This is a genomic window from uncultured Corynebacterium sp. (genome assembly GCF_947253065.1).
Classification (GTDB): Bacteria; Actinomycetota; Actinomycetes; order Mycobacteriales; family Mycobacteriaceae; genus Corynebacterium.
The window spans coordinates 1-46,848 of the sequence record NZ_CAMXWS010000016.1; the positions used below are offsets into that span (position 1 = coordinate 1).

44 protein-coding genes, 1 tRNA gene and 2 pseudogenes are annotated in these 46,848 nt (G+C 60.9%); 25 read left to right on the forward strand and 22 right to left on the reverse strand.

Annotated elements, in window-relative coordinates; translation table 11 throughout:
* The first annotated feature begins 535 nt into the window (after positions 1–535).
* The 3 genes from Q0X21_RS05475 (at position 536) to Q0X21_RS05485 (ending at position 3,683) form a co-directional block, all read left to right on the forward strand.
* Positions 536–1,966, forward strand: coding sequence for an IS30 family transposase (locus Q0X21_RS05475; protein ID WP_367172738.1), 1,431 nt, complete (start codon positions 536–538; stop codon positions 1,964–1,966).
* A 161-nt stretch (positions 1,967–2,127) separates the two neighbouring features.
* On the forward strand, positions 2,128–2,814 hold the full coding sequence (locus tag Q0X21_RS05480; protein WP_297850856.1) for a metal ABC transporter ATP-binding protein: 687 nt from the start codon (positions 2,128–2,130) through the stop codon (positions 2,812–2,814).
* Positions 2,811–3,683, forward strand: a complete 873-nt coding sequence (locus Q0X21_RS05485; protein ID WP_297850814.1) for a metal ABC transporter permease — start codon at positions 2,811–2,813, stop codon at positions 3,681–3,683. The genes Q0X21_RS05480 and Q0X21_RS05485 overlap by 4 nt, the downstream gene beginning before the upstream one ends.
* Here the strand turns inward: Q0X21_RS05485 and Q0X21_RS05490 are convergent.
* From Q0X21_RS05490 to purD, 5 genes are all read right to left on the reverse strand, one after another.
* Positions 3,664–4,338 carry a DUF2334 domain-containing protein gene (locus Q0X21_RS05490; protein ID WP_297850815.1) on the reverse strand — a complete coding sequence of 225 codons (675 nt, stop codon included), beginning with the start codon at positions 4,336–4,338 and terminating at the stop codon, positions 3,664–3,666. The two genes, Q0X21_RS05485 and Q0X21_RS05490, sit on opposite strands and share 20 nt — an antisense overlap.
* A 57-nt stretch (positions 4,339–4,395) precedes the next feature.
* Positions 4,396–6,516 carry a S9 family peptidase gene (locus Q0X21_RS05495; RefSeq protein ID WP_297850817.1) on the reverse strand — a complete coding sequence of 707 codons (2,121 nt, stop codon included), beginning with the start codon at positions 6,514–6,516 and terminating at the stop codon, positions 4,396–4,398.
* Positions 6,517–6,542: 26 nt separating this feature from the next.
* Entirely contained in the window at positions 6,543–7,418 is an 876-nt protein-coding gene (locus tag Q0X21_RS05500) for a phosphoribosylaminoimidazolesuccinocarboxamide synthase (protein ID WP_297850819.1), read from the reverse strand.
* A gap of 22 nt (positions 7,419–7,440) precedes the next feature.
* A complete protein-coding gene (gene purB, locus Q0X21_RS05505; protein WP_297850820.1) occupies positions 7,441–8,874 on the reverse strand; it encodes an adenylosuccinate lyase in 1,434 nt (477 codons plus the stop codon).
* A gap of 193 nt (positions 8,875–9,067) precedes the next feature.
* A complete protein-coding gene (gene purD, locus Q0X21_RS05510; RefSeq protein ID WP_297850821.1) occupies positions 9,068–10,360 on the reverse strand; it encodes a phosphoribosylamine--glycine ligase in 1,293 nt (430 codons plus the stop codon).
* 31 nt (positions 10,361–10,391) lie between these two features.
* Here purD and Q0X21_RS05515 point away from each other — a divergent pair, with 31 nt between their 5' ends.
* Positions 10,392–10,817 (forward strand): HIT family protein, encoded by a 426-nt coding sequence (locus tag Q0X21_RS05515; RefSeq protein WP_297850822.1) that lies wholly within the window; start codon positions 10,392–10,394, stop codon positions 10,815–10,817.
* Here Q0X21_RS05515 and Q0X21_RS05520 read toward each other — a convergent pair.
* On the reverse strand, positions 10,814–12,277 hold the full coding sequence (locus tag Q0X21_RS05520; protein WP_297850823.1) for a cell wall metabolism sensor histidine kinase WalK: 1,464 nt from the start codon (positions 12,275–12,277) through the stop codon (positions 10,814–10,816). The two genes, Q0X21_RS05515 and Q0X21_RS05520, sit on opposite strands and share 4 nt — an antisense overlap.
* A complete protein-coding gene (locus Q0X21_RS05525) occupies positions 12,277–12,990 on the reverse strand; it encodes a response regulator transcription factor (RefSeq protein WP_297850824.1) in 714 nt (237 codons plus the stop codon). The genes Q0X21_RS05520 and Q0X21_RS05525 overlap by 1 nt, the downstream gene beginning before the upstream one ends.
* Before the next feature lie 646 nt (positions 12,991–13,636).
* Between Q0X21_RS05525 and Q0X21_RS05530 the strand changes: the two are divergent.
* A pseudogene (locus tag Q0X21_RS05530) lies at positions 13,637–13,753 on the forward strand (recombinase family protein); the annotation flags it as partial.
* Positions 13,754–14,116: 363 nt separating this feature from the next.
* Here Q0X21_RS05530 and Q0X21_RS05535 read toward each other — a convergent pair.
* Both Q0X21_RS05535 and Q0X21_RS05540 read right to left on the reverse strand, forming a co-directional pair.
* Positions 14,117–15,676 (reverse strand): SulP family inorganic anion transporter, encoded by a 1,560-nt coding sequence (locus tag Q0X21_RS05535; RefSeq protein ID WP_297850825.1) that lies wholly within the window; start codon positions 15,674–15,676, stop codon positions 14,117–14,119.
* Between the two features lie 108 nt (positions 15,677–15,784).
* Positions 15,785–15,925 (reverse strand): hypothetical protein, encoded by a 141-nt coding sequence (locus tag Q0X21_RS05540; RefSeq protein WP_297850859.1) that lies wholly within the window; start codon positions 15,923–15,925, stop codon positions 15,785–15,787.
* On the opposite strand from Q0X21_RS05540, the gene Q0X21_RS05545 reads away from it, so the two are divergent.
* The gene (locus tag Q0X21_RS05545; protein WP_297850857.1) at positions 15,866–16,249 is read left to right on the forward strand and encodes a MerR family transcriptional regulator; all 384 of its coding nucleotides are present in this window, start codon (positions 15,866–15,868) and stop codon (positions 16,247–16,249) included. The two genes, Q0X21_RS05540 and Q0X21_RS05545, sit on opposite strands and share 60 nt — an antisense overlap.
* A 341-nt stretch (positions 16,250–16,590) precedes the next feature.
* Positions 16,591–17,256: a DUF3800 domain-containing protein gene (locus Q0X21_RS10350; RefSeq protein WP_367172740.1), complete on the forward strand. Its 666-nt coding sequence runs from the start codon at positions 16,591–16,593 to the stop codon at positions 17,254–17,256.
* Positions 17,257–17,324: 68 nt separating this feature from the next.
* Here Q0X21_RS10350 and Q0X21_RS05550 read toward each other — a convergent pair.
* A tRNA-Thr gene (locus Q0X21_RS05550) sits at positions 17,325–17,400 on the reverse strand.
* A 122-nt stretch (positions 17,401–17,522) separates the two neighbouring features.
* Between Q0X21_RS05550 and Q0X21_RS05555 the strand changes: the two genes are divergently transcribed.
* Genes Q0X21_RS05555 through otsB form a run of 5 tightly spaced genes read left to right on the forward strand, consistent with a single transcriptional unit; the run spans position 17,523 to position 22,126 of the window.
* Entirely contained in the window at positions 17,523–19,106 is a 1,584-nt protein-coding gene (locus Q0X21_RS05555) for a threonine/serine exporter ThrE (RefSeq protein ID WP_297850858.1), read from the forward strand.
* A 48-nt stretch (positions 19,107–19,154) separates the two neighbouring features.
* Positions 19,155–19,586, forward strand: coding sequence for a histone (locus Q0X21_RS05560; RefSeq protein ID WP_297850826.1), 432 nt, complete (start codon positions 19,155–19,157; stop codon positions 19,584–19,586).
* 10 nt (positions 19,587–19,596) lie between these two features.
* Positions 19,597–20,919: a trehalose-6-phosphate synthase gene (locus Q0X21_RS05565; RefSeq protein ID WP_297850828.1), complete on the forward strand. Its 1,323-nt coding sequence runs from the start codon at positions 19,597–19,599 to the stop codon at positions 20,917–20,919.
* Positions 20,916–21,353 (forward strand): hypothetical protein, encoded by a 438-nt coding sequence (locus Q0X21_RS05570; protein WP_297850829.1) that lies wholly within the window; start codon positions 20,916–20,918, stop codon positions 21,351–21,353. The genes Q0X21_RS05565 and Q0X21_RS05570 overlap by 4 nt, the downstream gene beginning before the upstream one ends.
* Complete coding sequence (gene otsB / locus Q0X21_RS05575; RefSeq protein WP_297850830.1) at positions 21,350–22,126, forward strand: trehalose-phosphatase; 777 nt, start codon at positions 21,350–21,352, stop codon at positions 22,124–22,126. Before Q0X21_RS05570 ends, otsB begins: the two co-directional genes overlap by 4 nt.
* Here otsB and Q0X21_RS05580 read toward each other — a convergent pair.
* Positions 22,089–23,204, reverse strand: a complete 1,116-nt coding sequence (locus tag Q0X21_RS05580) for a LacI family DNA-binding transcriptional regulator (RefSeq protein ID WP_297850831.1) — start codon at positions 23,202–23,204, stop codon at positions 22,089–22,091. The two genes, otsB and Q0X21_RS05580, sit on opposite strands and share 38 nt — an antisense overlap.
* Positions 23,205–23,222: 18 nt before the next feature.
* Here Q0X21_RS05580 and Q0X21_RS05585 point away from each other — a divergent pair, with 18 nt between their 5' ends.
* On the forward strand, positions 23,223–24,107 hold the full coding sequence (locus Q0X21_RS05585) for a PHB depolymerase family esterase (RefSeq protein ID WP_297850832.1): 885 nt from the start codon (positions 23,223–23,225) through the stop codon (positions 24,105–24,107).
* Between the two features lie 39 nt (positions 24,108–24,146).
* Here the strand turns inward: Q0X21_RS05585 and Q0X21_RS05590 are convergent, their stop codons facing one another.
* Positions 24,147–25,187, reverse strand: a complete 1,041-nt coding sequence (locus tag Q0X21_RS05590) for an ABC transporter substrate-binding protein (protein ID WP_297850833.1) — start codon at positions 25,185–25,187, stop codon at positions 24,147–24,149.
* Between the two features lie 77 nt (positions 25,188–25,264).
* On the opposite strand from Q0X21_RS05590, the gene Q0X21_RS05595 reads away from it, so the two are divergent.
* From Q0X21_RS05595 to Q0X21_RS05610, 4 genes are read left to right on the forward strand one after another with little or no spacing between them, the layout of a single operon-like run.
* On the forward strand, positions 25,265–26,326 hold the full coding sequence (locus Q0X21_RS05595) for an iron ABC transporter permease (protein ID WP_297850834.1): 1,062 nt from the start codon (positions 25,265–25,267) through the stop codon (positions 26,324–26,326).
* Positions 26,323–27,390, forward strand: a complete 1,068-nt coding sequence (locus tag Q0X21_RS05600; RefSeq protein WP_297850835.1) for an iron chelate uptake ABC transporter family permease subunit — start codon at positions 26,323–26,325, stop codon at positions 27,388–27,390. The genes Q0X21_RS05595 and Q0X21_RS05600 overlap by 4 nt, the downstream gene beginning before the upstream one ends.
* Complete coding sequence (locus Q0X21_RS05605; RefSeq protein WP_297850836.1) at positions 27,390–28,175, forward strand: ABC transporter ATP-binding protein; 786 nt, start codon at positions 27,390–27,392, stop codon at positions 28,173–28,175. Before Q0X21_RS05600 ends, Q0X21_RS05605 begins: the two co-directional genes overlap by 1 nt.
* A gap of 3 nt (positions 28,176–28,178) precedes the next feature.
* Complete coding sequence (locus Q0X21_RS05610; RefSeq protein ID WP_297850837.1) at positions 28,179–29,078, forward strand: siderophore-interacting protein; 900 nt, start codon at positions 28,179–28,181, stop codon at positions 29,076–29,078.
* 18 nt (positions 29,079–29,096) lie between these two features.
* Here the strand turns inward: Q0X21_RS05610 and rlmB are convergent, their stop codons facing one another.
* The 3 genes and pseudogenes from rlmB to ispF form a co-directional block, all read right to left on the reverse strand.
* On the reverse strand, positions 29,097–30,035 hold the full coding sequence (gene rlmB, locus Q0X21_RS05615; protein WP_297850838.1) for a 23S rRNA (guanosine(2251)-2'-O)-methyltransferase RlmB: 939 nt from the start codon (positions 30,033–30,035) through the stop codon (positions 29,097–29,099).
* 514 nt (positions 30,036–30,549) lie between these two features.
* Positions 30,550–31,932 (reverse strand): annotated as a pseudogene (gene cysS, locus Q0X21_RS05620) (cysteine--tRNA ligase); the annotation flags it as partial.
* 14 nt (positions 31,933–31,946) lie between these two features.
* Entirely contained in the window at positions 31,947–32,420 is a 474-nt protein-coding gene (gene ispF, locus Q0X21_RS05625) for a 2-C-methyl-D-erythritol 2,4-cyclodiphosphate synthase (RefSeq protein WP_297850839.1), read from the reverse strand.
* A 63-nt stretch (positions 32,421–32,483) separates the two neighbouring features.
* On the opposite strand from ispF, the gene Q0X21_RS05630 reads away from it, so the two are divergent.
* Both Q0X21_RS05630 and Q0X21_RS05635 read left to right on the forward strand, forming a co-directional pair.
* Positions 32,484–32,735 (forward strand): antitoxin VbhA family protein, encoded by a 252-nt coding sequence (locus tag Q0X21_RS05630; RefSeq protein WP_297850840.1) that lies wholly within the window; start codon positions 32,484–32,486, stop codon positions 32,733–32,735.
* Between the two features lie 3 nt (positions 32,736–32,738).
* Positions 32,739–33,452: a Fic family protein gene (locus tag Q0X21_RS05635; RefSeq protein WP_297850841.1), complete on the forward strand. Its 714-nt coding sequence runs from the start codon at positions 32,739–32,741 to the stop codon at positions 33,450–33,452.
* An 18-nt stretch (positions 33,453–33,470) separates the two neighbouring features.
* Here Q0X21_RS05635 and ispD read toward each other — a convergent pair whose 3' ends face one another.
* Positions 33,471–34,214: a 2-C-methyl-D-erythritol 4-phosphate cytidylyltransferase gene (ispD, locus tag Q0X21_RS05640; RefSeq protein WP_297850842.1), complete on the reverse strand. Its 744-nt coding sequence runs from the start codon at positions 34,212–34,214 to the stop codon at positions 33,471–33,473.
* Positions 34,198–34,791 (reverse strand): CarD family transcriptional regulator, encoded by a 594-nt coding sequence (locus Q0X21_RS05645; RefSeq protein ID WP_297850843.1) that lies wholly within the window; start codon positions 34,789–34,791, stop codon positions 34,198–34,200. The genes ispD and Q0X21_RS05645 overlap by 17 nt, the downstream gene beginning before the upstream one ends.
* 240 nt (positions 34,792–35,031) lie before the next feature.
* Here Q0X21_RS05645 and Q0X21_RS05650 point away from each other — a divergent pair, with 240 nt between their 5' ends.
* Genes Q0X21_RS05650 through disA form a run of 3 tightly spaced genes read left to right on the forward strand, consistent with a single transcriptional unit; the run spans position 35,032 to position 38,044 of the window.
* Positions 35,032–35,586 carry a hypothetical protein gene (locus Q0X21_RS05650; RefSeq protein WP_297850844.1) on the forward strand — a complete coding sequence of 185 codons (555 nt, stop codon included), beginning with the start codon at positions 35,032–35,034 and terminating at the stop codon, positions 35,584–35,586.
* A 22-nt stretch (positions 35,587–35,608) separates the two neighbouring features.
* Positions 35,609–36,991, forward strand: coding sequence for a DNA repair protein RadA (gene radA / locus Q0X21_RS05655; RefSeq protein ID WP_297850845.1), 1,383 nt, complete (start codon positions 35,609–35,611; stop codon positions 36,989–36,991).
* Between the two features lie 12 nt (positions 36,992–37,003).
* Complete coding sequence (gene disA / locus Q0X21_RS05660; RefSeq protein WP_297850846.1) at positions 37,004–38,044, forward strand: DNA integrity scanning diadenylate cyclase DisA; 1,041 nt, start codon at positions 37,004–37,006, stop codon at positions 38,042–38,044.
* Between the two features lie 6 nt (positions 38,045–38,050).
* On the opposite strand, the gene Q0X21_RS05665 is transcribed toward disA, so the two are convergent.
* Positions 38,051–38,920: a hypothetical protein gene (locus tag Q0X21_RS05665; RefSeq protein WP_297850847.1), complete on the reverse strand. Its 870-nt coding sequence runs from the start codon at positions 38,918–38,920 to the stop codon at positions 38,051–38,053.
* Between the two features lie 9 nt (positions 38,921–38,929).
* Complete coding sequence (locus Q0X21_RS05670; RefSeq protein ID WP_297850848.1) at positions 38,930–39,544, reverse strand: carbonic anhydrase; 615 nt, start codon at positions 39,542–39,544, stop codon at positions 38,930–38,932.
* Between the two features lie 22 nt (positions 39,545–39,566).
* Between Q0X21_RS05670 and Q0X21_RS05675 the strand changes: the two genes are divergently transcribed.
* Complete coding sequence (locus Q0X21_RS05675) at positions 39,567–40,415, forward strand: A/G-specific adenine glycosylase (RefSeq protein ID WP_297850849.1); 849 nt, start codon at positions 39,567–39,569, stop codon at positions 40,413–40,415.
* Positions 40,416–40,426: 11 nt separating this feature from the next.
* Here Q0X21_RS05675 and Q0X21_RS05680 read toward each other — a convergent pair whose 3' ends face one another.
* The gene (locus Q0X21_RS05680) at positions 40,427–40,597 is read right to left on the reverse strand and encodes a DUF4236 domain-containing protein (protein ID WP_297850850.1); all 171 of its coding nucleotides are present in this window, start codon (positions 40,595–40,597) and stop codon (positions 40,427–40,429) included.
* 78 nt (positions 40,598–40,675) lie between these two features.
* Here Q0X21_RS05680 and Q0X21_RS05685 point away from each other — a divergent pair, with 78 nt between their 5' ends.
* Entirely contained in the window at positions 40,676–42,025 is a 1,350-nt protein-coding gene (locus Q0X21_RS05685) for a lipase family protein (RefSeq protein ID WP_297850851.1), read from the forward strand.
* Between the two features lie 58 nt (positions 42,026–42,083).
* On the opposite strand, the gene Q0X21_RS05690 is transcribed toward Q0X21_RS05685, so the two are convergent.
* The gene (locus tag Q0X21_RS05690; RefSeq protein WP_297850852.1) at positions 42,084–44,900 is read right to left on the reverse strand and encodes an ATP-dependent Clp protease ATP-binding subunit; all 2,817 of its coding nucleotides are present in this window, start codon (positions 44,898–44,900) and stop codon (positions 42,084–42,086) included.
* Between the two features lie 241 nt (positions 44,901–45,141).
* On the opposite strand from Q0X21_RS05690, the gene argF reads away from it, so the two are divergent.
* On the forward strand, positions 45,142–46,131 hold the full coding sequence (argF, locus tag Q0X21_RS05695) for an ornithine carbamoyltransferase (RefSeq protein WP_297850853.1): 990 nt from the start codon (positions 45,142–45,144) through the stop codon (positions 46,129–46,131).
* A gap of 229 nt (positions 46,132–46,360) precedes the next feature.
* Here the strand turns inward: argF and Q0X21_RS05700 are convergent.
* The coding region (locus tag Q0X21_RS05700; protein ID WP_297850854.1) for an HNH endonuclease signature motif containing protein at positions 46,361–46,848 on the reverse strand (488 nt) is incomplete at its 5' end.

The following is a 46,848-nucleotide window of genomic DNA, read 5'->3' on the forward strand; positions in this document are numbered from 1 at the left end:
GGGCGTGAACTTCCTCGACTACTTCGAGCAGGTCGTCGATGAGCTCATGGCAACGATCGAGGCACTGCCACAAGACGTCGAGCACGGCCACGACCACGGCGAGCACGCCGCCTAAAACCCTAAAACCCTAAAACACAGCCCAAAAAGGGCGAACGGTAACAATCAAACGGTAACTCTGTTCCGTGGGCGCGGGACTGTCAATGGGTGAATGCGCCATCTCGCTCGAGAGGTGGTTGTGTTTGTGGCTGGTTGGGTGTCGGAGGAGGTTCGTCAGGCGGCGGTTGTCCGTGTTGCTGCTGGCGAGTCCCCTTCTTTGGTTGCTGAGGATTTTGGGGTGGTGCCGAAAACTGTCTACTGCTGGATGCGCAAAGCGGGTGTAGCTGGTCCATCGGCAGTCAGAAGACGGGGCCGGCAGGACCGATTTGAGCAAGCATCTGGCTTGGTGCGACAAGGCGTGTCGGTGTCACTAGCTGCTTGTAGGGTGGGCTTGCCCGTATCGTCTGTGCGGTCTTGGCTTATCGAACAAGGCGTGGTCGTGCCTGGAAAAGCACCCGCGCGCACAGTCATTTCTGATGAGGATAAACAAGCTGCCGTTGCCTGCGTGTTAGACGGTCAGTCCGCATATCGAGTTGCGGAAAGTCTCGGTGTAGCACCTAAGACTGTGTACAGCTGGATGCGTAAAGCAGGGATAACGAGTGACCGCGGTACTGCAAAGCAGTGGAAGCACAACCGCCGGGTCGCCGAGGAGATGTTCGCTGACGGTGTGCCGGTGGCTGCGGTTGCCGACTGGTTGGGGGTCAGCAGATCGACGGTGTACCAGTGGCGCAAAGATAGTGTCATGCCAGCACCTTTATCCACCGCCGCGGTGTCTACGGCGGCTGCACTAACTGACGTCGACGGTATGCGTGTAGGGGTGGGCAAACGGTTAACTACCTCTGACCGGGCCCAGATCCACGCCGGATGCGCCCAAGGCTTATCGGCTAGGGCGATCGCTTCATCTATCGGGCGGCACCATAGCGTGGTTGCCAGAGAAATCCGCCGTAACGGGTGGGAGGTCATCGACCCGGCCGGGGCGGTGGTGCACACCTATAACGCCGAGGTCGCCGGTGAACGCACAACACGCCGGATGGCCAGGCCGAAACCACGCCGCATCGACACCAACGACCGGTTGCGGCAGGTCGTTGTCGCCGGTGTGGCGCGCAGATGGTCACCTAAGCGCATCAGTTGCCACCTGGAGCGGGTTTTCGCCGATGATGAAACCATGCAGCTATCCCACGAAGCGATCTACTCCGCACTCTACGTCCAAGGCAAAGGCAGCCTTCGCGCGGAGCTGGAATCGATCATGAAGACCCAGCAAGTACTGATCAAAGGCGGCACGAAACGCACCCCACGCCACCGCACAGCAGGGCTTGCCACCAACAACCGGTCCTGGATCAAAGGCGCGGAAATCACCACCCGGCCACCGGAAGTCGACGACCGAGCCATCCCAGGGCACTGGGAAGGAGACCTCGTCATCGGCAAAGGCGGTAAAAGTGCGTTGATCACCCTGATTGAACGCTCCAGCCGGTATACCCTGCTGGGGCATTTGCCTGACGAGCACTCCTCGGCCACCGTGGTCGGCACACTGCAACGCATGGTCAAAGACCTCAACGCCGAACAGTTAAAGACCATCACGTGGGACCAAGGATCAGAAATGGCGCTGACCGCCACGGTGTCGATCGCAGATGGGTGCAAAGTCTACTTCTGCGACCCGCACTCACCGTGGCAGCGGCCCACCAACGAGAACACCAACGGGGAAATCCGGCGCCGGTTCTTCCCGAAAGGCACCGACTTCGCTCTTGTCAGCGCTGAGGAAGTCGCCTGGGTCCAAAACGAACTCAACGACACCCCCATCGTCAAGTTTCACGGAGCGACACCCCGTGAAAAACTAGAAGAACTATTCAACGGTGGCGCAATCACCGCATGATCCCGCCCTCCACGACATCGCACTTAATAGGCGGGGGTTACCGTTTGATTGTTACCCTTTGTATCTTTCTCCGACCTTCACCGCATCTTTGTCGCGTTGAAATCGATTTTCAGCAGTGGTTTGATCAGACAGTGACTTCTTCCCCCGTTACCCGCACCCCCGTGGTCCTCGAATTCCACGACGCTGCCGTCGATCCATTGTGGTCCGGGCTGAATCTTCAGGTGCGACGCGGAGAATTCATCGCGGTGCTCGGCCCGAACGGCGTGGGCAAATCCACACTGCTTCACACGATTCTGGGCACCCGCAAACTCAGCGGCGGGACGGTCGATGCCACCAGCCGCGTGGGATTCATCCCTCAACAGCAAATGTTCCCGGCGGATTTACCGGTCCGAGGCCGCGACCTCGTTTCACTCGCCTGTGCACACGGCATCACGCACCGCCGGCCACCCAAAGGACACGTCGATGAACTCCTCGCACGCGTCGGCGCGACCCACTTCGCCGACCAACGCGTCGGCCTGCTTTCCGGCGGGCAACAACAGCTCATCCGCCAAGCACAGGCACTCGCCGCCACACCAGAGCTCATGCTTGCCGACGAACCCCTCCTGTCCCTCGACATCGCCCGCGAAAGGGACACTGTTGAGCGCCTGGCCAACCTCGACGCAGCAGTCTTGTGCGTGACTCACTCAATCAACCCATTCTTGTCCGTTGTGGATCGAGTGCTTTACCTCGGTCCGGAAGGGCACGTGATCGGAACTGTCGAAGAGGTCATGCGCTCCGAAGTACTCAGCGAGCTCTACGGCACCCACGTTGATGTCGTGGAAGCAAACGGACGGATGGTGGTCCTGTGAACGAAGCATTAGACACGACGCAGTATCTGCTCGGACTCGATTTCGTGCAGGTAACTCTCATCGCCTGTGCCTTGCTCGGGCTTTTATCCGGAGTTATGGCACCTCTGATCGTGGTGCGCCAAATGTCTTTTTCCGTTCACGCGACATCAGAGCTGGCGCTGATGGGTGCCGCCGCTGCCCTGCTCTTCAGTTTGAACGTGGGCCTCGGCGCGGTGGTCGGTGCTGTGGTCGCCGCGATCGTACTGGCAGCGCTCGGTTTCCGTGGGCAACAAGACTCAGCAGTCGGCGTGGTAATGAGCTTCGGCATGGGCCTTTCCGTGCTTTTCATCCACCTTTATCCGGGCAATTCCAATCGAGCATTGGCGCTGCTCACCGGCCAGATCGTGGGCATATCAGGCCAAAATCTGTGGCTGCTCGCTGGCACAACACTTTTGGTAACCATGGCCGTAGCGGTGCTGTGGCGACCATTGTTGTTTGCCTCCGCCGATCCGGTGATGGCTGCTGCCGCCGGTGTGCGCGTGCGGGCGATATCGGTCACGTTCGCTGTGCTCGTGGGTATCGCATCGGCCCAGTCAGTACAGATCGTCGGCGCGCTGCTGGTCATGTCTTTGCTGATCACCCCCGGCGCGGCTGCAACTCAAATCACGGCGAATCCTGTGCATGCGATTGGCTGGTCAATCCTCTTCGCTGAGGTCTCTGCGATCGGTGGCATGATCCTATCGTTAGCACCGGGCGTGCCGGTAAGTGTGTTCGTCGCGTTCATTTCTTTCGGCATTTATCTGCTCTGCCGGGTCATCGGCGGGGTGCAAAGACGCCGTGTCGGCGGTGTGGCTGCCAAGCAGGAAGGCGTTAAAGGTCGCGGTAATTAGCCGGGCTCAAACCCTCGTCTGCAGCGGCAAGAGCGGCAGCGACGAAGTCGTTGCGGACCTTCTTCTTGGAAAGATTCCTGCCTGAGACAGACAGGCGCACGGTGTTGCCGAGCTTGGCGTTGCGCACTGCGGCGTCGATAATGCTGCGGCGCCACCAACCAGCTGAACCGAAGCCCTCACCAACAGAGAGGTTGCGGGCATAGACGACATCACCGGTGCGCAGGAAATGAATTCCTTGGGTTGAAGCAGCGAGCCGGAAATCGAATTTCTGCAGCGCTTCCAGTGTCCCCTCGGACATGCGCCACCGGGGCGGGGCGAAAGTATCAAGCTCGAAGCCAAGCTTCTTCATTTGGCGGGACGCGCCCTTGAGACGGAGTTTCGCCTCATGCGCCTCCAAATTGGCGAATTCCGCGCGACGCCCCTGCACCGCCTGGTCGAATCCGTTGAGGATCAGACCACGACCGGCATCCATCTGCTCTCTGAGCCAGCTACGGGTCGCGGTGTCTTTTGCCAGGTGCCACTTCTTATCAATGTGTGGAGCAACCAGCAACGATACCGGGATCGACTGGCGCTCAAGATCGCTGACGAGTTTCTGCACGTCCTTCAACGTCTCATCGAAAATAGAGGAAACGGAGACGAGCAGGTGGCGGGACATAGGAAATATCCTACTTCTGCTCCGCCAACCCCGCTCGGTGAGTGAACCGAGAGGGCGCTACTTCACAGCACCTGCGGTGAACAGCGTCCATGCGTATTCAAATGCGGTCTGCTTCCACTTGGCATAGCGGCCGGAAACACCGCCGTGGCCAGCAGCCATCTCGGTCTTGAGTAGGAACTGTCCACCGGTGGCAGTCGCGCGCAGTTTGGCGATCCACTTTGCCGGTTCAACATACAGCACGCGTGTGTCATTGATACTGGTCACGGCCAGAATATTCGGGTAGTCCTTCGCCTCGATGTTCTCGTACGGGGCGTAGGTGGCCATGTAGTCGTACACCTCAGGATCGTGGTACGGGTCGCCCCACTCCTCCCATTCACCGACGGTCAAGGGCAGTTCCGGTTTCAGAATCGACGTCAGTGGGTCAACGAACGGAACGATCGCCTGGATCCCCGCGAATTTTTCTGGCGCGAGATTAGCCACAGCTCCCATGAGCAGGCCACCAGCGGAACCGCCTTCAGCAACGAGCATGGAGGGGGTAGTCAGGCCTTCGCTAATCAGTGCATCGGCACATGCGACGAAGTCAGTGAAGGTGTTCTTCTTCGCCAGCATCTTGCCGTTGTCGTACCACAGTCGGCCCATCTCGCCGCCACCACGGACGTGAGCGCAGACCCACACCATTCCGCGATCCAACAGCGAGAGACGTGCGACAGAAAAGCCCGGATCCGTCGATGCTTCATACGAGCCGTAGCCGTACAGCAGCGTCGGGTTGGGCTGCGACATGTCCAGGTCAGCGCGGTGCACGACCGACATGGGCACACGCGTGCCGTCTTCGGCCGTGGCCCACATGCGCTCAGCGACATAGTCGTCCGGGTTGTAACCACCACGAACTTCCTGTTCCTTGAGCAGCGTGAACTCGCCGGTAGCCACGCGATAATTCAGAACCTGACCTGGACGGGTGAACGAGGTGTACCCCACGCGCACGACAGGAGCATCCCACTCGGGATTGCCACCCAAAGTGGCGGTGTAGAGCTCCTCATCGAATTCCAATTCACGGAATTCACCGAAGCTGTCACCAGTCAGGTCAGCCACAGCGAGACGGCCGATTCCGCCCCGGCGATACGACACGAAAATGAAATCACGGTAGGCATCCGTTCCCTCAATGCGCACGGTGTCGTCGTGAGGCATGAGCTCAGTCAGCTCCCGCAACGGCGGCAGCTCCTCCCCCGCCGCGCAAACGCCCACAGAAGAATTCGGGCCATGCGCGTTATGGGTGACCACCCAGCGCTCCTCGTCCCCGACAACGGCAAGATCAACGTTGTATTCCACACCAGACTCGCGCGGCCACAGCACCGAGAATTCGCCCTCCGGATTGTCCAAAGGCAGAACGCGGTACTCAGTCGTCAGCGAGGAGGCAGAGAGGATGATGACGTAGCGCTCGGAACGATCCGCTGCTACACCTACACCGAATTTCTCGTCGCTCTCCTCGTAGACGAGCACGTCTTCGCTCGACGCGGTGCCCACCTTGTGGCGCCACACTTGGTGCGGACGCCATGCATCGTCGACACGGATATAGAACAGGTAGTCCTCGCCTGCCCAGGTTGCGCCGTAGAAAATGCCGGGGATTGTGTCGGGGAGGAGCTCGCCGGTTTCTAGGTTCTTGATCTGCAGATCAAACCGCTCATCACCGGCGGTATCGGTAGAAAAGGCCAGATAGCGGCCCGAAGTACTCACGCTGGAAGCACCAATGGAGAAGAACTCGTGGCCCTCCGCCAGCTCATTCAAGTCAAGGAGGACCTGCTCGCCGGGCAGGCCCGAACCGTCCTCGGGGAGGACGGGCGGTGTCCAGGGGTCGGAGCCTTCGTCGACAAGCACGCGACAGCTGATGCCGTAATTCTTGCCCTCCTCCGTGCGACCGTAGTACCACCAATCGCCTTGACGCTGCGGGACGGACATATCCGTCTCCTTCACGCGCGATTTGATCTCGTTGTAGATCGACTCGGTCAAGCCGTCGAGATGCGCCGTCTGCTCCTTCGTGTAGGCATTTTCCGCCTCGAGGTACGCGAGCGTTTCCGGCGACTCCTTGTCGCGCAGCCACTCGTAATCGTCGACGAATTCGCGGCCGTGGAAGGAGCGGGTGATCGGGTGCTTCGGTGCAGCAGGGATCGGGGTCTCAGTCATGGCATACGAGTCTAGCCCCCGCTGCTTTAGGCGAATTTCCGGCCCGACAGGCGCTCGTACGCCTCGATGTAGCGGTCGCGAGTGGCCTCAACGACCGAGCCCGGCAGTTCCGGCGGCGGGGTCCCCTCAGCCGGATCCCAACCAGACTTCGGGCTGGTCAGCCAGTTACGCACGTACTGCTTATCAAAGCTGGGCTGCACCTCGCCTTCCTCGTAGGAGTCCGCAGGCCAGTAGCGGGAGGAGTCGGGGGTGAGCACTTCGTCGGCAAGCACGAGCGTGCCGTCTTTATCCAAGCCGAACTCGAACTTGGTGTCCGCAAGAATGATCCCGCGCGTCTCCGCGTACTCAGCAGCACGCGTGTAGATATCCAAGGTCGCCTCGCGCAACTTCTCCGCGAGCTCGGTGCCCAGCTGCTTAGCCACGTACTCGAAGCGCACATTCTCGTCGTGGTCGCCCTGCTCAGCCTTCGTTGCCGGCGTGAAAATCGGCTCCGGCAGCTTGGACGCTTCCTTCAAGCCTTCCGGCAATGCGACACCGCACACGGAACCATTCGCGTCGTATTCCTTCTTGCCCGAGCCCGTCAGGTAGCCACGAGCCACGCACTCGAATGGAATCATGTCCAATTTCTTAACGACGAAAGCGCTTCCCAGCACCTCTTCCGGGATCCGTTCATCATCGAGCGGTCCCGCCAGGTGATTGGGCACACCTTCGAGCAGGTCGAAGAAAAATTCACTGGTGTAGGTGAGCACCTTGCCCTTGTCCGGAATCTCCGGTTCGAGCGCAAAGTCGAACGCGGAGATCCGGTCGGTGGCCACCATCAGCAGGGTGTCATCGTCGATCTCGTAGATCTCGCGGACCTTGCCGGCGGACAGGTGATTGTAGTCAGAAAGCTCTGGACGCATGCGTGCGATGTTACGCCCCTAGCTACAGGATCTCTCCTGGAGAGTATCCAGCAGCCTCTGGGTACTTATTTGCCCAAGCCTGAATACGCTCCAAAACATTGTCTACCTGGGATTCTGCTGCACCGATGAAAGCGTGGCGGTCTTCCAGCGCTGCTTCGAGCTGCTGCTGGTCGAGCGGCAGGCGATCATCACCAGCGAGGCGCTCCACGAGGTTTTGCTCCGCACCATTTTCTCGCATATCCAATGCCATCGCGACGGCGTGCTCCTTGATCACCTCGTGCGCGGTCTCGCGACCAACACCTGCACGAACGCTCGCCATAAGGATGCGCGTCGTAGCCAAAAATGGCAGGTAACGGTCCAGCTCACGGGTAATCATCGCCGGGAAAGCACCGAATTCCGCCAGGACGGTCAGGAAGGTCTCCATCATGCCGTCGATGGCGAAGAACGCATCCGGCAGTGCCACGCGGCGCACGACGGAGCAGAACACGTCGCCTTCATTCCACTGCTGGCCAGCGAGATCGCCGACCATGGTGAGGTAGCCACGCAGAATCACCTGGAAGCCACCAACACGCTCACACGAACGGGCATTCATCTTGTGCGGCATCGCAGAGGACCCGACCTGACCTTCCTTGAAGCCCTCAGTCACGGTCTCATTGCCAGCCATCAGACGAATCGTGGTGGCCAAGCTCGACGGGCCCGCCCCCAGCTGCACCAGTGCAGAAATCGCATCAAAATCCAGCGAACGCGGGTAAATCTGCCCCACCGAATCGAAGATCCGCTCAAAGCCCAGGTGCTTCGCAATCGCCTGCTCCAGTTGGTTCAGCTTCGTCTCATCGCCACCGACCAGGTCCAGCATGTCCTGTGCGGTACCCATCGGGCCCTTAATGCCGCGCAGCGGATAGCGGCCCAGCAGGTCCTCCACACGGTCCAGTGCGACCAGCATCTCATCTGCCGCCGAGGCGAAACGCTTACCCAGCGTCGTCGCCTGTGCTGCCACATTGTGCGAGCGACCAGCCATAACCAAAGAGCGGTACTCACCCGCACGGTTACCAATCGCATTCAACACTGCCACGGCACGACCACGCACCAGCTCGAGCGAGCGGTAAATCTGCAGCTGCTCCACATTCTCCGTCAGGTCACGGCTAGTCATGCCCTTGTGAATATGCTCGTGACCAGCCAGAGCATTGAATTCCTCAATGCGTGCCTTCACATCGTGGCGAGTCACACGCTCACGCGCAGCGATCGAATCCAGGTCCACCTGGTCCACGACCTTCTCATACGCCGCGATGGCCTCTTCAGGGATATCAATGCCCAGATCACGCTGAGCACGCATCACCGCGATCCACAGCTGGCGCTCCAGCACGATCTTGTGCTCCGCGCTCCACAGCGTGGCCATCTCGGCCGAGGCATAACGGTTGGACAGGACGTTGGCATTACGGGGTTTCAAGTCAGTCACGCGCCCATTATCGCACGAAGCACGCTTATCGACGCCTCCCCCAACCCCCACCCCAACGATGCGTGGATTTTGTTTACATCTACCCCGGATAAGAACGCGAAAACGCCAGGTCGCGATGAGGCGCGTGGAAAATCATGTCATCCAGATCCACGCTGCTCCCCGAAGGGATCAGCGTGGGACTGGTTTCGGTGGATTAAACCTGAATTTCGCCGTTGATCGCCGGGCGGGCGATGTCGTGGCGGTAGAAGGAGCCTTCCAGGTTGATCTTCTCAATCGTTTCGTAAGCCGAGGCCACTGCTTCTTCGAGGTTGGCGCCGGTACCCAAAACATTGAGCACACGACCGCCAGCGGAAACATAGCCAGTGCCATCTGCCGTGGGGGCGGTGCCGGCGTGGAGGACGGCGGTGGGATCGTCGAGAAGCGTGCCTTCCGCCGTGATCTCATCGCCCTTGCGCGGGCTGGCCGGGTAATTCTCAGCGGCGAGCACGACCGTGACGGCTGCACCGTCCTGCCAGTCGAGCGGCTCAATCTTGTGCAGCGTGCCGGTAGCGGTGGCGTAGAGAACCTCAGCGAGCGGGGTGTTCAGCAGCGCCAGAACTGCCTGCGTTTCCGGGTCCCCGAAGCGGGCGTTGAATTCCACAACCGACGGACCCTCTGACCCCCAGGCGAGCCCTGCGTAGAGCAGACCCGTATACGGCATACCGCGGTGCACCATCTCAGCGGCGACGGGTGCGACCACCTCGTCCACGATGCGCTGCACGCCGTCTTCCGGAAGCCAAGGCAGCGGGGTGTACGCGCCCATGCCACCGGTGTTCGGGCCCTCATCATTGTCGTAGGCGCGCTTGTGGTCCTGCGCTGGCAGGAGCGGCACGACAGTTTGGCCATCGACCAAGCAGAACAGGGAGACTTCTGGGCCTTCGAGGAAGGACTCGAACAGCACCGGATTGCCAGCTGCCAGCACTGCCTCAGCATGGTCCTTTGCAGCGGCGCGATCCGGAGTCACCACAACGCCCTTGCCACCGGCAAGACCGTCGTCCTTGACCACGAAGGTCGGGCCGAACTCATCAAGCGCTGCCTCAACATCCGCTGGATCCGTGACCTGGCGGGCTTGCGCAGTGCGCACACCAGCTGCAGCCATGACATCCTTCGCGAATGCTTTGGAACCTTCCAGCGCGGCCGCTGCCTTCGACGGGCCAAACACAGCGATGCCGGCCTCACGTAATGCATCGGCCACGCCAGCAACCAGCGGTTGCTCCGGGCCAATGACCACCAGGTCAGCCCCAATGGACTGTGCCAGGGCCACTGCTGCTGCACCATCAGAAACATCAAGGTCGTGCAGTGTAGCCAGCTTTGCAATTCCAGCATTGCCCGGCGCGACATGCAGCTCATGTGCCGTGTCTGCAGCCCCCGCCGTGCTGGTCGTGCCTGCCAGTGCATGGACAAGGGCGTGTTCGCGGCCGCCCGAACCGATCACAAGGATGCGCATGCGGCCCATAGTATCGCTACCCTGGGCGAGCATGAGCACTGTCTTCACCAAAATCATCAATGGGGAAATCCCCGGCCGTATCGTTTACCGCGATGAGACGGTCGCAGCATTCCTGACCATCGAGCCGATCGCATACGGCCACACCCTGGTTGTACCGATCGCTGAGGTGGATAAGTGGACTGACCTTGATGCGCAGACCTGGCTGCACGCCAATGAGGTCGCGCAGGAAGTCGGCCAAGCTGTGATCGATCAGTTTGGTTCCCAGCGCGCGGGTTACCTGATCGCTGGTTTCGAGGTCCCCCACGCCCACATTCACGTGTTCCCGGCCAATGACATGTCGGGCTACAGCCTGCAGAACATCATGCGCGCGGACGAGACCGATGCCGCCAAGATGGACGAGGCCGCTGACAAGCTGCGCAGCGCGCTCGGCACCGGCGAAGACGGCCGTCGCAGCTAAGCCTCGTCCTTCGCCTTGTCCTCGGTCTTCTGTTCGGGGTCGAAGCGGGGCAGGCTGACCGTGAATTTCGTGCCTTCACCAAGCTCGGATGTCACGGTGATCGCGCCGCCGTGCTGTTCCACGATGGACTTCGTAATAGCCAAGCCCAGTCCGGATCCTCCGGAGCTCTTCGAACGGTTGCGTGAGGAGTCCGCACGGTAGAACCGTTCAAAGATGTGCTCCGTGTCCTCCTGGTTCATGCCACAGCCGTTATCGGCAACATCAATGTAGACATTGTCCAGGTATTCGCGCAGCGTGATCATCACTTCGGCTTCCTTGCCAGCATGCTTGAACGCGTTGCTCACCAGGTTCAACAACACCTGGTGCAGTCGGTCCGGGTCACCAGAAACCACGGGAATATCCGAGACCTCAGTTTCTACTTCGAGCACGCGCCCCGAAAATGCAGCGCGCGCTGAACTTTTCACCGACAGCACCAGCTCAAGCACATCAACCTTGCGCAGGTTCAGGCGCGAGCCTTCCGCACGGGTAAGCGCAAGAAGATCCTCTACCAGCAGCTTCATGCGGGCAGATTCTTCGTCGATCTTGCTCAAAACCATGTCGGCATCATCTGTCGCGCCAGCACGATAAAGTTCGGTGTACCCACGCACACTCGTCAGCGGGGTGCGCAGCTCATGCGACGCATCGCCAACAAAGCGACGCATCTGTTCCTCTTTTTCACGTGATTCATCGAGCGTTTCCTGCAGCTGCCCAACCATCGTGTTCATCGCGTATGACAATCGCCCGAATTCAGTATCACGTGGCCACGCCGGCGCGCGACAGTCAATATTGCCGTCAGCAATGGACAGCGCCGTATTCTCCAGTTCCTTCAGCGGCAGCAGCGATCTCCGCACAAAGAAGGTGCCGGCCGCGCCCATCATCGCCAAAACAAGCACGCTTATCGACGCCAGCACCACCGCCAGCGCCTCCAACATCTTGGTTTCCTGCTCCAGTGATTTGGCCACAACAGTGGACGTGCCATCCGGTGCTTGGACCGCGATAGTCCTGAACTTCTTATCGCTCCCGTGGCCGAAGATGCACTCAGCACCCACGGTGTGCGGCCGCCGGTCAAAGACAAGTTCTGATGCCTTCGGGCTGCACCCATTCACCCGGTCGATCCGTGGATACTGGCCGGGCACCGCAGTCATCAACAAGAACTGGCTGGGCAGGTATGCATCTGCCTTAGAATTACGCACATCAGGGCTCAACGCCCAGGTGGTCAAACCTTTTCGCAGGTCTTTATCTACCCGCTCATACACCTGATCCCGGGTTAGACCCCACACGGCAACAGACGTACCGGTCAGCCCCAACCCGGAAATGACCATGAGGATGATCAGCAGACGCGTGCTAAGACGCAAACGCGACGCTTGCTCCGCGGCAAGCCGCATCATTGTCGCCGGCGCGACCGCCGCACCCGACGCCATTACTGACGCGGGGTGCGCAGCACGTAGCCCACACCACGAACAGTGTGAATCAAAGGAGTATCACCCGTGTCCACCTTGCGGCGCAGGTACGAAATATAAGACTCGACCACATTGCCGTCGCCACCGAAATCGTAGTGCCACACATTGTCCAAGATCTTCGCCTTGGACAGCACTACCTCGGCATTCAGCATCAGGTAGCGGAGCAAATTGAACTCAGTCGGCGACAGCTCAACGATCTGGCCGGCCTTGGTGACCTCATGCGTGTCGTCGTTAAGCGTCAAATCTGCATAGCGGATTGTCGTGTCCTCCGACTCTCCCTCGGTGACATGGCCGCGACGCAAAATAACGCGCAGACGCGTGATCACCTCTTCAAGTGAGAACGGCTTAGTCACATAATCATCCGCACCGATAGTCAGACCATGAATCCGGTCCTCCACCGCATCCTTCGCGGTGAGGAACAGCACCGGCGCATCCAGGCCCTCATTGCGCAGTTTCGTCAACAGCTCGAAGCCGTCCATCCCCGGCATCATCACATCGAGGATGTACGCATCCGGCTGCAACTCATGCGCCATCTTCAGCGCTTCCTGGCCAGACTCAGCCGACTCAACCTCAAAACCCTGAAACTTCAAGGACACAGTGAGTAGCTCAACAATATTCGGCTCGTCATCGACAACGAGCACCTTAACGTTCTGCGGGGTGGGCGTATCTGCCATGACAGTCACTCTTTCTTTTTCTAACTTCACTTAAGAGTTCATTTCCGTGACTGGCCCTTACAGCCGGCAACGCGGCCTTCGAGCGCACATCACGCGGGAATAGGCCAATTAAACAAGCCGAAACTGAACGTTTACTGTACCCTCACTGTACTCTCGTTTCGGCTTGCAAGAGAGTTCGCCAAAATACAAACAACCCCAGCCGACGCGGACGCCGATCTGAGGTTACACGTGGAGCTGGAGACGAGACTTGAACCACGCAACCTACGGAAGCCAACTCCAGGTACCGTAGATTCCCCGCATTCCCGGAGTTCCACACACGCGCAGGTCATGTGCCTCACTTCATGTTAGCGATCCCAACCAGTTCGCCCAGTTCCCGCTATTACTTAGACACTTTTAGGCACCTTGCCCCTAGCAAAGGGCGTCCGTGTAGTCATCGATTATCTCCGGAGCAGCGAGGCCCTCGTAGCGTTCCTCGATCCGTGTAGCAACGGTCCTTCGGAAGTCGTGGGGCTGGACGGAGAGCGTGCCTCGCGCCTTTCGAAGTCGGGTCTCTGTATGCATGTATCCCACGAGGGCATAGTGCTTCTCCTTGTCACTTATACGTTCGTATAAGTGACAGGAAATAGCTATGTCTCCGATTGGTTAAATGAGGGTTTCAAAAGCAGATGGGTCACAATCTACTGATTTACAGCGTGATGCCCTACTTACCGCCGGCGTTGATCCAGATCGCATCTATGAGGACAAGGCGTCCGTCAAAAAAGAGGTATGACCGCGGAAAACTAAAAGAAGAAAACCAGGCGCTCACTGCCTGTCTTGTGCCTGGTGTTTGATCCAGCTGTGGAGGAACGTACTGTCGGGTTGTGCCCGGATTCTGCCCGTGTCCTTGGCTGACTGCGACTACCTCTTCATTGCGGTGCTGTTCCACGGCGATGTACAGCATCGCAGGTCAGGTGGGGTTAAACTACTTTTTGAAGCGGCACGCGTACCTAGACACGTGTGCCGCTTCGTTCTTACCTTCTCGTGCTGCACAGTCTCACGCTCACCCCACTAGGGGCACTTTGGTTACACATTACCTCAATGCCCCGGAGCCAAGACACCGCATCTCTACAGTCGGTACGGGCTGGTTCTAGTGGCCGGCGCCGAGGCGGCCGGACAGTCGGTCGAGCCGGTCCTGGCTGGGGCCATCGAGGCCGATGATGGAGACGGTCTTGCCTTTGCCCTGGAACTTCTGGGTGATCGCATCCAGGGTGGCCACCGTCGAGGCGTCCCAGATCTCCGCGGCGGTTAGATCAATAACGATGTGGGTAGCCGAATCGGTGTAATCGAACTGGTAGACCAGGTCATTGCTTGAAGCCCAGAACAACTGACCATGCACCCGGTAGGTCCGCGTATCGATCTTCCCGTCATGGTTGGTGTCGAGTTCGGAGACCTTCTCGATAGAGACGATATGGGCCACCCTGCGGGCGAACATGATCATCGCAGTGAGCACGCCCAGCACCACGCCGATGGCCAGGTTGTGGGTGGCCAGGGTGGCGATGATGGTCACGGCCATGACAATGGTTTCGCTCACCGGCATGAGCTTCAGGGTGCGTGGATGCACGGAGTGCCAGTCGATCGTGCCGACCGAGACCATGATCATGATCGCGACCAGTGCGGCCATGGGGATCATGCCGACAATATCGCCCAGGGCCAGGACGAGGATGAGCAGGAAGACACCCGAGAGCAGGGTGGATAGTCGGGTCCGGGCGCCGGATTCGCGGACGTTGATCATGGTCTGGCCGATCATCGCGCAGCCACCCATGCCACCGAAGAAGCCGGAGGCGATATTCGCGACCCCCTGGCCAAGGCTTTCGCGGGTCTTATCGGAGTGGGTGTCGGTGAGGTCATCGACGAGCTTGGCGGTCATCAACGATTCCATGAGCCCGACGATGGCCATAGCCAGGGCATAAGGGGCAATGATCTGGAGGGTCTCCCACGTCCACGGCACGTTCGGGATGAATAGTACGGGCAGCGACTCAGGCATCTGGCCCATGTCCGAGACCGTCGGGACGGTGAAGCCGCCAACAATGACCAGGCCGGTGACCACGATAATCGTGATCAGCGGGGCTGGGATTACGCTGGTGAGCTTGGGGAAGAAGATCATGATCAACACACCCAGGCCCACCAAGGGATAGACCATCCAGGGCACGTCGATCAGGTGCTCGAGCTGGGCAGTGAAGATCATGATGCCCAGGGCGTTGACGAAGCCGAGCATCACCGACCGGGAGATGAACCGTTGGAGCTTCGCCACGCCGAGGGCGCCGAGCACGATTTGCAGGACACCGCCCAGCAGGACTGTGGCGATGAAGTAGTCCATCCCGTAATCACGGGCCACGGGGCCGATGACCAGGGCGATCGCACCGGTGGCGGCGGTGATCATCGCCGGGCGGCCACCGGTAAACGCGATCGCAATCGCCATGATCACCGAGGAGAACAAGCCGACGGCCGGGTCGACGCCGGCAAGGATGGAAAAGGCGATGGCCTCAGGGATCAGGGCCAGGGACACCGCCAGGCCAGCCAGGACCTCTGTGCGGATCCGGGCCGGAGAGGAAAACGCGTAACGGAAAGAGGCAATGACCCCGGTAGGGGCGTGTGTCTCCTCCGGGGAGGGGACAGAGCGCGGAGCCACCGTGCTAGCTTCAGTCATGAATATCCAATCGTGAGGGATTGCGTACCTGGGCGAACGCCCGAAAGAAATCCAACCCTCTAGTAACTTTAGGGTTGGGGATGGTGGTTACCGTAGCCGGGGTTTTACTTAACCGTCAACGCAGCCGCAGCGACCCATGAGCGACATCACCATGGAGGAGGACAGGTAGTGGAAGACAGTGGTTGCAAGATCGGTGAAGTCGTCGAGCGGACGGGACTGTCGATTCCCACCCTGCGTCACTATGATCACGTCGGCCTGATTACGCCGTCGGAGCGCAGTCCCGGCGGGTTTAGGCTCTACAGCGAGGCCGATATACGTCGGGTCTTACTGGTGCGACGAATGAAACCGCTGGGATTCACCCTGGATCAGATGCGGGAGTTCCTTGAGGCTGCAGAGATCCTCGAAGCCGCAGGCGACCGACAGGATAACAGCGCCACGCAGCAGGAGCGAGACCATGCCGAGGCCACCCTCGCCAGCATTCGCGAGGAGACGCGCACCCGCTACGAAAAGCTACGCAAACAGATCTCCTATGCCGAGGAATTCCTCGACCTAGTCAATACCCTGGACTCCTAAGCCCTCCCCCAATTTCACAGGGAAAAGGGGCCAGCCTGTCGGACACACTCCGTCGAGTCGCGTTCCAGATGAAGTGGAGAACGCGCGCGGCCTGTCCGGAGTAAATGGCGATAGTGCAGACGAATTCTGACATCTATGCAAACGTCTTCTGACTCCGACACCTTCCGGTGGGGATGGAGAACCGGGAAATGTCACTTATCTCGTCACTCAATCTAAGTATCGGAAACGGAAGCTTAGCCGTTGCTTGACGGGGTGGCTGTCGTCTCGTCCGCCCCCGTTGAAGACAAACAACGAGCCTCGCCCCATGGCATAGCCTGAGGGGGTGCTGTACGCCTTCATCGATGAGTCCGAACATAGAGACTTTCGACCGGGATGCTCAGCGCCGTCGCTACAGCCGTCTTTACAACCACAGAGCCCTCACCATCGGGTATCTCCTAGAGTGCGTCAACGACTTCACACGGAGGGAGGGTGACCAAACCCTCGCTTTCCTCGACGACCACTACACCGCGCCTGAAGGCCGCAAGGAGTTCATCCACTACAAGTCCCAGGGAACCTTCGGATACAAGAGCTCGAAGCGCCTACACATCGACGAACGGGACTTTTGCGACTCTAGGTCGATGCTTGGTCTGCAAGCTGCCGACCTCTGCACCTACGCCTACCAACGAACAGTGACTGCGCGTGACGCGGACCCTCGAGCCGTCGCCTTACAAAAACAACCTGTGGCAAGCCTCCGACATCGCAAGCAAGGGTCGGCAAAGAACCTGGCCCGTCCACCCCTAACCCCAGAAGCACGTAACCCCCGCACGTGGCGGGGGTCCGGCGATGTGGGGTTGTCCACGGAGGACAATCTCTACACTCCTGAATTTAGCCACCCAGCAGACACATGGTCAATCCCCCACGCTCAATTTCGAACCACAGATGACGTAGATTACCAGCATCTTCTGGCCAGATTTCCAACCCGAGCACTTCCACTTAATGCGCTTCACTTTCCCTCTAAGAGCGGCTAATACTTAGACACTTTTAGACACTTGGGACCAAAGCAAGTAAGCCCCAGGCCATTCACCTGGGGCTTACGTGGAGCTGGAGACGAGACTTGAACTCGCAACCTACGGTTTACAAGACCGTTGCGCTACCGATTGCGCCACTCCAGCACTGCGCGAAATCATACAAGGACAATCACCCTTGCGACAAAAGGGGCCTTATCCTCGCGCAGAGAAGCCCTGCCAGTTAGTGTGGCGGTGTGGCAACGGTGTTCAAAAATATGCGTGATTCGATGCGCACCACTAACCCGGTGGCAACCATCGACCAGGCGCGCACGTCTCCACCCCCGTCAGTCCTGGCGCCTGTCGACCTGACAGACCCGACCCAGGTCGCGGCGGTGATGACGATTGGCGCGCGCGTCGGCGAAATCCTCATTGCTAATGGCACGACTAGTTCGGATGCGAAGGCACAGATTCACGCCGTCACGTCCTCTTATGGTCTGCACTACTGCCATGTGGACATCACCATGAACACCATCACGATCAACTCTGTGATCGGCACCGTGCGCAAGCAGCCGCTGGGCGTGTTCCGTGTGGTCACGAACATGTCGGAGAATTACTCCAAGCTGCAGGAAGTTGACCGGTTGATCCGTTCGATCCGTGCCGGTGCGACTCCGCCGGAGATCGCCGAGAAGATCCTCGATGATCTTGATGCGGCGCCGCCGCCGTACCCACAGTGGGTGTCGGTGGCCGGCTGGTCGCTGATGGGTGCTGCCGTTTCTATTCTGCTCGGCGGTGACTGGTTGATGTCACTGCTGGGCGCGGTGACTGCGGCGCTGATCATCAGTATCAACACGTGGATGGGCAAGAAAGAGCTGCCGTACTTCTACCACTGCGTGGTCGGTGGATTCATGGCCACGGTGCCGGCGGCGCTGTTCTATTCGCTGGCCACCCGAGCAGGAACGTCGATCGTGCCCAGCCAGGTCATCGCTACCGGCATCGTCGTTTTGCTGGCTGGTTTGACGCTTGTCCAATCACTCCAGGACGGTGTGACGGGTTCACCGGTGACGGCCAGTGGTCGTTTTTTCCAGGCAATCCTGTTCACTGGTGCGATCATCGCCGGTGTGGCTGGGGGTATCCAGGTCGCGGACTTGCTCGGTGCAGGCTTGCCCCCGATTGAGACGCAGCCGCCGACCCCGTCGTATCAGTCCGCGATTGTCCGCAGCATGGGTGGTGTCTTCGCTGCTGCTGGCTTCGCGTTGGCGGTGTACGCGGAGATTCCCGCGATCGTCGCTACGGCTGCGACTGCCTTCTTGGGCGGCTTCACCTATTACGCGGTGCTCATTCCGTTCGGTTCTGGCCGATTGTTTGCCACCACGCTGTGTGCGGTCATGGTTGGTCTTGCTGGTGGTTTGATCGCTCGTCGTTATTTGATCGCGCCGCTGATCGTGGAAGTTGCCGGTGTCACACCTTTCTTGCCGGGCTCTGGCGTGTACCGCGGCATGTACGCCCTGCTCAATGACCAGACCGTGTTGGGCTTGAACAATATCTTCATCGCGGTGAGCACCTGTATGGCGTTGGCCGGTGGTGTGGTGCTCGGCGAGTGGATCGCACGTCGCATCCGCCGCCCGCAGATGTTCAACCCCTACCGCGCTTTCCGTGCTGCCGGCCGCATCACCTTCCAGCAGATTCAGCGCGCTGAACAGGCAGCTGTACGTCGCCGCGCCGAGCAGGTTGCCCGCAACCAGGCCAAGAAACAGGCCGCTTCGAAGCAGGCCCCGAACAAGCCGGCGAAGAAGCAACAACCGAAAAAGAACCTACTGGCAAAGAAGCACCCAGCCACCCCGCCCAGTACAAACGGCAATGGCGTAGAATAAACGGGTCAAAACTGTTCACCGTCAGGCAAGACCCTCAGGAGGTTTTTCGTGCCCCCAAAGATCACCGACAGCCGCCCCAATCCGGATGCCGCCGTCCACACGGTCGAGGAGCAGACTGCTTCCGGCGCGCGCCGGATCGTGGCCACCTACGCGGACGATCTTGTCGACGGTGTAACGCTCATGTGCATGCTCGGCATCGAGCCCGAGGGCTTGGTATTCAAGCAGTTCGCTGAAGACTTCGACGCCGAGATCGTTGAGTCCACCGAAGAGGGCAAGGCCGCAAAGAAGACGACCAAGAAGTCCAGCAAGAAGGCCACGAAGAAGGCAGCGAAGAAGTCCGCCAAGAAGACGGCGAAGAAGGCTGCCAAGAAGTCGACGAAGAAGACGACCAAGAAGACAGCTAAGAAGACCACGAAGAAGGCTGCCAAGAAAACGGCTAAGAAGACCACGAAGAAGACGGCCAAGAAAGCTACCAAGTAGTTAGACAACGATGCGGGATAACCAGTTCGTCGTTGTTGCCAACCGTCTGCCGGTCGACCATGTCGACGGGAAGTGGGTGGCATCCCCTGGCGGGCTCGTCGCGGCACTCGCCCCGGTTCTGCGCGCCAATAAGGGCTGCTGGGTGGGTTGGCCCGGCGAGCCCGATGCGGTGTTTGAGCCGTTTGATAATGACGGCATCACGCTTCATCCAGTCAAGCTGGACAGTGAGGACTTCCACCAGTTCTACGAAGGTTTTTCCAATTCGACTTTGTGGCCGCTGTACCACGATCTGATTGTCACGCCGGCCTATCATCGCTCCTGGTGGCAGCGGTACCGCTCGGTGAATGAGAAATTCGCTCGCGCGGCAGCCGAGGTCGCTGCCGAAGGCGCGACTGTGTGGGTGCAGGACTATCAGCTCCAGCTGGTGCCCGGCATGCTGCGTGAGTTGCGTCCAGATGTGACCATCGGTTTCTTCCTGCACATTCCTTTCCCCAGCCCGGACCTCTTCCGGCAGTTGCCGTGGCGTGCGGAAGTACTCCGCGGGCTTCAGGGCGCCGATTTGATCGGTTTCCAGCGCACACGCGACGAGCAGAATTTCCGCGACCTCGCAAAAACAAGCAGCTTATCGACGCCACGTACCGGCACCTTCCCCATCTCCATCGACTCTGCTGAATTCGGCCCGGCGGCCCCGAAAGAAGTCGCGAAGGTGCGCGAATCCGTGGGCAACCCGACAACCCTCATGCTCGGTGTTGACCGTCTCGATTACACCAAGGGCATCCTGCAGCGTCTCACCGCCATCGAGGAACTCTTGGCGGAAGGACGTCTCGATTCTGTGGCGATGATTCAGGTGGCCACGCCGTCACGGGAGCGCATCGCTAGCTACAAGGAGACTCGCGCGGGCGTTGAAGAAGCAGTCGGGCGCATCAATGGTCGCTATGGCGAACTGGGCAAGCCAGTCGTCCATTACGAGCACCACTCGGTACCCAAATCCCAACTGCGGAACTACTACGCAGCCGCCGACATCATGCTGGTCACCCCGTTCAAGGACGGCATGAACCTCGTGGCTAAGGAGTACGTCGCCTGCCACCCAGAAGGTGACGGCGCACTCGTGCTCTCCGAATTCGCCGGTGCGGCAGTCGAGCTGAACCAGGCTCACCTGTGCAACCCATTTGATGTGGAATCAGTGAAGGAAGCGATTGTGGGGGCCGTCGATAAGCAAGGCTCTCAGGCTGCGCGCGATGCGATGCTGGCGATGCACGCGCACGTCGCGGAACATGACGTCGCCCGCTGGGCTGATTCATTCCTTTCAGCATTGCGGGAGGTCGAACGATGAAACGCGCACTCGGATTGCTTTGCTTATTGCCGCTAGCTGCATGTTCCGCCGAGCCGAATCACGTCCTCGCGAACCGCACCTGGGAAGTCACCGCGATCTACTCCGACCCCGACACCCCAGGCGCAGTGCCCAGCGATGCGGCTGGCCGCGCGCTCATCGTCTTCGGCGCCGAATCCCTCAATGCCCGCACCGCGTGCGCCCCGCTTCAGGCAGGTGCCGAAATCAACGACGGGCAACTCACCCTCAAAGGCGTCCGCGTCGGCGACGTCCGCGAAGACTGCATCGGCGGTTCCCGACGCGTCCACGAACAGCTCACTGGGCTGCTCACCGAAGGCGCCGAATTCGATATCAAGCACCTCACTGATGACGTGATCACGCTCAAATTGCGTGACGACGCCCTCGACCGCCCCACCATCAAACTCGTCGCCCAATGACACTTCCCAACCCCCACACAGCTCTCGACCGGCTCGCCGCCGCTGAATCCTTGCTCGTCTGTTTGGATTTCGACGGCACCATCTGTGAACTCACCCCCGACGCATACGCTGTGGTCCCCGACCCGCACGCGATCACCGCACTGAAAACGCTCGCCGGGCTGAAACGCACCGACGTGGCGATCCTTTCCGGCCGGCACCTGGACGGCCTGCGCAAGGTATGCCCACTCGGCCCGCCAGTTACGCTCGTCGGCTCGCACGGTGCTGAACCCGCCAGCGGTGGCCCCGCGCTCAGTGCTGAGGACCGTGCGTACCTCGACCACATTCAGGCCGAACTCGAGGGACTTATCCGCGACGCTGATGCCTCCCCGGCTTTCGTGGAAACCAAACCCTACCAGCGCGTCCTGCACGTCGCTGCGCTCGCTGAGACCGACCCTGACAAGGCCGCTATGCTCCTCGAGCAAGCACTCGCTCTACCTCGCCACGGACGGTCGGTCACACCGGGCAATAATGTCGTGGAATTCTCCGCCACCGACATCACGAAGGGCGCTTGGCTCGCCGCTGAAAAGACCCGCTATGCCACCACCGTGTTCGCAGGTGATGACGTGACCGATGAAACAGCCCTTGGTGTGCTGGACAGCAGCAACGACATCGGTATTAAGGTCCGGCCAGCTGCTGCAACTATTGAGACCGCTGCGAATTACCAGCTCAGCTCGGTTGAATCGGTCGCAACCTTCCTCACTGAGCTCGCGGCGGCGCGACAGGCGGCGCAATAGTTGTTCCCGGGCGGAATTCCGTGGGCAAGATGACCCGCTCCGGCGCGTCGTGCGGGGTGGGGGTTTCGGCGACGGCGGCGTCGATGAGCTTTGTTAGCACTTGGCCCACTGCCTCTCCCTTGCGCTTATTGGGTTGCACGACGGTGCTCAGGCCACAGCTGAGTGCTTGTTCAACGCCATCGAAACCGGTGACCGAAATATCTTCCGGAACGCGCAGGCCAGCGCTTTCGCAATAATCCAGCACGCCCAAAGCCATGGAATCCGTTGTGCACAACACAGCAGTGAGGTCGGGGGCGAGGGTGAAAATCTCCTTGGCTGCGTCGATGGCTGAATCGTGGTCGTTGAAGTGCCGCGTCACAATCGGCACGTCAGCAAGGCCCGCCTCCGCGAAGACCTCGAGCGCGCCCTGGATGCGCCCACGCTGCACGTGCATGTCTGCGCCAGCGACCTCATCGGGGGTCACCGCGCCCTCGCGTGATTCATCGCTGAATAGTCGCTTGCCTACAATCCCCACGCGCTTGTGCCCCGCCTCGATCAGCGCGCGTGCCGCGGGCTTGATCGCCTCCGCATCATCAATACCGACGTATGCAGTACCTTCGCTGCCGACAGGATACGGCTGGTCGCACACCACCACGGGCACACCGCGAGCAAGGACCGCGTCCAAATTCGGTTCGGATTGGGGGACGGAGTAGACCACGAAGGCGTCGACAAGCGCGGCCCCGATCAACGGACTGATCCCCGCACCCTGACTGGGGCCCAGCGGAATCAGCGTCAACGCCTTGCCCGCGCCCGCTGAGCTCTCACTCAAACCTGCCAAGAAATCTATCGACGCCTGATCCTCAAACGCATACCCCAAATGCTCCGTCAAAATCACCCCGACAGCCCCCGCCTGCCGAGTCCGCAAACTCCGCGCCGTCGGATCCGGCCCCGTATAACCACGCGCCCGCGCCACCACGAAAATCCGCTCCCGCAACTCCGGGGACAGCTGATCAGGGTGGTTGTACGCATTCGACACCGTCGTCCGCGACACCCCCACCTCCGCCGCGATCGATGCCAGCGTGCCACGTCTTTGCGTCATGTGGCTACTCTATACAGCGTGATTGTGAACCGCCGCACCATCGAGCACGACGGCATGCAGCGCCGCTTCACTGAAGTGCTCCCCGACACCCCCGCCCCCGACGCGCCCGTGATCCTTTTCCTGCACGGTTCGCTCCAATCCGGCAGCGTCGCCCGCCGGTTCACCGGCAACACCTTCGACGCGCTCGCCGACCGCGGCTGCACCGTCATCTACCCCGACGGCGTAGACAGGCACTTCAATGACCACCGCGTTGGCTTCCAGGAAAAAGCACGCCAATTGCTTATCGACGACACCTCCTTCCTCTCCTCCCTCATCCCCCGCTCGCATGGCCCCGTCATTGGCTGCGGGTTTTCCAATGGTGGCGCCATGATCCAGCGCTTCGCTCTCGAACGCCCTGGTGTGCTGGACGGCATCGCCTGCTTCGGTTCCGCGTGGCCCACTGACGACAACCTGCTGCCCGAAATCGCCGCGCTGATTCCCAACTGGGCCCCCACCCCCGTCCTCTGCGTCCAGGGCACCGCTGACCCGCTCGTCCCGTACGAAGGTGGCAGCTCCGGTATCGGCGACGCCAACCGTGGAACCGCCCGCTCTGCTATCGATTCCGCTCGCTATTTCGCGCAGCTCAACGGGCTGAATCCTGCGCACCACACCTCAGCATCCCTCTCCGATGGCGGCGTGCGTGTCGACCGTTTCGGCCCTGGCGTGCCCGGCTCCCCCGCCCTCGCTGATCCCAACCGCGCCGAATCCGCCGGCACCCCTCAGCAGTCCGCGCCGGTTGAATTATGGTCCATCGAAGGCATGGGCCATCTTGTTCCCAGCCCCAAGAAGCTCGACGAGAAAATCGGGCCGGGGACGGACAAGGTGGTGGGGGCGGATCTGGTGGCGAATTTCTTCTCGCTTTAGCGCGCTCTCGCACCAGATCGAGAACCTACAGCGTGCGACCTATTTTTGGGTATTGGCGACGGCAGTATCAATAAGTTCCTTGAAACGCGGCGCCGCCCAACGGACGGTCAGCGGGTTGATGATGGAGGACGCAGTGACCAACGACTGGTCGGTCGCGGCGATCTCGGCTCCCTTCTCCACAGCTTTGATTCGAGAATACACCGGGTCTTTGTGCATTTCTTCGCGGTTAGCTTCGTCAGCATAGAAGGTGAAGATGAGATCAGAGCTGTTGAGCGCGTCGGCGTTCTCCTTGGAAATCTCGGCAGAATCGGTGCCCGGAACTTCTGGGAACTGCTTGTACACATCGTCGACCTTGAGGCCCAGGTTTGAAACAAATGCCACGCGCTGCTCCCCGGGTAGGAAGATGCCCAGGTTCTGAGGACCGTCGTTGTAGATATAGCTGAATGTGTAATTCTCGTACTCGGCTTCGGCGTTTTCCTCGAACGCCGCCTGAACATCGTCTTTTACCGCCTGCGCTTTCTCTGGCTCTCCGAGAGCCTTAGCGATGACGTCGACCTGCTGCTCCCACGTGATCTTCCACGGTTCCTTCTCATATGCCACAGTCGGCGCGATCTTAGACAGCTGGTCGTATTGCTCCTGGGTGATGCCCGACCACGGCGCGAGAATGACGTCGGGTTTATATCCGAGGATCTCTTCGACGCTCAACGCATCGTCGCCTTCGAATTGTTGGGGCAGCTCGTCGTCGCGTTCTTCCACGGCCTCTTTGATCCATGGCAGGTATCCAGACTCGTCTGACCCCCAAGCGTAAGACTGGATCGCGACTGGGGTGTGCCCCATCGCAATCGCGATCTCCGCGGAGCCCTGACCGATCGTGACAATGCGCTCCGGCTTCTCTTTGATCTCGGCCGCACCCAACGCGTGCTCAATGGTGACTGGCTGGAAATCGCCTGCGGCGGATGGCGCAGAAGCACCTGGCACAGAGCTGGGTTCCGAATTTCCAGCCGTCTCGGTGTCTGCGGTGCAGGCGGTTAAAGCAGCTGAGGTCGCACAGACGACGGCTAGCAGGGCAAAGGGTTTCATTGCGGATCCTTCTATCATCCAATAGTTCGTTCGGTCAGGCTATCCTAACTGAACAATCCTCGTCTACACTACGTCTCATGACTACAGCGACGCGCACGCCTGCTCCGAGCCGTAGCCAGCACGTACCTAGCAAAATCGGTGCTCTCGCAGGTTTTCTCGCTTTGCTCGCAGTCGGTTTCATGCTCAGTCTCGCGGTTGGCTCGCGAAACATTCCGCTTCTCGACGTCTGGCACGCCCTCACCAACATCTCCACCCTGCGCCAGAATCTGGATTCGATCCCGCAGGACGAGCTCACCATCGCAGCACTCCGATTCCCGCGAACGCTGCTGGCCATCCTCGTTGGCACTGCCCTTGGAGTGGCGGGAGCCCTCATCCAGGGGCACACCCGCAACCCTTTGGCTGACCCCGGAATTCTTGGAGTCTCAGCCGGCGCAGCGTTGGCGGTCGTGCTTTCCTCCGTATTTCTCGGCGTCACCAGCGTGTCCGGTTCCGCTATGGCAGCATTCATCGGCGCTGGGGTGGCAACGCTTGTTGTCTTCTCTCTCGCTTCTGTCGGGAACGGCCATGTCAACCCACTCAACCTCGTGCTCGGAGGTGCAGCATTGTCCGCTGTCATGGGCGCGGTAACCACCACTTTCGTGCTTATCGACGAAAGGTCCCTCGACCAAATGCGTTTCTGGAACGCCGGTTCCGTAGCCGGCCGCGACCTCGACGTCTTCTGGGGTGTGCTGCCCTTTGTTGGACTCGGCCTACTCTTGGCGTTCGCGTCAGCGCCGGGACTGAACTTGCTCACTATGGGCGAAGATGTTGCTGGCTCTCTCGGCGTGAACGTGCAGCGAAGCCGAATGACGGGAATGACACTCATTGCTCTCCTTGCCGGCGCGGCGACAGCCGCCGCGGGCCCGATCGGCTTCCTGGCTCTTGTCGTCCCGCACATCGCCCGCGCGATCTGCGGGCCGGACTACCGCTGGATTCTTCCGTTGTCTGGAGTTATCGGAGCGAATCTCCTCGTGTACGCCGATATCGTCGGTCGCCTGATTGCCAGGCCGGCAGAGGTCCAGGTGGGAATCGTGCTCGCGTTCATCGGCGCCCCCTTCTTCATCTGGATGATGTACAAAAACCGGGTGATCTCGCTGTGACGGTGGGGGACGTGCGGGCGTCGATAAGCGTATGCGGGATGAGCGCGGTGTGGCGGCCTCGGCCGCTTCTTGCCACGCTCTCTCTCGCTCTCGTTGTTCTTTGCCTGTTCGCAGCAGCCCTCGCAGCCGGCGACTACACGCTCCCGCTGCCAACAATCGGCCAGGTGCTTCTCGGCGGAGGCAACGAAACTGACAGGCTAGTCGTGCTCGAGTGGCGCATGCCACGCGCCGCCACTGCCGTGGGTGTGGGGGCCGCACTGGGGCTCTCGGGCGCATTGCTGCAGTCCGTGACACGGAACCCGCTGGCCAGCCCGGATATTTTGGGCATTACGATGGGCGCCTCCGCTGCCGCGGTGACCGTCATCGCTGTAGGAACGGGAGGGGCAAGCGTAGTCACGTCTTGGCTAGGAGGTCTCGGCGTATCGGCAGCAGCGGGGGTGGGCGCGCTCGCATCCGCCCTGGTGATCTGGCTGTTGGCGCTCCGACGGAAGGCGGATTCTTTCCGCCTTGTGCTTTTCGGAGTGATCATCAACGCGCTGCTCCAGTCGTACGTGAACTACCTACTGATCAGAGCAGATCTCCGTGACGCACAAACCGCGAGCTACTGGCTCACCGGCTCCCTCAACGCGGCGAACTGGCAGACAGCAGTTCCTGTTTTCGTGCTGCTCGCGGTGTTTGCGCCGCTGCTGGCCTGGATCAGCTTCCAATTCAAAGCCACCGAGCTTGGCCCGGACGTCGCTGCAAGCTTGGGGCAGAATCCGCGGTCCATCCAATTCGTTTTCGTGGCCGCTTCTGCGCTGCTCGCAGCGATGGCGGTCGCAGCAGCCGGCCCGATCGGGTTCGTGGCGTTCGTAGCGCCGCAGGTGGCTCTTCGGCTGTGCGGGGTCTCCGCGCCTCCACTCGCCGCGTCGGCATTGAGCGGAGCGTCGCTCGTAGTGGCATCCGACCTAGTTACCACCCATGCTCTGCCTGTCGCACTCCCGGTGGGCCTGCTCACCTCAGTGCTCGGCGGCAGCTTCCTTGTTTACTTGCTCATCCAAACCAATCGGAGGAATTCGATCTGATGGACGGCCTCTCAGTGCAGAACCTGCACGTGTCCTATGGCGCGAAAACAGTGATAGACGGCCTCAATGTTGGGATACCCGCGGGCAAGGTGACCACAGTCATCGGACCGAACGGCTGCGGCAAGTCGACAATGCTCAAGGCAGTGGGGCAACTGATCGAATCATCGGGGCAGATTCTTCTCGACGGCACAGACATTCGTTCCTTATCCCGCAAGAAACTAGCGACCCGCCTGGCGATGCTGCCTCAGAGCCCCGTATCACCGGAAGGGTTACTGGTCAAAGACTTAGTCGGACGCGGACGCCACCCACACCAGTCCTGGTTCAAGCAGTGGTCATCGACCGACCAAGATGCCGTCGCCGAAGCTCTCGCCCAAACTGGGTCAGTCGAGCTCGCCGACCGCGCCGTTCATGAACTATCCGGTGGACAGCGCCAACGGGTGTGGATCTCCATGGTTCTCGCGCAGAGAACTCCAGTCATGTTCCTGGATGAGCCGACCACCTACCTGGACTTATCCGCCTCCATCGACGTTCTCAACCTCGTGCGGCGGCTCAACAGCGAGCTCGGACGTACCGTCGTCATGGTTCTCCACGACCTCAACCTCGCTGCACGCTACTCGGACCACCTTCTCGTGCTCCGTGACGGCACGCTCAAAGCCGAGGGTCCTCCGGCAGATGTAATCACTTCCCCACTCCTCCGCGAAGTCTTCGACTTAGAGGCGCTTGTGGAGGAAGACCCCGCTGTCGGCGGGCCGCTCATCATCCCTGCGGCTCCGGAGAAGGAGTGACGCGTGGCTACCTATCCTTCAGCGGCCTTCACTGACCGCTTCATTAATAACGTTCCCACCCGCGACGGCGCCGAAGTCTTCACCGCCGAGGTCACCGCCAATAATCAGATCGCGCCGCACGTGCGTGAAGTCACGTTCTACGCACCCGAGCTTTCCAGTTTCCGGGTGACCGGGCCCGATGAATTTTTCGGTTTGCTCATGCCACAGCACGGTCAGAAATATTCCCCCATTCCTCCCCGCACTACAGCGAATATCCGTGGGCATGTCGCATCGCTCCCCGACGAGACCCGCCCGGATTTGCGCTGGTACACAATCCGCCATCTGAACTGGCACGACAGCACCTTGTCCACGCAGATTGCCACGCATGGGGTACGCGACGCCACCAAGGCCTCCGGCCCGGGCCTGCGCTGGGCACTTTCTGCAAAACCCGGTGACAGGGTGGGAATCGTGGCTGCGAACGGACTATGGCACCGCCCTTCCTGTGCTCCTTTCAAGCGAGCGGAGCCGCAACTTCTCATCGGCGATGCTACTTCGGCGCCCTCCATCCTGGGCATCTTAGAGTTCCTCGAGGAATTCCACCCGGAAGAGTTGTCTCAGACTCATGTTGTGGTGGTCTCGGAGTCCGCGGACGACCACTCGCCGGAGCTCCGCTACTGGCAATCGCGCGTGGCCAGCATGGACAATGTCTACGCCGACTATTGCGACCACGTTTCAGCTCTTCTGCATTGCCTCATGTGCAAGCACCGCGTCGAGCAAACGCTTAACGATGTCCGCTACATCTACGCTTGCTGCGAATCCGCGTTGGCAAAACAAGCGCGGACCTTCGCCAAAGAAGAACTGGGATTGAACTCTAAGAATATCTTCTGGAGTCCCTTCTGGATCCAGGGCCGCGCCCGGCCTTAAAGGATTAAGCGTCCCTTCTCATTGCGTGCGTCGCTGACGCGCGAACTCGCTGAGCACCACGCCCGCTGCGACGGAAGCATTGAGGGATTCGACCCAGTCCTCGGTGGGGATGGACATGATGACGTCGCAATTCTCGCGCACGAGGCGCGAAATGCCCTTGCCTTCAGAGCCCACCACGATGACCACCGGGTCCGTCGCCGCGTGGAAGGTATCCAGGGTGTGCTCGCCACCCGCATCCAAGCCAACGACCATGTAGCCGTTGTCCTTGAACTGCTTGATCGTGCGGGTGATATTCGTCGCGCGGGCCACCGGCAGACGTGCGGCGGTACCAGCGGAAGTACGCCACGCAACCCCCGTGACCTGCGCCGAACGACGCTCCGGAATGATCACGCCGTGGCCCCCAAATGCGGCCGTAGAGCGGATCACCGCGCCCAAGTTGCGCGGGTCGGTGATGTTGTCCAACACGACGAACATGCCGGTCTGGCCACGTTCGTTGACCTGTGCAATGAGGTCGAAAACATCAGCGTATTTGTACGGCTGAATCTTCAGACCAATGCCCTGGTGCATGCCATTGCCGGTCATGTTGTCCAGTTCCCGGCGCGGCACCTCGTGGACCGGGATGTGGCGGGTGTTGGCGATCAAGACGGCTTCGCTCAAGCGATCGTCGTGGCCGGTGCCCTGTGCAACGATGAGTGCCTCCGCCGGCACCTTTGCCTGCAAGCACTCAATGACCGGGTTACGGCCGACAACGAGGTCCGCCTGCTCACGTTCGTGACGGCCCTGATCACGACGCTGGCGCTCCAACTTCCGCTTGTGCGCGGAGTGGTACACGCGGTCCTCAGCCTTCGGCGTCGGCCCCTTGCCAGCGAGACCACGGCGACGCTGGCCACCAGACCCCTTCGTGGAACCCTTCTTGTTTTTCTTCTGCTTATCGGGGCGCTCGTACGGTTTAGCCATTTTCAGATTCTCCTTCGGCTGAAGATTGCTCATGCTGATCGAGCGCGCTAGCAAAGTTTTCTAGCTCACGAACGGTTCCAAGCTCGCTGCGAAGTAGTCTGGCGAATTCACTGCTTAGGTTCGGTTGATGCGCAGAAACTGTGATATCTGCAAGGAATCCTGGACGGACTCGCGAAGGTGCTTCAACAGCGAACACGATTACATAAAACTCTTGGCGAGTTTTGTCGTACTTCAGCTCGGCAATCAACTGATCAGGATGCAAACCTTCTTTAGGGATTTTGTAATTTAAGGTTGGCCCGACAGTGACCTCCGACCTTTGAAGATCCAAGGTAGTGGCCCATTCTTCGATTGCGTTACCGAAAAATGACAGTAACTGATCGAGCAAATCACTGCCTCTGGACACGCTCAATATGCTTTCGTACGTACTTGAGTTTGCTGACATGGTTAGGCCCTCCGGCTCTAGAGCTGCCTGGAGGATTAATCCCGTCGAGCTGCCCGAGAGATGTGCTTCGGACCCCTCTTTAGTATCCGCAACGACTAGCCCGACCGCTTCGAGAACCAACCTTCCTACATCTGCGGAGACATAATCCTTACTCCGTTTGGACACATATCGGCGCAAAAGTTCTCTATTGACGAGCATCTTGTTCGCGCTGCGAAGGGCTTCAGCAGCACCGGAGTCACCGGCGGTGGTGCTGGACCACTCTCCCGGGTCGATGCCCAGCACGGAAGCCATTGCGCGGACGGAGGCGGCGAGGGTGCGGGCGGTGGAGGTGTCGCCGTCGGCAAGCGCTTTATTGCCTGCGCGGACGGTGTTGTGAATCTCGGCCAAAGCCTTGGGCACGCCGAAGTCCTCGTTCATCGCGTCGGCGAAGGCGGGGGTCCACTCGCCGCGCTCGACGGGCTCGCTGCCAGAAACGCGGGCAACGAAATCCTCGATGCGACGGTAGCCACCCGCGGCTTCCTGCAGCGCAGCCGGCGAGTACTCGAGCACGCTGCGGTAGTGCGCGGAACCGAGGTAGTAGCGCAGCTCAACCGGACGGACATCCTCGAGCATGTTGTCGATGGACAGGACATTGCCCAGCGACTTAGACATCTTCTCACCGGCCATGGTGACCCAGTGGTTGTGCATCCAGTAGCGGGCAAACCCGTCACCAGCTGCGTGGGACTGGGCCTGCTCGTTCTCGTGGTGCGGGAACTGCAGGTCGAGCCCGCCGCCGTGGATATCGAAGGTGCCGCCGAGGTACCACGTCGACATCGCCGAGCACTCCAAGTGCCAGCCGGGACGGCCATCGCCCCACGGGGTGGGCCAGCTCGGCTCGCCGGGCTTCGCGGCCTTCCACAGCGCGAAGTCGTGCGGGCCGCGCTTACCGCGGCTGTCGCTTTCGCCCTGCTCCATTTCCTCAACGCGATTGCCGGACAGGGAGCCGTAGTCAGAATCTTCCGCAGCAACCCACGCAGCCACGTCGAAGTAGACGGAGCCATCGGCGGCGTAGGCGAAGCCTGCGTCGATAAGCCGCTTCATATAGTCGACCATCTGGGTGACGAACCCGGTCGCGCGCGGCTCGACGCTCGGCGGCAAAACACCCAGCGTGTTGTACGCGCGCGTGAATTCACGCTCATAGGTGGACACCCACTCCCACCAGGGGCGACCGTTATCGGCGGCCTTGGTGAGAATCTTGTCATCAATGTCCGTCACGTTGCGCACGAACGCCACATCCTGGCCATTCGCGAGAAACCAGCGGCGCACAATATCGAATGCCACACCCGATCGCAGGTGCCCGATGTGCGGCGAAGACTGCGGCGTCGCACCACACACATACATCGAGACATGTCCAGGTTGGACAGGCTCAAAATCACGGAGAGTGCGGGTCGCGGTATCGAAAATGCGTTGAGTCACGCGCCCCAGTTTAGCTACCGCTTATCCACGAGCGCCGTCGCCACGGCCGCCCTTCCCTCGCCCGATCCGGTAAAGCCCATGTGGTCAGTCGTCGTCGCACTGATCGACACCGGCGCACCGAGCGCCTCCGACAGCACCCGCTCCGCTTCCTCGCGCACAGGCCCCATCTTCGGTGTCTGCGCAATCAACTGCGCCGAGACGTTGACTACCTCAAAGCCATGCTTATCGACGAACCCCTTAAGCTCCCCCAGCAACTTCGCCCCCGTCACGCCCTCATATTCCGGGCGACCAACACCGACGAAGCTGCCCAGATCCCCCAGACCCGTTGCCGAGAGCACCGCATCGACGATCGCGTGGGACACCACATCCCCATCCGAGTGACCCTCGCAGCCCGGGGTGTCCTCAAAGAGCAGACCGGCGATCCAGCACGGCTTGCCCTCCTCAATCTGGTGGGCATCAAACGCAGTTCCAACGCGCAAAGAAGTCATATTCCCCGACTGTACTACCCCTTCCAGCCTGCTAGAATGACCACAGCGAAAGGAGGCCGCCCCATGAAGGACTCACTCTCTCACACGCGTAGCACCGAAGATCATCGCACCGAAGACCAAAAGGTGGCCGCCGTCGACGCCTCCATGACAATGGCTGGGCAGCCCCTGTCACCCGAGACAGAGCACCAAGGTCGCCGAATCCTTCGCGGCGAGCTCACCGGGGACCAAGCAGTCCTCGCCTACCTCGAAGCTCACGGACTCAGTGACACACCGCGAGCCCATGAACTTCGCCGCCGAATCGCTGCGAGCGCCTAAATAATGGCTAACCAGCCAAACTCAGCACCCGAGAACCACTTCGGCATCACAGACGCACGCGAGCTCGATGAAATCGCCGGCGAATTAACCGCCCTCCGCCTATTCGAACTCGAATATGGCAAACCTCTTACGACATTCACCCGCGAAGATCTCTGTTGGGTACACCGCTACCTGCTTCAAGACGTCTTCCCTTGGGCCGGTCACATCCGCACTGAAGAGGTCAGCGCTATGGGAATGCCGATGTGTCGCGCACGATTCGTCAACCGGGAACTCGATCGCGTTATTCGAGATATCGACGCCAGCGCCAGTGCCCCACAAAGTGACACGCACACTGAAGATCCGACTACAGCAACAGACGCAATCGCCACGGTCGCTGACCACTGGTGCGAGCTCACACTCGTCCATCCTTTCCGTGATGGCAACTCGCGGACCCAACGCTTCTTCTTCGACCAGCTCTTACGTTCATTGGGTTGGGGTATCGATTGGACCATTATCGACGCCAATGAAGTCCACGCCGCTCGCTACGTCGGCGCAGCTACGACAGACTCTTCTTTTCTTGCCGAGGTCCTGCTGCCCGGCGTGAAGCCGATGGGGAGTATCACACAAGGTGCACTCACTCTTACTGAAGGCTCACGGCAACCACATGCGGCAGCTGACATCTTCCGAGCGATGATGGCCCAAAAGCGAGCCAACCCCGGCCGCCCCTGGAAGGGCTAGCTAACAAACTGTTCCGTTCTAGCTGCCCGGAACCTCGAAGACCGTGGGCTCCGCCTCATCCGTGATGCGCTCTGCCAAAACCAGATCAATCGGGGTGGTGATCTTGAACGCCATTGGATCTCCCTGCACCGTGGTCACCGGGACGCCAAACCACTCCATGAGGCTTGCATCGTCAGTGGCGGTGAAGCCTGCTGCAGCCGAGCCGACCTGCGCGAAGTATTTCTCATTCGCGGCGCGCAAGGTAGCAAGATCGAAACCCTGCGGGGTCTGCACAGCACGCAGTGTCGCGCGGTCGGGGGTGTTGAGAACAGTGGCGCCATCGCCCGTGACGCGCTTGATCGTGTCCGCCACCGGCAAAACAGGCACAACTGCTGGCGAACCATCCAGAACCGCGCGTGCCACGCGGGCAATCATCCCGGGTGGGGTGAGTGCGCGGGCGGCGTCGTGGATGAGAACGGTGGCGTCGACAAGCGAAAGTGCTTTGAGCCCCTCCCACACGGAGTCCGCACGCTCGCCGGCGCCGTGAATGAACTGCACGTCGTGGCCGCGCAACAGCTTGCGCGCGAGCGGCTCCATGTCCGGGCTGACGATCACGCCGATATGGTCGACGATCTCGGACGTTTCCATCGCGGTGACCGAACGCTCCAAAAGCGAACGGCCACGCAGCTGCACGTACGCCTTCGGGATGTCTGCGCCAAGCCGCGTGCCGCGACCCGCAGCGGCGACTAGTGCGACTACCGGAGCTTTAGTCCTCGCTGTCATCGTCGTCGAAGCTGAGGTCATCCAAATCGACGTCATCCTCAGAATCGAAATCCTCGCTCGGCTTCGCCACCAGCCCCTGCTCCACGTGGCGAGCAATCACAGCCTGGATTTCCTTCTCCATGCCGTCGGCCTTCTTCTCATCCACCGGCTCCGCGAGAGCGAGCTCGCCGACCAGAATCTGGCGGGCCTTACCCAACATGCGCTTCTCACCAGCAGACAAGCCGCGCCCCTGGTCACGGCGCCACAAATCACGCACAACCTCAGCGACCTTATTGATGTCGCCCGAAGCCAGACGCTCCTGGTTCGCCTTGTAGCGACGAGACCAGTTGCCGGCCTCCTCAACATCCGTCTCCCGGAGAACCGAGAAGACCTTCCGCAGGCCTTCCTCGCCCACGACGTCACGGACGCCGACCAGCTCAGCATTCTTGATCGGCACACGCACCGAAAGATCAGACTGCAGGATATTCAGGACTAGGAAGTCAAGCTCCTCCCCGCCCATCTCACGCTTTTCAATGTCGGCGATACGGGCCGCACCGTGGTGCGGGTAGACGACCACTTCTCCGACCGTGAAATCCATGAAATCTCCTCTTTCGGGGGTTCAAACTAACGTGATGATTCTAGCACCTGCACTCTTCTCCCCGCCGGGCCACCGCCCACAGCCCACCTCCGACACCCCTCGCGCCGAACGGAAGGGAACCGGTTACCCCCGGATGACCCCCATTTTGGAGTGCAGTATGTCTCGCGCAAATACCTAAACTGTGTATTAGGACTGCCGAAAGGCTAAGGTGAGTCGTTGATACGCCTTAAAGAACTCTCTATGGAGGACATCGACGTGAAGTCCCTGAAGTCGGTCGCACGCCGCGGTGGCGCTGTTTCTGTCGCCGCCGCATCCGCATTGCTGCTCGCCGCTTGCTCGGCAGGCCAGATCACCCAGACCTCTTCCCAGGTCGCCGCCGTCAACGGTGCTAGCGCCCAGACTGAGGACGGCTCTGTGACCGTCCGGGACGTCACCGTCATCCTCGACGACAACGGCCAGGCAGCCCTGAAGTTCACCGCTTCGAACCAGGACTACGAGATGCGCGAGCACCAGCTGCAGTCCGTCGAAGTCGACGGCCAGTCGGTCCAGCTCCAGTCCGTGGACCCGATGCCGTACAACACCACCATCGTGGGCGATTCCGCTGACAACCTGGACAGGATCCCGCAGTCGGATGACAAGAAGATCCAGTACACCGAGACTCAGCTCAGCAACCGCGACTTCGCGTACGGCGGCAACCTGCCGGTCACGTTCACTTTCGACTCCGGCAAGATCGAAACTGTGGCAACGATCGCTGCACCGCACCGTGAGTCCGGTCAGGAAGCCCGCGAAAACTAAGCATTAGCCGCGCCGGAACGCGATGAAGAAACGTACTGTCCATACGTGTTCCGAGTGCGGCTATTCCTCGCCGAAATGGCTCGGGCGCTGCCCGGAATGTGGGGCGTGGGGCACTCTTCAAGAGCAAGCCTCCGCCCCTTCTGCGTCCTCTAAACGCACAGCAACCAGCGGTCTGACGCCGACGAGTGCCGCGCAGCCAATCACAAAAATCACCGCTAGCGCTGCTTATCGACGTCCCTCCGGCATCTCCGAACTCGACCGCGTCCTCGGCGGCGGCGTGGTCCCCGGATCAGTTGTCCTGCTCTCTGGCGAGCCGGGCGTGGGTAAGTCGACGTTGCTGCTTGAGGTAGCTAGCCGCTGGGCTGCTGAAGCGAACGATGACGGCACTAGCCGCACTGCCCTGTACGTCACCGCAGAGGAATCCGCCGCCCAAGTTCGTGGCCGTGCGGAGCGCACTGGTGGGCTCAATGAGAATCTCTACCTGGCTGCAGAATCGAATCTAGATGTGGTTTTCGGCCACGTCGACCAGGTGAAACCCAGCTTGCTCATCGTTGACTCGGTGCAGACCATGCAGGCACCCGGCGTGGAAGGCGTCGCCGGTGGTGTCGCACAATCACGCGCGGTCACGGCAGCTCTGACCACGCTGGCAAAGACGACGAACTTGCCGATCCTGCTCGTCGGCCACGTGACCAAAGACGGCAATGTCGCAGGCCCCCGCGTTCTCGAACACCTCGTCGACGTGGTGCTGACTTTTGAGGGCGACCGTCAAACCAGCCTGCGCATGCTGCGCGGAATGAAGAACCGCTTCGGTGCCACCGACGAGGTCGGCTGCTTCGAGCAAACCTCCGACGGCATCCGCGAAGTCCCCGACCCGTCCGGCTTATTCCTTTCCCACCGCGGCCAAACTCCGGATGGCTCGGCAGTCACCGTGGCGATGGACGGCGTCCGCCCCATCCTCGCCGAAGTCCAAGCGCTGACCGTCGACCCGGTGAACAAATCGCCGCGTCGCGTCGTCACCGGCCTGGACTTCAACCGTGTGCCCATGGTCCTCGCGGTCCTCCAAGCACGCTGCGGGGAGCGCACGAACGACAAGGACGCATACGTCGCCACCGTCGGCGGAATGCGCATCACAGAAACGGCAACGGACTTGGCGGTAGCTCTCGCGACCTGGTCAAGCCTGCACAACCAGCCACTGCCACCCAAGACGGTCGTGATCGGCGAGGTCGGTCTCGCAGGCGAGTTGCGCCGCGTCCCTAACCTCGACCGACGCCTCGCGGAAGCAGCGCGCCTCGGCTACGAGAACGCGATCGTTCCGACAGGCAACGGCACAAGCATCCCCGGCATGAAAGTCCAGGGGGTGGGGACGCTGGGGGAGGCGATCGCGTGCGTCGATAAGCGGAAGTAGACTGCGTTTCTTATGACCTTCATGCGTGACACGCTCCAGCGTCTCGCGCCCGGCACGCAGCTTCGCGACGGGCTCGAGCGCATCAAACGTGGCCACACCGGCGCGCTCATCGTGCTTGGCGACGGCCCCGAAGTCACCGAAATCTGCGACGGCGGCATCGAATTCGACGTGCCATTCACCCCGACGCTGCTGCGCGAGCTGTCCAAGATGGACGGCGCCGTCATCCTCTCCGACGACGCCACCCGCATCACGCGCGCGAATGTGCAGCTCGTGCCATCGCCGACATTCCCAACCACCGAGACGGGCACCCGCCACCGCGCGGCCGAGCGCACAGCCCTGCACACGGGGGTTCCGGTGGTGTCCGTGTCGGCGTCGATGAATATTGTTACGGTCTACGCCGACGGGAAGCGCCACGTCATCGAGGAGCCCGTGGTGCTGATGACGCGTGCCCGCCAGGCGATCGCGACCGTGGAGCAGTACCGCTCGCGCGTGGACAAGGCGAACCAGCGCCTCAGCGTCGCAGAGATGAACCGTTACGCCACCGTCGAGGATGTCCTGCACCTCTTGCAGCGTCAGCTGCTCCTGCAGCGCGCCGCGCGCGACGTCGATGACCAGATCCTCGAGCTCGGCGCCGACGCCCGCCAACTCCGCCTCCAGCTCAGCGAGCTACGCGGCAGCATTTACCAAGACATCGCCATGCTCGTGTGCGATTACGTCGTCGCCGACGGCGCGCCAAGCAATTCGCTTATCGACGACACCCTCGACCGCCTCTCCCTCCTCCCCGACCCTGAACTCCTCAACACATCAGCTCTGGCCAGCACGTTGGGGCTGCCCGCCACCGAGGAGAATCTCATGGAGGACGTCACTCCACGCGGCTACCGTGCGCTGAAGCGTATCCCGCGCGTGCAGAAGTTCTTGATCGACTACATCGTTGCTGAATTCGGCGATTTGAACGCTATCCGCGAAGCCGATGCTGAACGGCTCGCCGAGGCCGAGAATGTTTCGCCACTGTGGGCGCGCCACATCGTGGAGGGGCTGCGGCGCTTCGGGTAGTCCGAGCTATTCGGTGATGTTGAACGTCACCGGCGCGGAACCATTATCGCCCAGGTAGCCAACCGCAGCGTATGCACCCGGACCAGCCGCCGGACGAGCATCGCACTGCCCCGGCGCGGAACCAAGCCCCGACCAGGCAGCGGTGAACTTGCGGCTCTCGCCAGCAGCAAAGGTCTCCTGGCCTGCGATCATCGGCTTATTGCAGTCCGTGTCGCTCCAGATCTGCTGGAAACCCTCACGGCCAATCGAGTAGGCAGCGAAACGGAGCTGGCTCTCATCGGTGTTGATGACACAGTCCGCACCCGTCGGGTTGTGGATCACCACGGAGAACTTCCGGTCCTCCGCCGTGTCCTGTGGGCTGAAAGCAGTCTTGTTCACCTCTGCAGTCAGCTGCAGGTCTTTGAGCTCACAGGTCTTCTTCGCCGCGAGAGCCTCAGCGTCCTCGGATTTCTCCGGGTCTTCGGGCTTCTCGTCTTCAGTCGCTGCGGCATCGCTGGACTTCGCGTCCGTCGCGTCAGTTTCCGTTGCCTTGTCTGCGCCGTCCCCATCCTCGTCGGGATTCGGCTCCGTTGGTGTTGTCACCAAGGTGGTGGGTGGGGCGGTGGGGGTCTTAGTGGTGTCGTCCCCACCCGAGCGCGCCATCGCGGACAGCGCCCACACAACCAGCGCAACCACAGCCAGAATCACCACGACGGCAGCTACACGGCGCCGCGTGTAGATCTCCTGCGGCAACGGACGCCCGTCCGAGTGCAGGTCAGCAGAGCTGCCGGCGGCAGAATCTGTATCAGCACTGCGATCGAAATCGCGGTCCAGGCCGCGGTTCAGGTTGCGGTCGCGGTCAAAACGTCTTGGGCGGTTCGGCGGTTGGTGTGTCACACCGTGATCCTAACCCGCGAAATGCTCCTGAACGCTTGTGACGCGGCCATCTTCAAGCCTGTATCTTGCGGCGACGACACCAACGGTGCCATTTTCAAGCTCGGTCCGCAGGGATGGGATACGCGCGATGATGTGTTCGGCGGTCACTTCGGCGTGAACTTCTTCGATCCCGGCGCGATCCTCACGACCAGCTCTTTTCGCTGCCAGAACGCTCGGCGCGATCTTTTCCACGAACACGCGCGTCAGGTCCGCGGGCAGGTCGCCTTCCTCAAACGACGACGCTGCCGCACCGATCGCACCGCAGCTCTCGTGACTCAGCACAACAATCAGCGACACGCCGAGCGATTTCACCGCGTATTCCAGAGAACCGGTCACCGCCGCGTCAACACAGCCCCCGGCGGTGCGGATGACGAAGAGGTCGCCTAGGCCGACGTCGAAAAGCATCTCGACCGGCACGCGCGAATCTGAACACGCCAGCACGGCGGCGAAGGGGGCTTGGCCGGAGAGGAGCTCGGTGCGTCGATAAGCGTTGGTGTTTGGGTGCTCCGGGCTGTCGCTGGCGAACCTCGCGTTACCCGCTTCAAGGTGCGCCCACGCATCCCGCGGAATCTTCCTGAAAGGCATACCCACTATTGTTGCACGCATTGTGATTGATCCCGCGAAGGTCTCCGCCTGGTACCGCGCAAACGCCCGCGACCTGCCGTGGCGTCGCCCCGGCACCACCCCGTGGGGCATCCTGTTGTCCGAGGTGATGAGCCACCAAACTCCCGTCGCCCGCGTCGCGCCCATCTGGGAAGAGTGGATCGCCCGCTGGCCCACGCCCGGCGACCTCGCCGCCGCACCCACCGACGCCGTCCTCCGCGCATGGGGCACCCTAGGCTACCCGCGCCGCGCGCTCCGCCTCAAAGAATGCGCACAAGCGCTTAACGACGCCGTCCCCTCCTCCGTCGATTCCCTCCTCGCCCTACCTGGCATCGGCGACTACACAGCCCGTGCCGTCGCCGCCTTCGCGTTTGGCGCCGCCGTGCCTGTTGTGGACACCAACGTCCGCCGCGTCTACGCCCGCGCCGTCCTCGGCCGGCCCATGGCGCGCCCCCAAAAAGCCGAGCTCGAATGGGTTGCCGCGCTGCTTCCCGACGACGAACCCGCCGTCTTCTCCGCCGGCCTCATGGAACTCGGCGCGCTCGTGTGCACCGCGAAAAACCCTGCGTGCGACGAGTGCCCCCTGCGTGATGACTGCGCCTGGCTCGCCGCCGGCTCACCAGCGCCCACCGCCGAAGAGCTCGCCCGCCGCAAAGTCCAGAAATACGCAGGCACCGACCGGCAGGTCCGCGGCAAAATCATGAAAGTCCTCCGCGAAACCGACGGCCCCGTCCCCCAATCCGCCATCGACGTCGTCTGGCCCGACGACGCCCAACGCTCACGCGCCCTCTACTCACTCATCGAAGACGGCCTCACCGTCCAAGACGCCGACGGGCGCTTCCGCCTCCCCTAGAGCGGGGGAGCTTATTTCCAACGCCCGCGGTACGTCAGCCCGCCGGGCAGCTTCACCCACACGCCACCGCGTGAGTTGATCGTCAGCGGCCCCATCTTCGTCGACATAGACGCACCCGATTTGGACACGTTGATCCACGAATTCTTGCCGACCTTCTTCTTATCCCTGTACAGCAGACCCATAGCCACTCATCTTACGGTTACCCCCTAGTTTCGTCGTCAAAACCCGGGGGCAGATGAGTTTCGCTTAGTATCCTTCGCATGATTCGCATCACTTCTTCGCGCCCCATCGCCGCAGCCGTCGCTGCTGCTTCGTTGTGCCTCGCGGCGCTCGTTCCTGCACCCGCCGGGGCACAGACCGTGGAGGAAATCCGCGGCGGCCTGCACCACGCTGCGACCACTCCGGGCGGCAACCCAGTGCAAGGCTACGACGCGTTTTACGACGCCCCCGTACCCCAAGAGCAGCTCGACCGACCAGGCAAGATCGTGCGCAAGCAGCCTGCGCCCCACTTGCTGAATATCCTGGGCCCGAATTTCTACGGCTACGGAAAACGGATCCTGTACACCTCCACGACCGTGCACGGTGATGTCGTCCCGGTCAGCGGTGCCGTCATTGAGCCGGCGAACCCGTGGCGTGGCAAGGGGCCGCGTCCGACGGTGGTGTTTGGTCCTGGAACGCGTGGCTCGGGGGATGCATGTGCGCCGTCGCGAGGCACGTGGATGATGGGGCAAGTCGACCCGAAGACGGGCTCCTTGGGCACGAATTATGAGCTGCCGAATTACCATGCAGCAGCTCTGCTGGGCATGCGTGTTGTGGTGACAGATTACATCGGGCTGGGCACCCCTGGCGCGCACACATACGTGCTGCATGAGGAGGAGGCGCACGCGATGCTTGATGCCGCCCGCGCTGTCACTCCGAAGGGCGCACCTGTCGGATTCTGGGGTTATTCGCAGGGCGGCGGTGCGGCTGCTGCGGCGGCAGAGCTCGCTGACACATACGCCCCTGAGTTGAATGTGAAGGCGACTTTCGCAGGCGCGCCACCCGCGGACCTTCTGGCCACGATGCGTGGCGCCGACAATTCCACCATCACCGCGGTGCTCGGTTACGCGTTGAACAGCTGGCAGGAGCGGTACCCGGAGCTCGGGCCGGCGCTTGAGCCGGTGTTCAATGAGAAGGGTCGGGAGTTTTTGGCGTCGACAGCTAGTGCGTGCATTGCGGATAGTGCCGTGCGTTGGGGTCTGCGCGATTCGCGCGCGTTCACCACGAGCGGGAAGAACATCAGCGAGGCTGTCACCGAGCGCCCCGAAATGCGCAAGCTTGTCGACGACCAAAAGCTCGGCCGCCGCGCCCCCTCCTCCCCCATCATGATCTCGACAGCCGGCAATGACGATGTTGTCCCCACTAGCCAGGTCGTTCAGCTCGCACGTGATCACTGCTCCCTTGGCGCGAATGTGTCCTTCTACGACAGCGCCCTTCCCCCGCTCACGCCGGGAGTGAAGAGCGGTGTGAACCACGCGATTGGCGTGTATTCCCATCTCGCGCCGTCGATAATGTGGATGATGGATCGCTTCAACGACGTGCCCAACCGTTCCAACTGCGGCACCTTCTAATAAGGATCTCCCCGCGCACCCATCGGTGCGCGGGGAGATCCCTGTTTAGGGGGCGCGGTTAGGCTTTGTCGCCGTCGTCGCCGGTCTCATCGCTGCTGTCCTCGTCGCGTGGGCGGTCGAGCAGCTCCGTGTTGCCGTCGGCGTCGGAGCCAGCGTCGGCGTCGGCTTCAGCGTCGGCGTCGGTGTCCGTATCCGGCGCCTCATCAGGGTCCGGCGGAGTCGTCGCACGGATCTGCACGTCCTCCTGGCCGTCCTCCGGGGCGATATCGCGAACATCTTCCTCGTCGAGGTCGCCAAAGGTGTCCTCAGGCAAAGGCTTCGGCTTCGGGCAGAAGGTGAACTCGGCGGACTCGTAGTCACGCGGACTGTCGGTCTTGCCGTCCCAGTTCTTCACATCGACCTCGATGATCTCGCCGGCACCGATCTCACCGAAGAGGATCTTCTCGGACAGAACATCCTCGATCTCGCGCTGGATAGTGCGACGGAGAGGACGAGCACCAAGCACCGGGTCGAAGCCGCGGGCGGCAAGCAGGTTCTTGGCAGCGCTCGAAAGCTCGATGCCCATGTCCTGAGCCTCGAGGTTCTTCTCCAGGCGCTTGACCAGAAGCTCGACCATCTCCACGATCTGCTCCTGGGTGAGCTGGTGGAAGACCACGACCTCGTCGATACGGTTCAAGAACTCAGGGCGGAAGTGCTTCTTCAGCTCGTCGTGAACCTTGTTCTTCATGCGCTCGTACTGAGCATCCGCATCGGTAGCGCTGTCGCCGGTGAAGCCGAGACCAACAGCCTTCGAAATATCGGAGGTACCCAGGTTCGAGGTGAAGATCAAGACGGTGTTCTTGAAGTCGACGTTGCGGCCTTGGCCGTCGGTAAGCCGGCCCTCTTCGAGCACCTGCAGGAGGGTGTTGTAGATCTCCTTGTGGGCTTTCTCGATCTCGTCGAAAAGCACGACCGAGAACGGCTTACGGCGCACCTTCTCCGTGAGCTGGCCACCCTCCTCGTAGCCGACGTATCCCGGAGGCGCACCGAACAGGCGGGAAGCGGTGAAGCGGTCGTGGAACTCACCCATGTCGACCTGGATGAGCGCGTCCTCCTCGCCGAAGAGGAATTCCGCGAGCGCCTTCGACAGCTCGGTCTTACCCACGCCGGACGGGCCGGCGAAGATGAACGAACCGGACGGGCGACGCGGGTCTTTCAGGCCCGCGCGGGTACGGCGGATCGCACGCGAGACAGCCTTGACTGCGTCGTCCTGGCCGATGATGCGCTTGTGCAGCTCCTCCTCCATGTTAAGGAGACGGTTCGACTCACTCTCGGTGAGCTTGAACACCGGGATGCCGGTCCAGTGCGCGAGCACATCCGCGATCTGCTCCTCGCCGACCTCAGCGATGTCCTCCAGCTCGCCGGAGCGCCACTGCTTCTCCTTCTCCGCGCGCTCTTCGCCGAGCTTACGCTCGGTATCGCGCAGACCGGCCGCCTTCTCGAAGTCCTGGGCGTCGATCGCCGCTTCCTTCTCCTTGCGCACGTCCGCGATGCGGTCGTCGACCTCGCGGAGGCCTTCCGGAGCGGTCATGCGCTTGATGCGCATGCGAGCGCCAGCCTCATCGAGCAGGTCGACGGCCTTATCCGGCAGGAAACGATCGTTGATGTAGCGGTCCGACAGGTTCGCTGCGGCAGCAAGCGCGTCGTCGGTGTAGGACACACGGTGGTGCGCCTCGTAGCGGTCACGCAGGCCCTTGAGAATCTGGATGGTGTCCTCGATGCTCGGCTCATCCACCTGCACCGGCTGGAAACGACGCTCGAGCGCAGCGTCCTTCTCGATGTGCTTGCGGTACTCATCCAGCGTGGTCGCACCAATGGTCTGCAGCTCACCGCGAGCGAGCTTCGGCTTCAGCAACGAAGCCGCATCGATCGCGCCTTCAGCAGCACCGGCGCCGACGAGAGTGTGGATCTCGTCGATGAACAGGATGATGTCGCCGCGCTGGTTGATTTCCTTGAGAACCTTCTTCAGGCGCTCCTCGAAATCGCCACGGTAACGAGAGCCCGCAACCAGGGAGCCCAGGTCGAGCGAGTAGACCTGTTTGTCCTTCAGCGTCTCCGGGACCTTGCCATTAGCAATGTCCAGCGCAAGTCCCTCAACGACAGCAGTCTTACCCACGCCCGGCTCACCAATCAGCACCGGGTTGTTCTTCGTGCGGCGCGACAGCACCTGCATGATGCGCTCGATCTCCTTGTCGCGTCCGACGACCGGGTCGAGCTTGCCTTCCTTCGCAGCAGCGGTCAGGTTGCGGCCGAACTGGTCGAGCACCAGCGAATTGGAACGCTCGCCGCCACCACCACGTGGGCCACCAATGCCGCCCTGGGCAGAGCCAGCGCCGGCCAAGCTCGGGCCGTTGCCACCCTGACCTTCGGCGACCTCGGGGTTCTGGCCGTCGCCACCCTCGTAACCGGAGAGCAGCTGAATAACCTGCTGACGCACACGCGGCAGATCCGCACCAAGCTTGATCAGCACCTGCGCAGCAACGCCCTCACCCTCACGGATCAGGCCGAGCAGCAGGAACTCAGTGCCGATGTACTTGTGCCCCATCTGCAGGCCCTCACGCAGCGCGAGCTCCAGCACCTTCTTCGCACGCGGCGTGAACGGCACGTGGCCCGTGTGTGGCTGGGTGCCGCGGCCAATAATGTCGATAACCTCACGACGCACGTCCTCCAGGTTGATCCCCATCGACTCGAGCGCCTTTGCTGCAACGCCCTCGCCCTCCTGGATCAAACCAAGCAGAATGTGCTCGGTGCCGATGTAATTGTGGTTCAAATCGCGTGCTTCCTGCTGGGCCAGGACGATCACGCGACGCGCACGGTCGGTAAACCGCTCGAACATGTGGCAACCCCTTTTTTCGCTGTTGGTCAGAGCTAACTAAGAGCTAACTAAGAGCTAATTGGTTTTAAGTTCCACCCACCATAACGCGCATGTACACGAAGCAATCCCGCCTCGAAAGGACAAACCTCGAAAACGGAACAAAATAGCAGTTCACGGGGGTGTTCGCTGGTAGCGAACATGGGTTTTGGCGTCGATAAGCGATATGCGCAAATAGGATAGGACGAAAAGAGAGGAGCACCCAATGCCTATCAGTCTGTCCGGCCGCAATTTTCTGAAACTGCTCGATTTCATGCCTGAGGAAATCCGCTACCTGATTGACCTGTCGCGGCAATTCAAGAACCTCAAACTCACCGGCACGCCGCACCGCTACCTCGAGGGCAAGAATATTGTGCTGCTGTTTGAGAAGACCTCCACACGCACGCGCTGCTCATTTGAGGTCGCCGGCCGTGATCTTGGCATGGGCGTGACGTACCTCGACCCAGGTTCGTCGCAGATGGGCAAGAAGGAATCCATCGCCGACACCGCCCGTGTGCTGGGGCGAATGTTCGACGGCATCGAATACCGCGGCTACGGCCAGGAAATCGTTGAAGAGCTCGCCGAAAACGCCGGTGTCCCCGTCTGGAACGGCCTGACCACCGAATTCCACCCCACCCAGATGATCGCCGACATGCTCACCATCGAGGAAAATTTCCCGCAAGGGCTCCGTGGCCTCAAGCTCGTTTACATGGGTGATGCGCGCAATAATGTCGCCAATTCGCTCATGGTTGTGTGCGCCAAGCTGGGCATCCACTTCGTCGCGTGCGGCCCCAAAGAGCAAATGCCAGAGCAATCGCTTATCGACGCCTGCACTGCCCTCCCCTCCTCCGCCCCCATCACCCTCACCGAAGACGTCGACGAAGCCGTCACCGGCGCCCACGTCGTCTACACCGACATCTGGGTCTCCATGGGCGAACCGGATGATATCTGGGAAGAACGCATCAAACTTCTCGAGCCCTACCGCGTCACCAGTGCCGTTATGGCCAAAGCTGCTCCTGATGCCATCTTCATGCACTGCCTGCCGTCGTACCACGACACCAAAACCACCGTCGCCGCGGACATTGCCGAGAAATTCGGCATCACCGAAATGGAAGTCACCAACGAAGTCTTCGAATCCACCCAATCCAAGGTCTTCGACGAAGCCGAGAACCGCATGCACTCGATCAAGGCGATCATGTACGCGACGCTCTCGTAACCAATTGCCCACGTCAGTTCGGCTGCAGCCGTGAAAACACGCGACCTGTTGCGCTAAAGGTTTTTGGGCGTGGCTGCGCGGCCGTAGGCATGCGTAATCAGCGTGTGCCTACGGCCGCTTTTGATTGGGTTTCGCGCGGTTGGTTCCCGGGCTGATTGGGTTTCGCGCGGGCATGCTTCGCGCACCTTGGGTTCCGCACAACCAAGGTTTCTGGCTAGCTATCTTCCGGTCATTGCCCGAACAGCAGGTGCATTGCACCGTATTGGTGCGTGGTGTTCGGCACGGGTTTCCCACGTGGCGAAACCCACACTGGTGTTCCATGCCGGATGCGTATTCGACCCCGGCGTTTTCGTAGTGGGTCATCATCATTGGTGAGGTTGTGATACCTACACAACACCGACAGATTGTTCATATTCGTCTGCCCACCAGCCACCCACGGGGTCACATGATGAACCTGACAATGATCCGCAGCATGCCGACAATCCGGCACCGGACACATCGTCAAGGTAGCCCGGGCTAAATCACGCTGCTTCCGATTCGCAAGACGCTTAGTGTCATACAAATTCACCGGACCCGCCTGCGGATGGAACAAACCAACCTCTAAATCCTTGCCGTAATGCTCCGCAAGGAACTCCGCACCCGTCATCGTCGTACCATCAGACAAACCCAAGATGGTCTCATCACCATCACCCGCCAGAATCTTGAAGTACTCCGGCA

Coding starts and splice junctions, on each gene's coding strand:
- Q0X21_RS05490 (WP_297850815.1), bottom strand. CDS start 4,338: ATGTCCCGCCACCTGCTCGTCTCCGTTTCCTCTATTTTCGATGAGACG.
- Q0X21_RS05495 (WP_297850817.1), bottom strand. CDS start 6,516: ATGACTGAGACCCCGATCCCTGCTGCACCGAAGCACCCGATCACCCGC.
- Q0X21_RS05500 (WP_297850819.1), bottom strand. CDS start 7,418: ATGCGTCCAGAGCTTTCTGACTACAATCACCTGTCCGCCGGCAAGGTC.
- purD (WP_297850821.1), bottom strand. CDS start 10,360: ATGCGCATCCTTGTGATCGGTTCGGGCGGCCGCGAACACGCCCTTGTC.
- Q0X21_RS05515 (WP_297850822.1), top strand. CDS start 10,392: ATGAGCACTGTCTTCACCAAAATCATCAATGGGGAAATCCCCGGCCGT.
- Q0X21_RS05520 (WP_297850823.1), bottom strand. CDS start 12,277: ATGGCGTCGGGTGCGGCGGTCGCGCCGGCGACAATGATGCGGCTTGCC.
- Q0X21_RS05525 (WP_297850824.1), bottom strand. CDS start 12,990: ATGGCAGATACGCCCACCCCGCAGAACGTTAAGGTGCTCGTTGTCGAT.
- Q0X21_RS05535 (WP_297850825.1), bottom strand. CDS start 15,676: ATGACTGAAGCTAGCACGGTGGCTCCGCGCTCTGTCCCCTCCCCGGAG.
- Q0X21_RS10350 (WP_367172740.1), top strand. CDS start 16,591: ATGAGTCCGAACATAGAGACTTTCGACCGGGATGCTCAGCGCCGTCGC.
- Q0X21_RS05555 (WP_297850858.1), top strand. CDS start 17,523: ATGCGCACCACTAACCCGGTGGCAACCATCGACCAGGCGCGCACGTCT.
- Q0X21_RS05565 (WP_297850828.1), top strand. CDS start 19,597: ATGCGGGATAACCAGTTCGTCGTTGTTGCCAACCGTCTGCCGGTCGAC.
- Q0X21_RS05570 (WP_297850829.1), top strand. CDS start 20,916: ATGAAACGCGCACTCGGATTGCTTTGCTTATTGCCGCTAGCTGCATGT.
- otsB (WP_297850830.1), top strand. CDS start 21,350: ATGACACTTCCCAACCCCCACACAGCTCTCGACCGGCTCGCCGCCGCT.
- Q0X21_RS05580 (WP_297850831.1), bottom strand. CDS start 23,204: ATGACGCAAAGACGTGGCACGCTGGCATCGATCGCGGCGGAGGTGGGG.
- Q0X21_RS05590 (WP_297850833.1), bottom strand. CDS start 25,187: ATGAAACCCTTTGCCCTGCTAGCCGTCGTCTGTGCGACCTCAGCTGCT.
- Q0X21_RS05595 (WP_297850834.1), top strand. CDS start 25,265: ATGACTACAGCGACGCGCACGCCTGCTCCGAGCCGTAGCCAGCACGTA.
- Q0X21_RS05605 (WP_297850836.1), top strand. CDS start 27,390: ATGGACGGCCTCTCAGTGCAGAACCTGCACGTGTCCTATGGCGCGAAA.
- rlmB (WP_297850838.1), bottom strand. CDS start 30,035: ATGGCTAAACCGTACGAGCGCCCCGATAAGCAGAAGAAAAACAAGAAG.
- ispF (WP_297850839.1), bottom strand. CDS start 32,420: ATGACTTCTTTGCGCGTTGGAACTGCGTTTGATGCCCACCAGATTGAG.
- Q0X21_RS05630 (WP_297850840.1), top strand. CDS start 32,484: ATGAAGGACTCACTCTCTCACACGCGTAGCACCGAAGATCATCGCACC.
- Q0X21_RS05635 (WP_297850841.1), top strand. CDS start 32,739: ATGGCTAACCAGCCAAACTCAGCACCCGAGAACCACTTCGGCATCACA.
- ispD (WP_297850842.1), bottom strand. CDS start 34,214: ATGACAGCGAGGACTAAAGCTCCGGTAGTCGCACTAGTCGCCGCTGCG.
- Q0X21_RS05645 (WP_297850843.1), bottom strand. CDS start 34,791: ATGGATTTCACGGTCGGAGAAGTGGTCGTCTACCCGCACCACGGTGCG.
- Q0X21_RS05650 (WP_297850844.1), top strand. CDS start 35,032: ATGGAGGACATCGACGTGAAGTCCCTGAAGTCGGTCGCACGCCGCGGT.
- radA (WP_297850845.1), top strand. CDS start 35,609: ATGAAGAAACGTACTGTCCATACGTGTTCCGAGTGCGGCTATTCCTCG.
- disA (WP_297850846.1), top strand. CDS start 37,004: ATGACCTTCATGCGTGACACGCTCCAGCGTCTCGCGCCCGGCACGCAG.
- Q0X21_RS05670 (WP_297850848.1), bottom strand. CDS start 39,544: ATGCCTTTCAGGAAGATTCCGCGGGATGCGTGGGCGCACCTTGAAGCG.
- Q0X21_RS05680 (WP_297850850.1), bottom strand. CDS start 40,597: ATGGGTCTGCTGTACAGGGATAAGAAGAAGGTCGGCAAGAATTCGTGG.
- Q0X21_RS05685 (WP_297850851.1), top strand. CDS start 40,676: ATGATTCGCATCACTTCTTCGCGCCCCATCGCCGCAGCCGTCGCTGCT.
- Q0X21_RS05690 (WP_297850852.1), bottom strand. CDS start 44,900: ATGTTCGAGCGGTTTACCGACCGTGCGCGTCGCGTGATCGTCCTGGCC.
- argF (WP_297850853.1), top strand. CDS start 45,142: ATGCCTATCAGTCTGTCCGGCCGCAATTTTCTGAAACTGCTCGATTTC.